General features: G+C 66.1%; 52 protein-coding genes and 1 tRNA gene (1 of these 53 only partly in view). 38 read left to right on the top strand and 15 right to left on the bottom strand.

Annotation, left to right across the window (positions count from 1 at the left end):
• The 5 genes in view from ASD68_RS13390 to ASD68_RS13370 are tightly spaced (at most 49 nt apart) and all read left to right on the top strand, a layout consistent with a single transcriptional unit that may run on beyond the window.
• Positions 1-723, top strand: the 3' portion of a protein-coding gene (locus tag ASD68_RS13390; RefSeq protein WP_056084926.1) for an ABC transporter ATP-binding protein. 114 nt of this gene lie to the left of the window's left edge; the window shows 723 of its 837 coding nt (coding positions 115-837); its start codon lies beyond the left edge, outside the window; it ends in the stop codon at positions 721-723.
• On the top strand, positions 720-1,496 hold the full coding sequence (gene mlaE, locus ASD68_RS13385) for a lipid asymmetry maintenance ABC transporter permease subunit MlaE (RefSeq protein ID WP_056084929.1): 777 nt from the start codon (positions 720-722) through the stop codon (positions 1,494-1,496). Before ASD68_RS13390 ends, mlaE begins: the two co-directional genes overlap by 4 nt.
• 34 nt (positions 1,497-1,530) lie before the next feature.
• On the top strand, positions 1,531-2,373 hold the full coding sequence (mlaD, locus tag ASD68_RS13380; protein WP_056607703.1) for an outer membrane lipid asymmetry maintenance protein MlaD: 843 nt from the start codon (positions 1,531-1,533) through the stop codon (positions 2,371-2,373).
• 49 nt (positions 2,374-2,422) lie between these two features.
• Positions 2,423-3,094, top strand: coding sequence for an ABC transporter substrate-binding protein (locus tag ASD68_RS13375; RefSeq protein WP_056607700.1), 672 nt, complete (start codon positions 2,423-2,425; stop codon positions 3,092-3,094).
• Positions 3,091-3,390 carry an STAS domain-containing protein gene (locus ASD68_RS13370; protein WP_056084938.1) on the top strand — a complete coding sequence of 100 codons (300 nt, stop codon included), beginning with the start codon at positions 3,091-3,093 and terminating at the stop codon, positions 3,388-3,390. Before ASD68_RS13375 ends, ASD68_RS13370 begins: the two co-directional genes overlap by 4 nt.
• Before the next feature lie 70 nt (positions 3,391-3,460).
• Here the strand turns inward: ASD68_RS13370 and ASD68_RS13365 are convergent, their stop codons facing one another.
• Positions 3,461-4,288, bottom strand: a complete 828-nt coding sequence (locus ASD68_RS13365; protein WP_056084940.1) for a VacJ family lipoprotein — start codon at positions 4,286-4,288, stop codon at positions 3,461-3,463.
• A 205-nt stretch (positions 4,289-4,493) separates the two neighbouring features.
• On the opposite strand from ASD68_RS13365, the gene rpoZ reads away from it, so the two are divergent.
• The 7 genes from rpoZ to ASD68_RS13330 all read left to right on the top strand — a co-directional run bounded on the left by rpoZ (position 4,494) and on the right by ASD68_RS13330 (position 13,011).
• Positions 4,494-4,784 (top strand): DNA-directed RNA polymerase subunit omega, encoded by a 291-nt coding sequence (rpoZ, locus tag ASD68_RS13360; RefSeq protein WP_007081172.1) that lies wholly within the window; start codon positions 4,494-4,496, stop codon positions 4,782-4,784.
• A gap of 135 nt (positions 4,785-4,919) precedes the next feature.
• Entirely contained in the window at positions 4,920-7,088 is a 2,169-nt protein-coding gene (locus tag ASD68_RS13355; RefSeq protein ID WP_056084943.1) for a bifunctional (p)ppGpp synthetase/guanosine-3',5'-bis(diphosphate) 3'-pyrophosphohydrolase, read from the top strand.
• A gap of 196 nt (positions 7,089-7,284) precedes the next feature.
• Positions 7,285-7,668: a RidA family protein gene (locus ASD68_RS13350; protein ID WP_056607699.1), complete on the top strand. Its 384-nt coding sequence runs from the start codon at positions 7,285-7,287 to the stop codon at positions 7,666-7,668.
• 80 nt (positions 7,669-7,748) lie between these two features.
• Positions 7,749-9,887 carry an ATP-dependent DNA helicase RecG gene (gene recG, locus ASD68_RS13345; RefSeq protein ID WP_056607698.1) on the top strand — a complete coding sequence of 713 codons (2,139 nt, stop codon included), beginning with the start codon at positions 7,749-7,751 and terminating at the stop codon, positions 9,885-9,887.
• 286 nt (positions 9,888-10,173) lie between these two features.
• Entirely contained in the window at positions 10,174-11,112 is a 939-nt protein-coding gene (locus ASD68_RS13340) for a nucleoside hydrolase (protein ID WP_056607696.1), read from the top strand.
• Positions 11,113-11,200: 88 nt separating this feature from the next.
• Positions 11,201-11,455 carry a type B 50S ribosomal protein L31 gene (locus ASD68_RS13335; RefSeq protein ID WP_007081159.1) on the top strand — a complete coding sequence of 85 codons (255 nt, stop codon included), beginning with the start codon at positions 11,201-11,203 and terminating at the stop codon, positions 11,453-11,455.
• Positions 11,456-11,715: 260 nt separating this feature from the next.
• The gene (locus ASD68_RS13330) at positions 11,716-13,011 is read left to right on the top strand and encodes a citrate synthase (RefSeq protein ID WP_056085183.1); all 1,296 of its coding nucleotides are present in this window, start codon (positions 11,716-11,718) and stop codon (positions 13,009-13,011) included.
• Positions 13,012-13,086: 75 nt separating this feature from the next.
• Here ASD68_RS13330 and ASD68_RS13325 read toward each other — a convergent pair whose 3' ends face one another.
• Positions 13,087-13,680 carry a hypothetical protein gene (locus tag ASD68_RS13325; RefSeq protein WP_235578757.1) on the bottom strand — a complete coding sequence of 198 codons (594 nt, stop codon included), beginning with the start codon at positions 13,678-13,680 and terminating at the stop codon, positions 13,087-13,089.
• Between the two features lie 284 nt (positions 13,681-13,964).
• Positions 13,965-16,493, bottom strand: coding sequence for a penicillin-binding protein 1A (locus ASD68_RS13320; RefSeq protein WP_056607692.1), 2,529 nt, complete (start codon positions 16,491-16,493; stop codon positions 13,965-13,967).
• 279 nt (positions 16,494-16,772) lie between these two features.
• Between ASD68_RS13320 and ASD68_RS13315 the strand changes: the two genes are divergently transcribed.
• The 11 genes from ASD68_RS13315 to ASD68_RS13265 all read left to right on the top strand — a co-directional run bounded on the left by ASD68_RS13315 (position 16,773) and on the right by ASD68_RS13265 (position 29,369).
• A complete protein-coding gene (locus ASD68_RS13315) occupies positions 16,773-17,837 on the top strand; it encodes a pilus assembly protein PilM (RefSeq protein ID WP_056084959.1) in 1,065 nt (354 codons plus the stop codon).
• Positions 17,837-18,475 carry a PilN domain-containing protein gene (locus ASD68_RS13310; protein WP_056084964.1) on the top strand — a complete coding sequence of 213 codons (639 nt, stop codon included), beginning with the start codon at positions 17,837-17,839 and terminating at the stop codon, positions 18,473-18,475. The genes ASD68_RS13315 and ASD68_RS13310 overlap by 1 nt, the downstream gene beginning before the upstream one ends.
• Positions 18,475-19,137 carry a type 4a pilus biogenesis protein PilO gene (pilO, locus tag ASD68_RS13305; protein ID WP_056084967.1) on the top strand — a complete coding sequence of 221 codons (663 nt, stop codon included), beginning with the start codon at positions 18,475-18,477 and terminating at the stop codon, positions 19,135-19,137. The genes ASD68_RS13310 and pilO overlap by 1 nt, the downstream gene beginning before the upstream one ends.
• Positions 19,134-19,682, top strand: coding sequence for a pilus assembly protein PilP (locus tag ASD68_RS13300; protein ID WP_007081151.1), 549 nt, complete (start codon positions 19,134-19,136; stop codon positions 19,680-19,682). The genes pilO and ASD68_RS13300 overlap by 4 nt, the downstream gene beginning before the upstream one ends.
• 56 nt (positions 19,683-19,738) lie before the next feature.
• Positions 19,739-21,979, top strand: coding sequence for a type IV pilus secretin PilQ (gene pilQ, locus ASD68_RS13295; RefSeq protein WP_056607690.1), 2,241 nt, complete (start codon positions 19,739-19,741; stop codon positions 21,977-21,979).
• 268 nt (positions 21,980-22,247) lie between these two features.
• Positions 22,248-23,243, top strand: coding sequence for a MoxR family ATPase (locus tag ASD68_RS13290; protein WP_056608067.1), 996 nt, complete (start codon positions 22,248-22,250; stop codon positions 23,241-23,243).
• The gene (locus ASD68_RS13285; RefSeq protein WP_056607689.1) at positions 23,240-24,181 is read left to right on the top strand and encodes a DUF58 domain-containing protein; all 942 of its coding nucleotides are present in this window, start codon (positions 23,240-23,242) and stop codon (positions 24,179-24,181) included. Before ASD68_RS13290 ends, ASD68_RS13285 begins: the two co-directional genes overlap by 4 nt.
• Positions 24,178-24,732: a DUF4381 domain-containing protein gene (locus ASD68_RS13280; RefSeq protein WP_056607688.1), complete on the top strand. Its 555-nt coding sequence runs from the start codon at positions 24,178-24,180 to the stop codon at positions 24,730-24,732. Before ASD68_RS13285 ends, ASD68_RS13280 begins: the two co-directional genes overlap by 4 nt.
• Positions 24,725-25,711 carry a VWA domain-containing protein gene (locus ASD68_RS13275; RefSeq protein WP_056607687.1) on the top strand — a complete coding sequence of 329 codons (987 nt, stop codon included), beginning with the start codon at positions 24,725-24,727 and terminating at the stop codon, positions 25,709-25,711. The genes ASD68_RS13280 and ASD68_RS13275 overlap by 8 nt, the downstream gene beginning before the upstream one ends.
• Positions 25,708-27,681 carry a tetratricopeptide repeat protein gene (locus ASD68_RS13270; RefSeq protein ID WP_056607683.1) on the top strand — a complete coding sequence of 658 codons (1,974 nt, stop codon included), beginning with the start codon at positions 25,708-25,710 and terminating at the stop codon, positions 27,679-27,681. The genes ASD68_RS13275 and ASD68_RS13270 overlap by 4 nt, the downstream gene beginning before the upstream one ends.
• Complete coding sequence (locus tag ASD68_RS13265; RefSeq protein ID WP_056607682.1) at positions 27,678-29,369, top strand: BatD family protein; 1,692 nt, start codon at positions 27,678-27,680, stop codon at positions 29,367-29,369. The genes ASD68_RS13270 and ASD68_RS13265 overlap by 4 nt, the downstream gene beginning before the upstream one ends.
• Here ASD68_RS13265 and ASD68_RS13260 read toward each other — a convergent pair.
• Positions 29,356-29,877 carry an O-acetyl-ADP-ribose deacetylase gene (locus tag ASD68_RS13260; RefSeq protein WP_056084985.1) on the bottom strand — a complete coding sequence of 174 codons (522 nt, stop codon included), beginning with the start codon at positions 29,875-29,877 and terminating at the stop codon, positions 29,356-29,358. The two genes, ASD68_RS13265 and ASD68_RS13260, sit on opposite strands and share 14 nt — an antisense overlap.
• Positions 29,878-29,983: 106 nt before the next feature.
• Between ASD68_RS13260 and ASD68_RS13255 the strand changes: the two genes are divergently transcribed.
• From ASD68_RS13255 to ASD68_RS16935, 4 genes are all read left to right on the top strand, one after another.
• Positions 29,984-30,442 (top strand): MarR family transcriptional regulator, encoded by a 459-nt coding sequence (locus ASD68_RS13255; RefSeq protein WP_056085186.1) that lies wholly within the window; start codon positions 29,984-29,986, stop codon positions 30,440-30,442.
• A 208-nt stretch (positions 30,443-30,650) separates the two neighbouring features.
• Positions 30,651-31,766 (top strand): efflux RND transporter periplasmic adaptor subunit, encoded by a 1,116-nt coding sequence (locus ASD68_RS13250; RefSeq protein ID WP_056608066.1) that lies wholly within the window; start codon positions 30,651-30,653, stop codon positions 31,764-31,766.
• 51 nt (positions 31,767-31,817) lie between these two features.
• Positions 31,818-34,910 carry an efflux RND transporter permease subunit gene (locus tag ASD68_RS13245; RefSeq protein ID WP_056607680.1) on the top strand — a complete coding sequence of 1,031 codons (3,093 nt, stop codon included), beginning with the start codon at positions 31,818-31,820 and terminating at the stop codon, positions 34,908-34,910.
• A gap of 98 nt (positions 34,911-35,008) precedes the next feature.
• On the top strand, positions 35,009-35,794 hold the full coding sequence (locus tag ASD68_RS16935) for a hypothetical protein (RefSeq protein WP_156458420.1): 786 nt from the start codon (positions 35,009-35,011) through the stop codon (positions 35,792-35,794).
• 180 nt (positions 35,795-35,974) lie between these two features.
• On the opposite strand, the gene ASD68_RS13235 is transcribed toward ASD68_RS16935, so the two are convergent.
• The 3 genes from ASD68_RS13235 to ASD68_RS13225 form a co-directional block, all read right to left on the bottom strand.
• Positions 35,975-37,408: a M20/M25/M40 family metallo-hydrolase gene (locus ASD68_RS13235; protein WP_056607679.1), complete on the bottom strand. Its 1,434-nt coding sequence runs from the start codon at positions 37,406-37,408 to the stop codon at positions 35,975-35,977.
• Between the two features lie 174 nt (positions 37,409-37,582).
• Entirely contained in the window at positions 37,583-37,993 is a 411-nt protein-coding gene (mscL, locus tag ASD68_RS13230) for a large-conductance mechanosensitive channel protein MscL (protein ID WP_056607678.1), read from the bottom strand.
• Between the two features lie 98 nt (positions 37,994-38,091).
• Positions 38,092-38,778: a fumarylacetoacetate hydrolase family protein gene (locus ASD68_RS13225; RefSeq protein WP_056607677.1), complete on the bottom strand. Its 687-nt coding sequence runs from the start codon at positions 38,776-38,778 to the stop codon at positions 38,092-38,094.
• 153 nt (positions 38,779-38,931) lie between these two features.
• On the opposite strand from ASD68_RS13225, the gene ASD68_RS13220 reads away from it, so the two are divergent.
• From ASD68_RS13220 to ASD68_RS13205, 4 genes are all read left to right on the top strand, one after another.
• Positions 38,932-40,167, top strand: coding sequence for an efflux RND transporter periplasmic adaptor subunit (locus ASD68_RS13220; protein ID WP_056607675.1), 1,236 nt, complete (start codon positions 38,932-38,934; stop codon positions 40,165-40,167).
• 116 nt (positions 40,168-40,283) lie between these two features.
• Entirely contained in the window at positions 40,284-40,970 is a 687-nt protein-coding gene (locus ASD68_RS13215; RefSeq protein ID WP_056607673.1) for an ABC transporter ATP-binding protein, read from the top strand.
• Between the two features lie 10 nt (positions 40,971-40,980).
• Positions 40,981-42,144 (top strand): FtsX-like permease family protein, encoded by a 1,164-nt coding sequence (locus tag ASD68_RS13210; RefSeq protein WP_056607671.1) that lies wholly within the window; start codon positions 40,981-40,983, stop codon positions 42,142-42,144.
• A gap of 12 nt (positions 42,145-42,156) precedes the next feature.
• Entirely contained in the window at positions 42,157-43,479 is a 1,323-nt protein-coding gene (locus ASD68_RS13205; RefSeq protein ID WP_056607670.1) for an ABC transporter permease, read from the top strand.
• Positions 43,480-43,519: 40 nt separating this feature from the next.
• Here ASD68_RS13205 and ASD68_RS13200 read toward each other — a convergent pair whose 3' ends face one another.
• The 3 genes from ASD68_RS13200 to ASD68_RS13190 form a co-directional block, all read right to left on the bottom strand.
• A complete protein-coding gene (locus ASD68_RS13200) occupies positions 43,520-44,908 on the bottom strand; it encodes a TIGR00366 family protein (protein ID WP_056608063.1) in 1,389 nt (462 codons plus the stop codon).
• Between the two features lie 202 nt (positions 44,909-45,110).
• On the bottom strand, positions 45,111-46,022 hold the full coding sequence (gene yedA, locus ASD68_RS13195) for a drug/metabolite exporter YedA (protein ID WP_056607666.1): 912 nt from the start codon (positions 46,020-46,022) through the stop codon (positions 45,111-45,113).
• A 75-nt stretch (positions 46,023-46,097) separates the two neighbouring features.
• Entirely contained in the window at positions 46,098-46,373 is a 276-nt protein-coding gene (locus ASD68_RS13190) for a hypothetical protein (RefSeq protein ID WP_056085022.1), read from the bottom strand.
• 78 nt (positions 46,374-46,451) lie between these two features.
• On the opposite strand from ASD68_RS13190, the gene ASD68_RS13185 reads away from it, so the two are divergent.
• Complete coding sequence (locus tag ASD68_RS13185; RefSeq protein WP_056607661.1) at positions 46,452-46,793, top strand: Rieske 2Fe-2S domain-containing protein; 342 nt, start codon at positions 46,452-46,454, stop codon at positions 46,791-46,793.
• A 42-nt stretch (positions 46,794-46,835) separates the two neighbouring features.
• Here the strand turns inward: ASD68_RS13185 and ASD68_RS13180 are convergent, their stop codons facing one another.
• The gene (locus ASD68_RS13180) at positions 46,836-48,677 is read right to left on the bottom strand and encodes an SLC13 family permease (RefSeq protein ID WP_200945408.1); all 1,842 of its coding nucleotides are present in this window, start codon (positions 48,675-48,677) and stop codon (positions 46,836-46,838) included.
• A 319-nt stretch (positions 48,678-48,996) separates the two neighbouring features.
• Between ASD68_RS13180 and ASD68_RS13175 the strand changes: the two genes are divergently transcribed.
• Positions 48,997-49,344 carry a DUF559 domain-containing protein gene (locus ASD68_RS13175; protein WP_056607656.1) on the top strand — a complete coding sequence of 116 codons (348 nt, stop codon included), beginning with the start codon at positions 48,997-48,999 and terminating at the stop codon, positions 49,342-49,344.
• Positions 49,345-49,486: 142 nt separating this feature from the next.
• On the opposite strand, the gene trmB is transcribed toward ASD68_RS13175, so the two are convergent.
• On the bottom strand, positions 49,487-50,188 hold the full coding sequence (gene trmB / locus ASD68_RS13170) for a tRNA (guanosine(46)-N7)-methyltransferase TrmB (RefSeq protein WP_056608059.1): 702 nt from the start codon (positions 50,186-50,188) through the stop codon (positions 49,487-49,489).
• A 178-nt stretch (positions 50,189-50,366) separates the two neighbouring features.
• On the opposite strand from trmB, the gene ASD68_RS13165 reads away from it, so the two are divergent.
• The 5 genes from ASD68_RS13165 (at position 50,367) to ASD68_RS13145 (ending at position 54,072) form a co-directional block, all read left to right on the top strand.
• Positions 50,367-50,440, top strand: a tRNA-Gly gene (locus tag ASD68_RS13165).
• 35 nt (positions 50,441-50,475) lie between these two features.
• Positions 50,476-50,934, top strand: coding sequence for a RimK/LysX family protein (locus ASD68_RS13160; protein ID WP_056085033.1), 459 nt, complete (start codon positions 50,476-50,478; stop codon positions 50,932-50,934).
• Between the two features lie 7 nt (positions 50,935-50,941).
• A complete protein-coding gene (rimK, locus tag ASD68_RS13155; RefSeq protein ID WP_056607654.1) occupies positions 50,942-51,820 on the top strand; it encodes a 30S ribosomal protein S6--L-glutamate ligase in 879 nt (292 codons plus the stop codon).
• A 295-nt stretch (positions 51,821-52,115) separates the two neighbouring features.
• On the top strand, positions 52,116-52,802 hold the full coding sequence (locus ASD68_RS13150; protein WP_007081123.1) for a response regulator transcription factor: 687 nt from the start codon (positions 52,116-52,118) through the stop codon (positions 52,800-52,802).
• Complete coding sequence (locus tag ASD68_RS13145; RefSeq protein WP_056607651.1) at positions 52,786-54,072, top strand: HAMP domain-containing sensor histidine kinase; 1,287 nt, start codon at positions 52,786-52,788, stop codon at positions 54,070-54,072. Before ASD68_RS13150 ends, ASD68_RS13145 begins: the two co-directional genes overlap by 17 nt.
• 88 nt (positions 54,073-54,160) lie before the next feature.
• Here the strand turns inward: ASD68_RS13145 and ASD68_RS13140 are convergent, their stop codons facing one another.
• The 3 genes from ASD68_RS13140 to metF form a co-directional block, all read right to left on the bottom strand.
• Entirely contained in the window at positions 54,161-55,081 is a 921-nt protein-coding gene (locus ASD68_RS13140) for a branched-chain amino acid transaminase (RefSeq protein WP_056085043.1), read from the bottom strand.
• A 71-nt stretch (positions 55,082-55,152) separates the two neighbouring features.
• A complete protein-coding gene (locus ASD68_RS13135) occupies positions 55,153-55,707 on the bottom strand; it encodes a DUF4124 domain-containing protein (protein WP_056607650.1) in 555 nt (184 codons plus the stop codon).
• A gap of 21 nt (positions 55,708-55,728) precedes the next feature.
• Positions 55,729-56,553 (bottom strand): methylenetetrahydrofolate reductase [NAD(P)H], encoded by an 825-nt coding sequence (metF, locus tag ASD68_RS13130; RefSeq protein WP_056608057.1) that lies wholly within the window; start codon positions 56,551-56,553, stop codon positions 55,729-55,731.
• Positions 56,554-56,690: the final 137 nt, after the last annotated feature.

Here is a 56,690-nt window from a genome sequence, read left to right as displayed (position 1 = left end):
CGCGGCAAGGTCACCGCGATCATGGGCCCCAGCGGCACCGGCAAGACCACCTTGCTCAAGCACATCACCGGGCAGATGCACGCCGACGCCGGCAGCATCCATGTCGATGGCCGCAACGTGGCCGGCTTGTCGCGCGAAGATCTGTACAAGCTGCGCGAGGGCGTGGGTTACCTGTTCCAGAACTCCGCATTGCTGACCGACTTCGATGTATTCGAGAACGTGGCGTTCCCGCTGCGCCAGCACACGAAATTGCCGGAGGTGCTGATTCGCAATCTGGTGCTGATGAAACTGCAGGCGGTGGGCTTGCGTGGCGCGGCGCGACTGATGCCGAACGAACTTTCCGGCGGCATGGCGCGACGGGTGGCGTTGGCGCGGGCGATCGTGTTCGACCCGCAACTGATCCTGTACGACGAGCCGTTCGTGGGCCTCGATCCGGTGGCGCTGAACCAGGTATTGAAATTGATCCGCACCTTGAACAAGACCCTGGGCATCACCAGCGTGCTGGTGTCACACGAACTGGCCGCGGTGCAGCAGATCGCCGATCACGTGATGCTGCTGTCCAACGGCAAGGTGGTGGCGCAGGGTGACCCGAAGACGATCGCCGACGATGGCTCGCCGTGGACGCGGCAGTTCTTCGGCGGCGAGGCGGACGGGCCGATTCCGTTCCGCTACCCCGCTGGCGACTACGCGACCGAGCTGGGTTTTGCAGGAGCGCCGAAATGAGCGCGCGCGAGCCGGTGCGCAACAACGTGGTGACCCAGTCGCTGGCGCAGATCGGCCTTTGCGGCCTGTTCCTGCTGACCTTGCTGGCGGCGATCCCGCGCAGCTTCCGCTACCTGCGCGAGACCACGCGCCAGCTGTGGTTCGTCGGCGCGATGAGCCTGACCATCATCATGGTCTGTGGCCTGTTCGTGGGCATGGTGTTGATGCTGCAGCTGTACCACGTGCTGTCGATTTTCGGCGGCACTTCGGCCAGCGGCATGGTGGTGGCGCTGTCGGTGTACCGCGAGCTTGGGCCGGTGGTCACCGCGCTGCTGTTCGCCGGCCGCGCCGGTACCGCGATCACCGCCGAGATCGGCCTGATGCGCGCCACCGACCAGATTTCCGCGATGGAGATGATGGCGGTGGACCCGATCGCCTACGTCGCCACGCCGCGCTTCCTGGCCGGGCTGATCGCGATGCCGCTGCTGTGCTGCGTGTTCTGCGCGATGGCGGTGTTCGGCGGCCACCTGGTCGGCGTGACCTGGCTGGGCATCGACAACGGCACGTTCTGGTCGAACATGACCGCGGTGGTCGACGTGCGCACCGACATCGTCAACGGCGTGCTGCTGAAAAGCCTGGCTTTCGGCGCGGTGGTGTCGTTGATCGCGGTGTTCCAGGGCTTCACCACGCCGCCGACCAGCGAGGGCGTGGCGTATGCCACCACGCGCACCGTGGTCGCTTCGTCCATCGCGATCCTGGCGCTGGATTTCGTGCTTACCGCCTTCCTGATGTGACTGCCATGACTTATCGTTTTCCGAGGATTCTGCCGTGAGCCAACCGAGAAGTTCCTATGCCGTGGGCACCGGCCTGTTCATCGTGCTCGGCTTTGCGGCGCTGGCCTACCTGGCCACGCAGACCAGCTCGGTGGCCAACGTCCGCCAGGGCGACAGCTACACGCTGCAGACGCAGTTCACCAACATCGGCCAGCTGAAAGAGCGCGCCCCGGTGAAGATCGCCGGCGTGCGGGTGGGCCAGGTGCAGTCGATCACCCTGAAGCCCGACCACGACGTGGCCGACGTGACGCTTTCGATCGACAAGCACTACGACCACATCCCGCAGGATTCGGTGGCCACCATCTTCACCAGCGGCCTGCTCGGCGACCAGTACGTGGGCATCGAATACGGCAGCGCCAAACAGGTGGTAGCCAACGGCGGCTCGCTGGCACGGACCAAGTCCACCCAGCCGCTGGAGGAGATGCTGGGCAAGTTCTTCGGCGCCGGCGGCGTCGTCGACAACGTGGGCGGCAGCTATACGGTGAAGGCGAACTTCACCAACGTCGGCACGCTGTCCGCCGGTGCGCCGGTGAAGATGGCCGGCGTGGTGATCGGTAGCGTGCAATCGGTGAACGCCGACCCGGTGCAGTTGAACGCCCGCGTGGTGTTGGCGATCGACAAGCGCTACGACGCGATTCCGGACGATTCGGCCGCCGCGGTATTCACCAGCGGTTTGATCGGTACCCAGTATGTTGCGATCCAGCCCGGCGGCTCGCCCGACACGCTCAAGGATGGGGACGAGATGATCCTGACCCAGTCCGCGATGCAACTGGAGGACCTGATCGGGAAGTTCCTGGTGAATGGCTCCAGCGACAAGAAGCCAGCCAGCGAAAAGTGATCCCGTCTCCCCGCCTGCCGATCCGGCCGGCCCCCACCAAGGAAACCCCATGTTGCGCAAACTGGCTCTAGCCACTGCCATCACCTTCGGTGTCGTCGTCACCGCGCCGGCCTTTGCCCAGGACGCCCCGGCGGCGGCCGCTACCCAGCAGACCCCGGTGCAGGTCGTGCAGACGATCGCCGATCAGTTGGCCAGCGCCATCGAAGGCCACCGCGACGAGCTGAAGCAGAACCAGGAAAAACTCATCAGCGTCATCGATGAAGTCTTCCTGCCGCACTTCGACCTGGACTACGCATCGATCCTGGTGCTGGGCCGGCACGCGCGGGAAGCGACGCCGCAGCAGCGCGAGCGCTTCGCCAAGGCGTTCTACAACTCGATCACCCATCGCTACGCCGAAGGCCTGCTGAACTACACCCGCGGCCGGGTCAAGGTGCTGCCGTTCAACGGCTCGCTCAACGACAAGCGCACCGTGGTGCGCACGCAGGTGGTGCTGGATGACGGCAAGCTGGTGTCGATCGACTACGCCTTCCGCAAGGGCCGCAGTGGCGACTGGAAAGCGTATGACGTGATCATCGAAGGCATTTCCTACGTCACCAATTACCGCAACCAGGTCGATGCGGAAATCCGCAAGGTCGGCATCAACCAGTTGATCAGCAACCTGGAAAGCCAGGGCGAGAAGGCGCTGGACACGATGGCCAAGGACAACAAGGACGCCTCGTGACCGAGCCGGCTGCGCCAGCGTTTCGAGTCGCCACGACGGAGCCGGGTACGCTGGGCGTGAGCGGCGTGCTGAGCTTCAGCACCGCCGCGGCGGCGATGCAGGCCATCAGCGCGGCCTTGGCTGCCGGCAGCTTCGACCGGCTCGACCTGGGCGAGGTGCAGCGCAGTGACAGTGCGGGCCTGGCGTGCGTGCTGGCGGTTGCGGCCTTGCCCGGCAAAACGTTGCGCGTCGTGCGCATGCCGCCGGGCATGCAGGCGCTGGCGACGGTATGCGAGGTGGATCGGTTGATCGCCTGATTGGCGATGCGCAGAGACTGAAACGACAAAGGGGCCGCAAGGCCCCTTTGTCGTTTTGCAGTGGCGCCAGCTACTGCTGCGTGGCCTGCTTCGGGTTCGCTTTTTCCCACTGATGCTGCTGGTCGAGCAATTCCTCGGGATCGAAATTGTCGTCGTCCAGGCCCTGCATCTGCTGGATGACCGCAGCGGGCGGGCTGCCGTCGTAGATCCGGTACAGGCGTTGCTGGCGGTAGGCGTCACGCATGAAAACGTAGGGGTCGTAGGCCGACTTCAGGAAATTTTCCGCGTCGATCGCGCGCGAGCGCAGCGTGATCAGGTAGATCGCCTGTGGCAGGTACTGCAGCCCGTTGTAGTGGTGGTTGTCGGCGTACAGGCTCAGCGGATCGAAGAAATAGCTGTCCACCGGCATGCGCCACATGTCACGCACCGTCGACGGCCCCAGCAGCGGCAACACCAGGTAATCGCCATCGGGCAAACCCCAGCGTGCCAGCGTCACGCCAAAATCGTTGTCTTCCAGCGGAATGCCGAACTTGCTGGCCGGGTCCAGGAAACCGCCCATGCCCAGGGTCAGGTTGACCAGGAACCGGCCGGTGCTCTGCAGCGCCTGCTTCGGGCGCGCCTGCAACAAGTCGTTGGCCACCGTGATCGGCATGCGGATATTGGTGAAGAAATCGCTCACCGAGCGGCGCACGGGCGGGTTGGTGATCTTGCGGTAGCCCGCGGCGACCGGACGGATCACGGCCTGGTCCACCGCATCGTTGAACTGGTAGGCCTTGCGGTTGTACTTTTCCAGCGGATCGTCGGTACGTGGCTTGGCAATCGTGCAGCCGGCCAGCAACGCCATGGCAATCAGCGTCGCAAACCAGCGCAATCGAGGGGATTGAAGCAGGGAAGGCATGAGGGAGCCTGGGCTCACGGGGTAAGAGAGCGCATAAGTGTACTGCAGAGTCTTGTATTTTGCTCGGTTTTCCGGACGGCGGTGCGCCGGGTCGCGCGCGGCGACAGCGCCCGACAGGATACATGGTGCGCGCATTGCCAGTCACGCCCGTGCTGCCCTACACTGCCCGGTCAGATAAGTCATTTTTTTCTCTAAGGATTTAGCAATGGCACGCATTACCGTGGAAGACTGCCTTGAGGTAGTCGACAACCGATTCGAGCTGGTGTTGATGGCGACCAAGCGCGCCCGTCAGCTGGAAAAGGGCGCCGAACCGGCGGTCAACCCCGGTCACGACAAGCCGACCGTGCTGGCGCTGCGCGAGATCGCCGACCGCCGCATCGACCAGGCCACGATCGACGAAATCGACAAGAGCGAGCGCGAGCGCGCCGAGCGCGAAGCGCTGGAGTGGGCCGCGGCCGAGGTGGACGACGACCTTTCCAAGGGCGGGGAAGACTGATGATCCTCGGTGGCCATCACGCGAACGCAACCTGCCGGACCAGCATCGCTGGTTCGTTGAAGGCTGCGCGCCGCATGGCCACCGACATGGCCTCGCGCCCGTGCGAGGCTGGCGCCTGATCCGGCGCCACAGGCAATGACCGCGCTGGGCGATCGCGACAATGTGGATGTGTCCACGTTGCCGCCTTACGTACTGGCGCTGAAGGAGCGCATTGCCTATCTGCCCGAGGCGCAGGTCGAGCGTGTGCTGCAGGCGTTCCGCATCGGCGCCAAGGCGCACGAGGGCCAATCGCGCAAGAGCGGTGAACCCTACATCACCCATCCGGTGGCCGTAGCCGGCATCCTGGCCGAGCTGGGGCTGGACACCGAAACCATCATCGCGGCGATCCTGCACGACACGCTGGAAGACACCGAGCTAAGCCGCGAGGCGCTGGCCGGCGAATTCGGCGAGGAAGTGGCCGAGCTGGTCGACGGCGTCACCAAGCTCGACAAGATGCGTTTTGGCAGCCGCCAGGAAGCCGATGCGGAAAGCTTCCGCAAAATGCTGCTGGCGATGGCGCGCGACCTGCGCGTGATCCTGATCAAGCTGGCCGACCGCCTGCACAACATGCGCACGCTGGGTGCCAAGGATGCCGCGTCGCGCCGCCGCATCGCCCGCGAAACGCTGGAGATCTATGCCCCGATCGCGCAGCGCCTGGGCATGAACAAGTTCAAGGCCGAACTGCAGGACCTGGGTTTCCGCACGCTCTATCCTGACCGCTACCGGGTGATCCGCGAGCGCATCCGCGCCGCGCTGGGCAACCGCCGCGAAGCGATGGGCAAGATCGAGTCGGCGCTGGCCGCGCGGTTGGCTTCCGATCACCTCACCGTGCGCGTGGTGGGGCGGATCAAGTCGCCGTGGAGCATCTATTCCAAGATGCGCAACGAGCACAAGAGCTTCGCGCAGTTGATGGACGTGTACGGCTTCCGCGTCATCACCGACAGCGTGATGAGCTGCTACATGGCGCTGGGCGTGGTGCACGCGCTGTACAAGCCGGTCGACCGGCGCTTCAAGGATTTCATCGCGATCCCCAAGGCCAACGGCTACCAGTCGCTGCACACCGTGCTGCTGGGGCCGTTCGGCGCGCCGATCGAAGTGCAGTTGCGCACCGCCGAGATGGACTCGTTCGCTGAAAGCGGCGTGGCCGCGCACTGGGCCTACAAGACCGAAAGCAGCCCCGCCAACAGCGCGCAGGCGCGGGCGCGCGAGTGGCTTTCGTCGCTGGCCGACAGCCAGATGAACACCACCTCGTCGTCGGAGTTCATCGAGAACGTCAAGATCGACCTGTTCCCCGACGAGGTCTACCTGTTCACGCCGCGCGGCGACATCCTGTCGCTGCCGCGCAACGCCACCGCGCTGGATTTCGCCTACGCCGTGCACACCGACGTGGGCGACCACGCCGTGGCCGCGCGCGTGGACAAGAAACTGCTGCCGCTGCGCGCGCGGCTGGAATCCGGCCAGCTGGTGGAGATCATCACCGCGCCATCGGCCTTGCCCAACCCGGCCTGGCTGGAGTCGGTGGTCACCGGCAAGGCGCGCACCGCGATCCGCCAGTACCTGAAACACCTGCAGCACGAGGACGCGGTGGATTTCGGCCACCGCATGCTCGACCGCGCACTCGATGCGCGCGGCAGCAGCCTGGACGACATCACCGCCACCGTGCTCGACCGTTTCCTGGAAACGTCCAAGCTGAAGCGGCTGGAGGAGCTGCTGTCGGATATCGCACTGGGCAACCGCATGCCCGACGTGGTGGCCGGCCAGCTGCTGAAGTTGCGCGGCAAGCGCAAGGGCGAGGCACTGCCGACGGTGCTGCACGCGCACGAGAACATCCGCATCACCGGTGCCGAGCGTGGCGTGCTGAGCTTCGCCAATTGCTGCCACCCGCTGCCTGGCGACGACATCATCGGTTACCTCTCTTCGGGCAAGGGCATCGTGGTGCATCGCGAGGAATGCCCGAACGTGGTCGAGTTGCGCAAGTCGCCCGAGCGTTGCGTGGCGATTGAATGGGACCGCGACGTGCAGGGCGATTACCGCGCCGAACTGCGCATTGAGGTGATCAACCGCACCGGCGTGCTGGCCACCATCGCGGCGGCCATCGCGGCAGCCGATTCCAATATCGAGAACGTGGAATACGTCGAGCGCGACGCCGCGGCCGCCACCCTGGTGTTCGCGATCGAGGTGAGGAGCCGCAAGCATCTGGCCGACGTGATCCGTCGCGTGCGCCGCACCGGCGTCGTCAGCGGGGCGTACCGCTACCCGCTGTAGGGGCCGGGATTGGGGATTGGGGATTCGCAACAGCAATTGCCCGCCCGCTGCCGATGTGTGTGGGAGCGACTTCAGTCGCGATGCTTTTGCGCCGGGACTCGAGATTGGGAACGGCGGATTCGCAAAAGCCTCAGCCGCGCCTTTTCGCGCACAGGGTGCGCTCCTACAATGGCCGTTTCCCAATCCGAGGCCGCCCATGTCCAGTTCCGTCATCGCCACCACCGAGGCGCCCGCCGCCATCGGCCCGTATTCGCAGGCCGTGCGTGCCGGCAACACCGTGTATTTTTCCGGCCAGATTCCGCTTGATCCGGCCACCGGCGCGCTGGTCGAAGGCGACATCACCGTGCAGACGCGACGCGTGTTCGACAACCTGGTTGCGGTGGCGCAGGCCGCCGGCGGTTCCCTGTCGCAGATCGTGCGGGTGGGCATCTACGTCACCGACCTGGCGAATTTCGCTGCCGTCAACGCGGTGATGGCCGAGTATTTCCAGCAGCCGTATCCGGCGCGTTCCACCATCGAGGTTTCGGCGTTGCCCAAGGCCGCGCAGGTGGAAGTCGACGCGGTGATGGTGCTGGGCTGATCGCCAGCCAGGGCCTGCGCTGACGCGTGGCACCGGCAGGGCGCCCACGCGCGGCGTGCCGCCTCGGCTAGGCTTGCCAGATGGCTCCCCGTCAACGTCCCGCCCCCGCCGAGCCCGGCCTCGCGCCGGTGTCGACCGTGCCCGGTGTCGGCCCCGCGCTGGTGAAGGTGCTGGCGCGGCTGGGGCTGGAGCGGGTGCAGGATCTCTGGTTCCACCTGCCGCTGCGCTATGAAGACAAGACCCGCGTCACCGCGATGGCCGACCTGCGCGCCGGCGAGCGGGCGCAGGTCGAAGGAGTGGTGGAGGCGGTCGAGCGCGGCTTCCGCTATCGACCGCAATTGAAGGTGGCGATCGGCGACGACAACGGGCACACCCTGTTGCTGCGGTTTTTCCATTTCAATCGCGCCCAGGCCGAGCAAATGGTGCCGGGCACACGCCTGCTTTGCTATGGCGAGATACGCCACGGCGCCCATGCGCTGGAAATGGTGCATCCGCAATATCGCCGGCTGGACGGCAACGACGCGGTGGCCGTCGACGACGTGCTCAGCCCGATCTATCCCACCACCGAAGGGCTGGGCCAGAAGCGCCTGGCCGGCGTGATCGGCAAGGCGCTGGCGCTGCTGCCGCCGGCATCGCAACTGGAACTGATCCCGCCCGCGTTGTGCGCCGAACATGGCCTCACTTCGTTGCGCGAAGCGCTGCTCTACGTGCATCGACCGCCGCCGGATGCGCCGCTGGCGCAACTCATGCTGGGCAGGCACCCGGCCCAGCAGCGGCTGGCGTTCGAGGAATTGCTGACCCAGCACCTGAGCCTGCGCCGCATGCGCGAGGCAGTGCGCATGCGCCATGCGCCGGCGCTGGTCGTGGACCGCGCGTTGCAACGTCGTTTTCTGGCCACGCTGGCGTTCAAGCTGACGTCGGCACAGCAACGTGTCAGTGCCGAGGTGGCGCAGGACCTGGCGCAGACCAAGCCCATGCTGCGACTGGTGCAGGGTGACGTCGGCAGCGGCAAGACGGTGGTGGCCGCGCTGGCGGCGCTGGCTGCAGTGGCGTCGGGTCATCAGGTGGCCTTGATGGCACCGACCGAATTGCTGGCCGAACAGCATCTGCACAATTTCCGGCAGTGGTTGCAACCGCTGGGCATCGAGGTGGAATGGCTGGCCGGCAAGGTCACCGGCAAGACGCGGCGGCAGGTGCTGGAGCGCGTGGCGCAGGGCGCCCCGGTGCTGGTCGGCACGCACGCGCTGATGCAGGAGGGCGTGAATTTTTCCCGGCTGGGTCTGGTCATCGTGGATGAGCAGCACCGCTTCGGCGTGCAGCAACGGCTGGCATTGCGCGACAAGGGCATGACCGATACGAACCGTCCCGAGGCTGCGGTGACCGACGGCGCCGAGCAGGTGCCGCACCAGCTCGTGCTCACCGCCACGCCGATACCGCGCACGCTGGCGATGAGCGCCTACGCCGACCTCGACGTTTCATCGATCGACGAACTGCCGCCCGGACGCACGCCGGTACAGACCATCGCGATCTCCAACGCGCGGCGTTTCGACGTGATCGAGCGGGTCCAGGCCGCCTGCGCCGAAGGTCGGCAGGTGTACTGGGTGTGCACCCTGATCGAGGAGTCCGAACAACTGCGCGCGCAGGCGGCGGAAGTGGCGCACGCGGAGCTTTCCGCGGCTATCGGTGAAACCCGCGTCGGGCTGATCCACGGCCGCATGAAGCCGGCGGAAAAACAGCGGGTGATGGATGCGTTCAAGGCCGGCCAGCTCGCCGTGCTGGTCGCCACCACCGTGATCGAAGTGGGCGTGGACGTACCCAACGCCAGCGTCATGGTGATCGAAAACAGCGAGCGCCTGGGCCTGGCGCAGCTGCACCAGTTGCGCGGACGCGTGGGCCGTGGCGCCGTCGCCTCCAACTGCGTGTTGCTTTACCAACCGCCGCTGGGGCAGCTGGCGCGCGAGCGCCTGCAGGTGATGCGCGACAGCAACGACGGCTTCCGCATCGCCGAGAAGGATCTGGAATTGCGCGGCCCCGGCGAAGTGCTGGGCACCCGCCAGACCGGTCAGCTGAGCTTCCGCATCGCCGACCTGGCCCGCGATGCCCACCTGTTGCCCGCCGTCCAGCAAGTGGGTCAGAACATGCTGGCCGATCATCCGCAGCAGGCCAGCCAACTCATCGAACGATGGATCGGCGGTGCGGCGCGTTATGCGCATGCGTGATGGGTAGGGAATGGGGCGGGAAATGGGGAGTTGAGAATGGGAAATTGGAAAGGCGTCGTACCCCATCACCGATCACCCTGAGCGTAGCTGCGCAGCAGCGGAGTCGAAGGGCGACCTGCAGCAAGGCTTCGACTTCGCCGCTTCGCGGCTACGCTCAGCCTGAACGAACCGAGGACGGGCGCTGGTTGGCAAATGCAGAGCATCCAGACGACCGTGATGTATCGGAGTCCGCTGCCGCCACCCAACATGCACCCACTACACTGCACCTCATTACTGCGAGATCCTGATGTCCCGACCGCAATTGCTGATCGATACCGACCCTGGCGTAGACGATGCGCTGGCGATCCTGATGGCGCATGCCGATGCCGATATTGCCGCGCTCAGCATCGCCGCCGGCAATGTCGGCCTGGCGCATACCGTGCGCAATGCGTGCACGCTGGTCGATCTGCTGGGCAGCGCCACGCCGGTGTTTGCCGGTTGCGCCACGCCACTGGTGCGCGCGCCGGCGGAGGATGCCGCATTCGTGCACGGCGCGGATGGTTTCGGCGACATCGGTTTTCCCGTAGCGAAGGCCGTCGCGGCCGATGAGTCCGCCGCACAGGCCCTGCTTCGGCTTACCCGCGAGCGTCCCGGCGAGCTGACCCTGGTGGCGCTGGCGCCGCTGACCAACCTGGCGCTGGCGCTGCGGCTCGACCCCGCGCTGCCGCAGCGCGTGGCGCGGCTGGTTGTGATGGGCGGCGCGGTCACCGGGCACGGCAATACCGGCATGATCCCGGCCGAGTTCAATGTCGGTTTCGATCCGGAAGCGGCACACGTCGTGTTCGAGGCGTTTCCGTCGTTCGACCTGATCGACTGGGAGGCGACCTTGCGACATGCCTTTGATGAAGAGACATTCGACGCATGGCTGCAGGCCGGCGATCACCGCGCCGATTTTTACGGCCGTATCGCGGGTACCGCACGGGCGTTCAATCGCAAGCACGATCGACGCGGCATCATCGCCGCCGATGCACTGGCGATGGCGGTGGCGATCGATCCCACGATCATCACCCGCAGCGAGAAGCGCGCCGTCGCGGTGGAACTCGATGGCCGGCTCACCCGCGGCGCCACCGTAGTGGACTGGGCGCGCCGGCTCGGCGCGCCGGCCAACGCGAACATCGTGCTGGAGGTCGATCAGGCGCGTTTTGGTGCCATGGTGCGGCGAGCCCTGGGGGCCCCGGAGCGGTAGCGTGTGCGCCGCAACCGGCCTCGGCTTGCGGTGATTGCCATCAGGCGGCTACAATGCCGCTCTTTTCTTCCGCCGCTTTGAGCACGCCATGAAGCCCGATATCCATCCGAACTACACCCCGGTGGTGTTCCAGGATCTGTCGTCCGACTTTGCCTTCCTGACCAAGTCGACCATTTCCAGCAAGGAAACCATCAAGTGGGAGGACGGCAACGAGTATCCGCTCGTCAAAGTGGATATCTCCAGCCACTCGCACCCGTTCTACACCGGCAAGCAGAAGTCGCTGGACGTTGGCGGCCGCGTCGACAAGTTCCGTCGCCGCTACGCGGGCACCGTCAAAGAGTAATGCCGCCGGGGTTGCCGACATGGGCAACTCGTCAGGCCGGGCACGGGGCGAGCATCGACTCGCCCCGTGTTTTTTTGTGCGCGTCGTTCCCCCGTTCGCCTGCGGATGCGCGTGGATCGTTGTGCGATAATGGCGCTTTTCCTGACGCCCCCGCGTCTGCCGCATCGCATGCGTAACCCAGGCGATGCCCACCATTCCCCCGCTGAAAGGCGTCGCTTTGCGGCTCGCCCTCGCGATGAACTTTTGTGAAGGAGGTTTCCGTGTCCACTCCCAAGATCGTCAAACTGCTGGATGAATCGAATCAGCGCAGCAGCGAGCTGCCGCTGATCAGCGGCACCCTGGGGCCGGCTTGCATCGACATCGGCACGCTGTACAAGGACACCGGCCACTTCACCTTCGACCCGGGTTTCGCCAGCACCGCCAGCACCAAGAGCGCGATCACCTATATCGACGGCGACAAGGGCGTGCTGCTGTATCGCGGCTACCCGATCGAACAGTTGGCGGCGAACTCCAGCTTCCTCGAAGTGGCTTACCTGCTGCTCAATGGCGAACTGCCCAACGCGGCCGATTTCGACAAGTTCGAGCACGACGTCTCGCATCACACGATGATGCACGAGTCGCTGAAGAACTTTTTCCAGGGCTTCCACCACGACGCCCATCCGATGGCGATGCTGGCCGCGTCGATAGCGTCGCTGTCGGCGTTCTATCACGACGACCTGAATGTCGATGACCCGGTCGACCGCAAGATGGCGGCGATCCGCCTGATCGCGAAAATGCCCACGATTGCGGCCGCCTGTTACCGCTATTCGATCGGCTGGCCGTTGCGCTATCCGCGCAACAACCTGGAGTACGTCGACCGCTTCCTGCACATGATGTTCGAGGTGCCCAGCGAGCCGTTGCAGATGAGCCCGGTCGCGGCCAAGGCGCTGGACCTGCTGTTCATCCTGCATGCCGACCACGAGCAGAACGCGTCCACCTCGACCGTGCGCCTGGTCGGTTCAACCGGAGCCAACCCGTACGCGTCGATCGCCGCCGGCATCACCGCGTTGTGGGGGCCGGCGCATGGCGGCGCGAACGAGGCGGTGCTCAAGCAGTTGGAGGAGATCGGTACGCCGGACAACGTCGAGTCGGCGATCCTGCGCGCCAAGGACAAGAACGACAGCTTCCGCCTGATGGGCTTCGGCCACCGCGTCTACAAGAACTTCGACCCGCGCGCCAAGATCATTCGCGAGATGTGCCACAAGGTGCTGGCCGAGCTGGGCGTCAAGGACCCGCTGCTGGACGTGGCGCTGAAGCTGGAAGAGGCCGCGCTGAAGGACGATTACTTCGTGGAGCGCAAGCTCTACCCGAACGTGGATTTCTACTCCGGGCTGATCTACAAGGCGCTGGGCATCCCCACCGAGATGTTCACCGTGATGTTCGCCATCGCGCGCACCGCCGGCTGGATCGCCCACTGGATCGAACAGCACGAAACCCCGGGGTCGCGTATCGGTCGTCCGCGCCAGATCTATACCGGCGCCGACGTGCGCGATTACGTGAGCGTCGACAAGCGCTGAGCAACCGCGCCATCGCATGAGCAAACGCCCCGGCTAGCCGGGGCGTTTGCGTTTGGGGGTGAGAAAGCGTGCGCTTTACCGGCGCTGGCTGGCGTTGGCCAGCATGCGTTCCAGTTGGTCGCTGTCGTCGTCCCCGGACAGCAAGGCTTCCACCGCCGCCAGCGAGGCGCGGCGCATTGGCTTCTCGTCGATGCGGTCCAGCGGCGCCTGGCGCAGCGCGTTGCGCGGCAGTACGGTGATATCGAACGGCAAGCCGTCGGCGGCGAACAGCAACACCGGGTATTCGGCCTGGTCGGCTCGGGTCACGCGCAACCGCCGGGTCTGGCTTTCGGCGGGGACGCCGTGGTCGTGCAGGAACAGGGTCACCGCGTCGGGATCGTCGCTGAACACGTGCAGGCAAACCGCCGAGTGCTCGTCGGCGGTGCCTTCCAGCACGGCGCCCACCAACCGCGGTTCGAAAACCGCCAGGAACCGCATCGCCTCGACCGCCGCCTCGCGCCGCTGTTGCAAGGATTGCGGCTGGCTGTCCGCGAGAAACAGCCGCTGGCGTTCGCGCAGCGCCTCTTCGATTTCCTGGTTGCGCGGCAGCGCCTGGGTTTCCAGGATGCCCAGTCTTTCGGCCGCCTTGGTCTTGGCGCGGTGGAAATCCCGGATGCCGTGCTCGCTCATCAGCCGCGCTGCTTCCTGGGCGACCAGCAGGCGGCTGCGCTGCAGGCGGTCATGCGCATGAATGCGGTGATGCTCGCCTCGGGTCATGCTCAATCTCCGTTGCGTGGTGGACGGCTCCATCCGCTCGTTCGTGCCGTTCGTTCGCGCCCGCGTGCGCCGGTGGTGTGCCGTCGCGTTCGCTGGCGAAACCACCCTACCACCGCCGCGCGTCGCGTTGAATCGTCGGCGAAGGTGTGCGCCGGGATACATGACCCGGCGCGGCATCGGCTTCGCCCACGGCGCCGTCAGAAGATGTCGTAGGCGCGCTGCTGTTCCTGCTCCTTCTGCTGTTGCGCCTGCGCGCGCAGGCGATCGACATCCTCCACCTTGAAGATTTCGCTGATGCCGTTGGGGTCGTCGGACGCGGTGGGCAGCCCGTTGTCGCGGTTGATCGTGATCGTCGTGATGCCCGGCGGCATCGGCAGCGCGTTCGATGGCAGGTCCTTGAGCACGCTGCCCATGTAATCCATCCAGATGGGCAGCGCAGCCTTGGCCCCGAACTCGCCCCGGCCCAGCGAATCGTAGTTGTCGAAACCCACCCACACGGCGGTGGAAACGTCGCCGTTGAAGCCCACGAACCAGGCGTCATGATGATCGTTGGTGGAGCCGGTCTTGCCGGCCAGGTCGTCGCGCTCGAGTGCGCGCGCGGCGGAGCCGGTGCCGCGCAGGATGACGTCCTTCATCAACGAGGTGATCAGGAAATCGTTGCGCGGGTCCAGCACGCGCGGGGCCAGGATCGGCGGGTGGTTGCTGTCGCCGTGCGCATCCGGCGGCAGGATGGCGTCACCTACCGCATCGATGCCGTCCTCGCCGGCGGCGGATGCCGATGCGGCGTGGGCCACATCGTTGGCCGGGGTCGCGGTCATGTTGGCCGGCGGCGGTCCGGCGACGCTGGTATCCAGCAGGCGCTCCTGGCAATCGCGGCACGCGCGCGCCGGGTTGGCCACGTAGATGGCCGTGCCGCTGCGGTCATCGATCTCGCTGATGAAGTACGGCGTCACCAGGTAGCCGCCGTTGGCGAATACCGCGTAGCCGCGCGCCATGCCCATCGGCGATACCGACGCGGTGCCCAGCGCCATCGACAGGTTGGCGGGGATGGCGTCGAGCGCGAAGCCGAAGCGGGTCAGGTATTCGCGCGTGTAGCGCACGCCGATGGCCGCCAGCAGCCGGATCGAGACCAGGTTCTTCGACTGCACCAGTGCCTCGCGCAAGCGCATCGGGCCGGCGAACTTGCCGTCGTCGTTGTTGGGCGTCCACAGGCCGCCGGGACGGGACGGATCGGGCAGGGCCAGCGGGGCGTCGTTGATGATCGACGCCGGCGTGAAGCCATGGTCGAGCGCCGCCGAGTAGAGATACGGCTTGAAGCTTGAGCCTGGCTGGCGTGCGGCCATCACCGCGCGGTTGAACTTGCTGCGCATGAAATTGAAGCCGCCGACCAGCGCCTGGATCGAGCCGTCCTCGGGGCTCACCGACGCTAGTGCGCCTTGCACCGATGGAATCTGCGCCAGTTGCCACGCGCCCTTGTCATCATGTGACAGCCGCACGATGTCGCCGCGCTTGATGACGCTGTCCACCGATGTCGGCGTGGCACCGACCCGGCTGTCGCTCAGATGGGGCCTGGCCCAGCTGACGGCGTCCAGTGACAACTCGACATGTTCGCCGTTGCGCAGGTAAACCGTGGCGCCATGGGCGCCGCTGGCGGTCACCAGGCCCGGTTCCAGGGTGGAGATATCGGTGTAGCCCGCCAATGCCTGCTTGTAATCGGAGGGGCCTGCGTTGGCGGGCAGGTCCTGATGGGCCTCCGCACCACGCCAGCCGTGGCGATGGTCGTACGCCACCAGGCCACGGCGCAGCGCATCCACCGCCGCTTGCTGGCGATCGCTGCGCAGGGTGGTCTTGACCACGTAGCCTTCGGTCAGCGCGTCATTGCCCAGGCGGTCCAGCACCTGGCGCCGGACCATTTCGGCGAGGTACGGCGCATCCAGTTCGATCGGCTGCTCGTGCGGCGCGCCGTGGTTCGGCTCGGCCCGCGCCTGCTCGTATTGCTCCTCGGTGATGTAGCCGTGGCGGCGCATTTCGCTCAGTACCCAGTTGCGTCGCGCCAGCAGGCGCTTGGGGCTGTTGATCGGGTTGACCGCCGACGGCAACTGGAAACTCGACGCAATCGCGGCGCATTCGGCCACCGTCAGCTGATCCAGGGTCTTGCCGTAATAGTACGAAGCGGCCGCGGCCACGCCATACGAGCGGTGGCCGAGAAACATCTTGTTGAGGTACAGGTCGAGGATCTGGTCCTTGCTTAGCTCCTGCTCCATGCGAAGCGCGATGAAGATCTCGGTGATCTTGCGCGAATACAGCTTCTCGGGGCTGAGGAAGAAGTTGCGGGCGACCTGTTGGGTGATGGTCGACCCGCCCGAGCCCTTGTCGCCGCCCGTCTCGATCACGTGCCAGGCGGCGCGCACGATGCCGTGCCAGTCCACGCCGGGGTGATGGTAGAAATCGGCATCCTCGGCCGACAGTACGGCGTGCTTCAGCCGGTCCGGCACGTTGCCGATATCCACCGGTATGCGTCGCGTTTCACCGAAGCTGGCAATCAGTTTGCCATCGGCGCTGAGCACGCGCAGCGGCACCTGCATGTGATAGTCCTTGAGCACCTCGACGGAGGGCAACCGCGGCGCGATCAACCAGTACGTCACGCCAACGGCAAGGATGGCCAGCAGAAAACCGGAGAAAGCCAGGACCAGTGCCCAGCGCAACAGACGCTTCAAAATATGCATGGATGCGGTTAGCGAGACTTGAGTCAAAACATGCCAGAGTATAGATGTTGCAGTATTGAAGGCGTTCCGGCGCCGAGCAGGCCGGGGGATACGCAGGATGGCACGGGGGCGCAAAGCTGGAGCCGGGTTGCCGGGGGATCGCTCAACTGTGGCGCCTATCACGAGAATTGCTTGAGAAAGTTCGCGTAGGCCGTTGCCATTACGTAAATTTTTCGATTTAATGCCTTGGCGTACCGACCGGGATTCCGGTCCGGGCGTCAGGGGCAGGGGGGAAACACCGTGGGTCTCTTTACACCCAAGAAGCCGGCATTGATTGGTGTCGACATCAGCTCGACGGCCGTCAAGCTGCTGCAGCTCAGTCAGGCGGGCGGGCGTTTCCGCGTGGAGCATTACGCGGTCGAGCCGTTGCCACCCAATGCGGTGGTCGAGAAGAACATCGTCGAGGTCGAGGCGGTCGGCGACGCCATCCGCCGCGCCATGGCGCGCTCGGGCAGCAAGGTGAAGCACGCGGCAGCGGCGGTAGCGGGGTCGGCGGTCATCACCCGCATCATCCCGATGGCGGCCGAATTGTCCGATGACGACCTGGAAGGGCAGATACAGGTCGAGGCCAACCAGTACATCCCCTACCCGATCGAGGAAGTCAGCCTCGACTTCGAAGTCATCGGTCCGGTTCGCGACAACGCCGACATGAACAACATCCTGCTGGCCGCCTCGCGCACCGAGAACGTCGACATGCGGGTGGCGGCGCTGGATCTGGGCGGGCTTACCGCCAACGTGATCGACGTCGAGGCGTTCGCGATGGAAAACGCGTTCGCCATGGTCGCCGACCAGATGAACGTGGCGCGCGATGCGCTGGTGGCAGTGGTCGATATCGGCGCCACCATGACCACGCTGTCGGTGCTGCGCAACCAGCGCACCATCTATTCGCGCGAGCAGGTCTTCGGCGGCAAGCAGTTGACCGACGAAATCATGCGCCGCTACGGCCTCTCCTACGAAGAGGCCGGCCGCGCCAAGCGCAAGGGCGGCCTGCCCGAGTCGTACGCCAGCGAAGCGCTGGACCCGTTCAAGGAATCGCTGGTGCAGCAGGTTAGCCGGCTCATGCAGTTCTTCTTTGCCGGCAGCGAGTACAGCAAGGTCGACCAGGTGATGCTGGCTGGCGGTTGCGCTTCCATCGAGGGGCTGGCGCCGATGCTGCAGGAGCAGTTGGGCGTGCCGTGCGTGGTCGCCAATCCGCTGGCCCGCATGTCGCTGGCGCCGCGGGTGCAATCGCAATCGCAATCGCTGGCCCAGGACGCGCCATCGCTGATGATCGCGGTCGGCCTCGCGCTGAGGAGCTTCGACTGATGGCACACGTCAACCTACTTCCCTGGCGCGTCGAACGTCGCAAGCAGCGCGAGCGCGAGTTCTACATGCAGCTGGGCGCCGCCGCCGTGGCCGCCGTGCTGGTGGTGCTGTTGTGGATGTTCTGGATGGGCCAGCGCATCGACAACCAGAACGAGCGCAACGGCTATCTGCAGACCGAGATCAAGCAGCTGGATGTACGAATCGCCAAGATCAAGGATCTGGAAAAAGTGCGCCAGCGCCTGCTGGCCCGCAAGGAAATCATCGAGCAGCTTCAGGCCGATCGCTCGCAGATGGTGCACCTGTTCGACGAACTGGTGAAAACCATCCCCGCCAGCGTGCGCCTGACCAGCCTCAAACAGGGCGGCCAGTCGATGACGCTCAATGGCGCGGCCCAATCCAATGCCAGCGTCGCCGAGTACATGCGCAACATCGAAGCATCCCCCTGGATGGGGCATGCCGACCTCAGCAAGACCGAAAACAGCCACAACGCCACGCGCATGCCCTACAACTTCGGCCTGACCGTGGCCTTGAACAGGCCAAAGACCGACGAGGTTGTGGCCGGTGACAATGCGCCGGCCGACGCCGCCAGCGCCCCCGCGCCAGCCGACAAGAAAGCGGCGACCGGAGGAACTCACTGATGAAGTTCTTCGACGACATCCGCAATCTCGACCGCAACAATGTTGGCGGCTGGCCATCCTCGGTAAAGATTTTCTTCACCGGCTTGCTGTTCGTGGCCATCGTGTTCATCGGCTGGTACGTATCCGTCAGCAACCAGCAGGACGAACTGGCCACGCTGGCCACCAAGGAAGTCCAGCTCAAGAAGGACTTCGCTTCCAAGCAGGCCAAGGCGGTCAATCTCGAAGCGTTGCAGACGCAGCTCGACGAGATGCAGGACATGCTGCGGCAGCTGCTGCGCCAGTTGCCCAGCAAGACCGAGATGCCCGAGCTGCTGGTCGACATTTCGCAAACCGCGCTGTCGACCGGCCTGCAGACCGAGTTGTTCCAGCCGGGCAATGAAACCAAGAAGGACTTCTACGCCGAGAAGCCCATCACCTTGCGCATGAGTGGTACCTACCACCAGTTCGGCGCCTTCATCAGCGGTGTGGCTTCGCTGCCGCGGGTGGTCATCCTCACCCTGCACGATGTGTCGCTTACGCCCAAGAGCCCGTCCAAGGCCGGCGGTGCCTCCGATGGCCAGTTGGTGTTGCAGGGGACGGTAAAGACCTATCGTTATCTTGACGATGACGAAAGCGCCGAGGCCAAGTCGACGCACAAGAAGAAGGCCGGGGGGCGGAAATGACCAAGTTTGCTGCCATCAAGCCGGGCCGGGCCGCAGGGGTGTTGCTGATGCTGGCCGCTGCGCTGGTGCTGAGCGGATGCACCCGCGGCATGTCCGACCTGCGCGACTGGGTCGCCCAGGAAAAGGCGCGCAAGGGTCAGCCGATCCAGCCGTTGCCGGTGATCAAGACGTTCGAGACGTTCAAGTACAACGACCAGGATCGGCGCGACCCGTTCAGTCCCAGCGCCACCGAAATGGAAAGCAACGGTGCCACCGCCAGCAGTGGTCCGCGGCCGGATGCCGACCGTGCGAAGGAGCCTCTGGAAGCGTTCGCTCTGGATAGCCTGAAGATGGTCGGCACGATCGGTACCGGGCCGGGCGCCATCGCACTGGTGAAGGACCCGAGCCGGGTGATCCATCAGGTGCACCGCAACGAGTACATGGGCCAGAACTACGGACGCGTGACCGCCATCAGCGAGGACCACATCGAGCTGGTCGAGCTGATTTCGAATGGCAATGGTGGCTGGATGGAACGTCCTGCCAGCATCGCGCTCGGCGAGCAATAGGAATACAGGGGCTGATGCCAATGACCAACGAAATCCAATCCGTCCGGGGCCGTGTAATGCGCCATGCCACTCGCTACCTGCTGACCGGCCTACTGCTAGCCGGCACGACCTGGGCCAGCACGGCCATGGCGGCCAGCAACACGTTGAAAGACATCAGCTACGACACCTTGCCGGGCGGTGCGGTTGAGCTTCACCTCAACTTTGCCAATGGCGCCGTGCCGCAGCCGAAGTTCTTCACCACCGATACGCCACCGCGCATCGCCGTGGATTTTGCCGATACCGACAACGCGGCGCAGCGGCATCTCGCCATCGGCAAGGGCTCCACCTCGGGCGTCACCGCCGTGTCGGCCGGTGGCCGCACGCGGGTGGTGGTCGAGTTGATGCAGGCATCCACCTATCGGTCAAGCGTCAAGGGCAACAGCCTGCTGTTGACGATCAACAACGGTACCGCCGACCAGTCCATCACCACCGCAGCCACCATCGACCCGTCGAAGGCGTTGCCATCGTCGATGAACGGTCCGGCCATCAGCAACATCGATTTCCGCCGCGGCCCTGACGGTGAGGGCAAGGTGCTGATCACCTTCAGCGGCAGCGGCGCCAATGCCGAAATGGTGCACAAGGGCGACAAGGTGCTGGTCGACATCGACCACGCCACCTTGCCCCCCAACCTGGCCCAGCGGCTGGATACGCTGGACTTCGCCACGCCGGTGCAGTCCATCGTCACCCGCGGCGGCAAGGTGGGCGGCGTCCATATGGAGATCTCGGTCAAGGGTGAAGTGGAGACGTCGTCCTACCAGAGCGGCAACCAGTTCGTCGTCCAGGTCGCTCCGCACCGCGCCGAAACCAAGCCCGATGCCTTGACCAAGGCCGGTGCGCCGCCGGTGTACAACGGCAAGCGCGTGACCTTCAATTTCCAGGACATCCCGGTGCGTTCGGCGCTGCAGTTGATCGCCGATATCTCGGGCCTCAACCTGGTCGCGTCCGACAGCGTGGGCGGCAGCGTCACGCTGCGGCTGGTCAACGTTCCCTGGGATCAGGCGCTGGACGTGATCCTGCGGGCCAAGAGCCTGGACAAGCGCCGTGACGGCAACGTGGTGTGGATCGCCCCGCAGCAGGAGCTGGCCAAGTACGAGGACGACGTTGCCCAGGCGCGCCTGAAGGCGCAGGACAACGCCGAACTGATCACCACCTACATCCCGATCAGCTATGGCAAGGCGGCCGATATCGCCAAGTTGCTGACCACCGGCAGCATGCAGGGCGGCGGTGGCTCCAGTACCGGTGCAAGCGCTTCCCGCGGTTTTCTGTCACGCCGCGGCAGCGTGTCGTACGACGAACGCACCAACACCTTGCTGCTCAATGACACCCCCGAAAAGATCGAGCAGTTGCACCTGCTGATCGCGAAACTGGATCGTCCGGTGCAGCAGGTGCTGATCGAGTCCCGCATCGTGGTGGCCAACGACGACTTCACCCGCGAACTGGGTGCCAAGTGGGGCGTGTCCGGTGTGCAGTCCAACAAAAACAACCTGATCACCTTGGGCGGTAGCGGCTCCGAGGCGCAGCGGTACGGCACCGAGATCAATAATCGAAACATCAACTACAACAACGCCGTCAATGATTGGCTGGCCAACGGTGGTACCGGGGCAGTCCCACATCCTGGTACCGTCAAGTTGCCGGCCGGTGGCATGAACGTCAACCTGCCAGCCGGTGGTGCCACCAGCGGCTTCGGTCTGGCCATCCTGGGCGCCAACTACGCCCTCGACCTCGAGCTGTCGGCGGCACAGACGGAAGGCCGCAGCGAAGTCATCTCCAGCCCGCGCGTGATCACCGCCAACCAGCAGGAAGCCGTGATCCGCCAGGGTCAGGAAGTGGGCTACGTGACCTTCCAGAACAGCGGCGGCGCCGGGGCCGGCTCGGGTAGCGGCACCGCCACGGTGCAGTTCAAGGATGCGGTGCTGGAGTTGAAGGTGACGCCGACGATCACCGCCGACAATCGCGTCTACCTGATGATCAACGTGAAGAAGGACGCCATCGCCGGTTACGTGCCGGTGCCGGGCGGCGGCCAGATCCCGACCATCGACACCCGCGAGATCAACACCTCGGTGCTGGTGGACAACGGGCAGACCGTGGTGCTCGGTGGCATCTACGAGATCAACAAGGCCAACTCCACGTCCAAGGTGCCGGGCCTGGGTGATATTCCGGGTCTGGGTGTGCTGTTCCGCAAGACCTCGCGCAACGAGAGCAAGGCCGAGTTGCTGATCTTCGTGACACCGCGCATTCTCAGCGAGACCTTGCAGTAAAGCGGGCTTGTCCACGCAAGAAAATGGCGGCTTCGGCCGCCTTTTTCTTGCCGGTTGTCCGTGTCGATTAAACTTCCGGCCATCATCGTGGTCAGTTGCACGCCTGCGCCTGCCGGCGTTGCATTCCCGCCGCGAACCGAACCCATCGGCAAAGGCAGCGCCGTTCGCGTCTCTTGAACGGCAACGCGGTTCAATCGTGCAGGTGCGAGGCCATCGGCCCTGCTCCCGCCTGCCGCAGGCATCCAAGCCAGCAAAAACGGAATCGATGATGGATATGCCCGAAACGCCCGCACTGAACCCCTTGCAGCAATCCTTTGCGCAACTGCGCGACGACCTGCAGCGCTGCATCATCGGTCAGCCGCATCTGATCGACTGCCTGCTGGTCACCTTGCTGGCGGACGGACACCTGCTGGTGGAGGGCGCACCGGGCCTGGCCAAGACCACCGCGGTGAAGGCGCTGGCGGCGCGGATCGAGGCGGACTTTCACCGGGTGCAATTCACGCCCGACCTGCTGCCGGCCGACCTCACCGGCACCGACGTTTTCCGACCGCAGACGGGCAGCTTCGAGTTCGAACGTGGGCCGCTGTTCCACAACATCGTGCTGGCCGACGAGATCAACCGCGCGCCGGCCAAGGTGCAGTCGGCGCTGCTCGAAGCGATGGCCGAACAGCAGATCACGGTGGGCCGCGCCACCTGGCATCTGCCGGACTTGTTCATGGTGATGGCCACGCAGAATCCGATCGAGCAGGAAGGCACGTTCGCGTTGCCGGAGGCGCAGCTCGATCGCTTCCTGATGCACGTCACCATCGGCTATCCGGATGCCGCCGCCGAGCTTGCCATCCTCAAGCTGGCACGCGAACAGGCCAGCCGCCACGCGCATCCCGTCGCCACCACGCCCGCGCTGCTGAGCCAGGCCGACGTGTTTGCCGCGCGCGACGCAGCCATGGCCGTGCACATGAGCCCGGCGCTGGAGGAATACCTCACCCAGCTGGTGCTGGCCACGCGCGATGCCGGCCGTTATGGCGCCGAGTTGAAGCGCTGGATCGCGTGGGGCGCCAGCCCGCGCGCCACCATCGCGCTGGATCGCTGCGCCCGCGCCCGCGCCTGGCTGGCCGGGCGCGACTACGTGTTGCCAGACGATGTGCACGGCATCGCACACGAAGTACTGCGCCACCGGGTGCTGCTGAGCTACGAGGCCGAAGCCGAGGGCATCCGGCCCGACCAGGTGATCGCCCGCCTGCTGGATCTCGTGCCGCTGCCGTGAACGCCGTCGCAGCACCACGCCCCGATGGCGACGGCCGCAGCAGCGTGTCGCTGGCCGAGTTGATCGCGCTGCGGGCGCGAGTCGGGCGTGCGCGCATGGCGCCCATGTCCAGCCATGCCGCGCGCAGCGGACAGCAGTCCAGCCGTCTATACGGCCGTGGCATGGATTACGCCGAGTCGCGCGTCTACCAGGCCGGCGACGATGTGCGCCGGCTGGACTGGCGGCTGACCGCGCGCAGCGGAAAGCTGCATACCAAACTGTTCCAGGAGGATCGCGAGGGCTGTCTGATGATCCTGCTGGATACCCATGCCAGCATGCGTTTCGGTACTCGCCGGCGGTTCAAATCGGTGCAGGCGGCGCGGCTTGCGGCATGTGCCGCGTGGTATGCGGCACGTGCGGGCGAGCGGGTCGGGATCATGGCGTTCGGCCAGGTCGATGCACTGCTGCGGCCGCGATCCGGTGCGCGCGGCGCGCTGGCAGTCTGCGGCGCGCTGGCCGAATGGGATCTTCAAGGCGAACAGCAGCCAGAGCGCGCCGAGCCACTCTCCGATGCGTTGTTGCGCACCAGTCGGTTGTTGCATGGCGCGAACCGCGTGTTGCTGATCAGCGACGGCTTCAGTTGCGATGCGGACGCACGCCAGCGATGGCTGGCCTTGCGCCAGCACGTCGGCGCCAGCGTACTGGTCGTGGCCGACGCCCTGGAGCAATCGCTGCCACCGTCGGGCCGTTATCCCCTCGAGCATGCGGGCGAACGTTACGACGTGGTATTGCATGGCGAACGCCAGCGCCGCGCCTTCCAGCAGACGCTGGGTGCCGGTAGCGCGCGGCTCGGGCAACTGGTCCAGTCAACCAATACACGCTGGCAAAACGTGGACACGCAGACAGATCCGCTGACGGCCGTGTCCGCCGTGCTGGGTTCGGCAAAGGGGGCGAGATGATGGCCTCGATCGCCACGCCCGCATCCGCCGCCTCAACGCAAGGCCCCGCGCTGCGCGATATCCATCTGCCGCCCGAACCTTCCTGGTGGCCGCCCGCACCGGGATGGTGGGTGCTTGCCGTGTTGGTTCTCGTGAGTATTTCACTGGTGGTGTGGGGCTGGCGCAGGCATCGGCGAACGGTGCGTCGGCGTCAACACATCCTGGGCGAACTGGAGCTGGTGGCGACACAGTACGGGAAGGATGGCAACGCCGCCGCGCTGGCCGGCGGCATCCAGCAATTGTTGCGGCGGGTAGCGCGTCTACACGTACCGGCGGCCGCACAACAACGCGGTGAGGCATGGCGCCAGACGCTGGCGCGGATGCCGCTGGATGCCGGTGCGATGGACACTCTGGTGACGCTGGATCGGCACATCTATCAACCGGGCCCGTTCGATCACACGGCAGCGCTGCATGCTGCGCGGGAATGGTTGCGGCTGGCGTTGTGCGACAAATATTGGAAGCGCCGCAATCGCGCGGTGGCCGATCCGGTGCCGGAGTCGAGCCATGTTTGAGTTCGCCTGGCCGTGGATCGCCGTGCTGCTGCCGTTGCCGTGGCTGCTGCGTCGTTTTGTGCGCGCGGCGGCGCCAGTGCAGGCGCTGCATCTGCCGCAGCCGGGCGTGCAACTGTCGCGTACCGCCGGGCAGGCGACACGCGGGATGATGCCGTGGCTGCTGGCGCTGGCATGGTTGTGCCTGCTGGCGGCGGCGGCTCGGCCGCAGTGGATCGGCCCGCCGCAGGCGCAGCAGCGCAGCGGGCGGGCACTGATGATGGCGGTGGATCTGTCCGGCAGCATGCAGACCGATGACATGGAACTGGCCGGCCACCGGGTCAGCCGCTTCGGCGCGGTCGAGGCGATCGCGGGTGATTTCATCAGCCGCCGCAGTGGTGACGAACTGGGCTTGATCCTGTTCGGCAGCCAGGCGTTCCTGGTGACGCCGCTGACCTACGATCTCGGCGCCGTGCGCGCGCAGTTGCAGGGTGCCGCGGTCGGCCTGGCCGGCACCGAGACGGCGATCGGCGACGCCATCGCGGTGGCAGTGAAACGCCTCGCCGCACTGCCCGAACCGGCACGCGTGCTGGTACTGCTCACCGACGGCGTCAACAATGCCGGCAGCATCGAGCCGCGCGATGCGGCGCGCGCCGCCAAGGCCGCCGGCGTGCGCATCTACACCATCGGCATCGGCGCCACGCGGATGCGTGTGCCCGGTTTCTTCGGCAGCCAGTTGGTGAATCCGTCGGCCGACCTGGACGCCGACATGCTCACCGCGATTGCGAAGCAGACCGGCGGTCGCTTCTTCCGCGCCACCGACAGCGATGAATTGGCCGACGCGTACCGGGCGATCGATGCGCTGGAACCGATGCCTCAGCACGGCCCCGCACTGCGGCCCCGCCACGAATGGTTCCGCTGGCCGTTGGGCGCGGCGGTGATCCTGCTGTTGCTGGCGATGGCGTCACGGCGAGATGCGCGACCGCTGGAGTCGGCCGCATGAACCAGGTCGTGCAGAATTTTCATTTCCTGCAGCCGTGGTGGCTGGCCGCGTTGCTGTTGCTGCCGTTGTGCTGGTGGCTGGGCGCGCGCCGCGGTTCGGCGCAGCGCGAACTGTCACGGCTGGTCGATGCGGAGTTGTTGCCGCATCTGCTGCAGGGGCGCGCCGGTTCATCGCGCTTGCCGCTATGGCTGTTTGCCGCGGGCTGGACACTGGCGGCGCTGGCCATGGCCGGCCCGACCTGGAGCCAGGTGGAGCAACCGCTGTACGCCAAGCGCGCGGCGCAGGTGGTGGCGATCTCGCTGTCCCAGCGCATGCTGGCGCAAGACGTTGCCCCCAGCCGCATCGCGCGGGCGCGTTTCAAGGTGCACGACCTGCTGGCCAGTAACCGCGACGGGCTGAACGCGCTGATCGGCTACGCCGGCGAGGCCTTCGTGGTGGCGCCGCTGACCACCGACGTCCACAGCCTGGACGACCTGCTGGATGCGATGGCGCCCGACACCATGCCGGTCGACGGCAATGATGCGGCGCGCGCCATCGAACGCGGCATGGCCCTGATCAAGGGCGCCAAGGTGGCGAACGCCTCGCTGGTGCTCGTCACCGACCAGGCCGATGACGCCGCGCAAACCGCAGCACGCGCCGCGCGCGCGGCCGGCGTGCGCGTGTCGGTGCTGGGCGTGGGCACCGCGCAGGGTGGTCCGGTGCCGCTGGCCGATGGTTTCCTGCACGACGCCCAGGGTCATCTGCTGCTGGCCAAACGCGACGACGCCGCGCTGGCTGCGCTGGCCGCCGCCGGCGGTGGCAACTACGTGCCGATGAGCGCCGACGGTACCGATGTGCAGGCCTTGCATGGCTTGTTGCGTACCGCGTCCGGCACCGTGCCGACGACCCAGAAGGGCGATCAGTGGCAGGATCAGGGCGCGTGGCTGTTGTTGCCGTTGCTGTTGATTGCGGCGCTGGCGTTCCGTCGTGGCTGGTTGTTGCTGCTGCCGTTGATCCTGCTGCCCTGCCTGCCCACCACGGCGCAAGCCGGCACCTGGCAGGACTGGTGGCAGCGGCCGGACCAGCAGGCGGCGCAGGCGCTGCAGCAAGGCAAGCCGAAACAGGCGCAGCAACTGGCCCGCGATCCGCAGTGGCGCGGTGCCGCCGCCTACCGCGCAGGCGATTACGCCGCGGCGACCAAAGCGCTGGAAAAGGCACCGGGTAGCGACGCTGCCTACAACCTCGGCAACGCGCTGGCGCGTCAGGGTCAGTACCCGCAGGCCATCGAGGCGTACGACCGCGCATTGAAAATCGATCCGGCCAACGCCGACGCCGAGGCCAACCGCAAGGCGGTGGAAGACTGGCTGCGCCAGCAGCAGAAGAAACCGCCGTCGGACAAATCACAGCCCCAGGCTGGCAAGCAGGGTGACAAGAGCTCGCCCTCCCAGAACCAGAACGGACAGGGTCAGAACGGGCAGGACAAGAACAAGCAGGAGAACCCGGACTCCTCACAAGGTTCGGATGGAAATCCGCCGCCGAAATCGTCGGAAAAGAGTCAGGAAGACCAGGACAAGTCGAAGCCGGAAGCCGCCAAGCCAGCCGAAAAAGACGGCCAAAACGCTGATTCGGATGCGGGCAAGTCGGACCAGCAGGACAAGGCGCAGGATGCAGGCAAGGACGCCGACAACAACTCGCCCGACAAGCCCGCATCGCCGCCATCGGCTGAGCAAAAGGCGCGTGCGGAACAGGCGCAGCAGGCGCTGAAACAGCAGATGGACGACGCGCTGGCCGGGTCGAAGAAAGGCGATTCGCCGCCCACGCATCAGCTGGGCGCGGTCGGCGACGAGGATGCCAGTTCGAAGTTGCCGGCCGATCTGCGCCAGGCGCTGCAACGGGTGCCGGATGATCCGGGCGCCTTGCTGCGGCGGAAATTCGAACTGGAATATCAGCAGCGCCATGGCGGCGCATCGAACGAGGATGCCCAACCGTGAAATTCCGTCACCTGCTGGCCTTGCTGCCGTGGTTGCTGATGCCCGCGTTGAGCCACGCCGCCAGCGTGCAGGCCACGCTCAACCGCAGCACCGTGCAATTGGGCGAAACCGTCACCCTCAACCTGCGCATCAACGATTACAACGGCAACCTGCCCACACCGGATCTCAGCGCGCTGAACCGGGATTTCAGCATCCTGGGCACGTCACAGAATCGCAGCCTCAGCATCATCAATGGCAGCCGCACATCCGAGCTGACCTTGGGCGTGGCGCTGCGGCCACGGCATACCGGCACCCTGCAGATTCCCGCCCTGACACTGGCCGGCATGCAAACTGCGCCACTGCAATTGCAGGTGGACCCCGCTGATCCGAACGCGGCCAGCACCGCGCAGGGCGACGTGTTCATGGAGGCGCAGGTCGAGCCGAACCATGCCTATGTGGGGCAGCAGCTGAGCTACGTGGTGCGGCTGTATTACGCGGTCGACCTCAGTGGCGGTTCGCTCGACACGCCGCAGATCGACGGTGTGCAGGTCAGCCGCATTGGCGATGATCTCAAGTACAGCACCCAGCGTGGTGGCCGCTCCTACAGCGTGCTGGAACGTCGTTTTGCGTTGACACCGCAGCGGGCCGGCCACATCGAGATTCTGCCGCTGGAGTTCCAGGGCGAGATGGTCGACCCACGCGACCCGAACAGCTTTTTCGGGGCCAGCACGCCGGTGAGTGCGAGTGCGCCGGCCGCGTCGGTCGAGGTCAAGGCCGCGCCGGCGGACTGGGGCAAGAGTGCATGGCTGCCGGCGCGCGAGCTGACCTTGACGCTGAGCGGATGGCCCGACAGCAGCGATCAGGTGCGGGTGGGGCAACCGATCAACCTGCGCATGAAGCTGCAGGCCACCGGCATTCCCTTCGAAGCCTTGCCCGCGCTCAGCTTGCCCCAGATCGACGGCGCCACGGTGTACCCGGACAAGCCGGTGACCGGCACCGACAACGACGGGCGCTGGCTGAAAGGGCATCGCGAGCAGGCGTTCGCCGTGGTGCCCACCCGTGCCGGCACGCTGACCTTGCCCGCCACCACGCTGAAGTGGTGGAACGTGCAGACCAACTCGGAGGCGGTGGCGCGCATCCCCGCGCGCAGCGTGGCCGTGCTGCCGGCCGCTGGCGCGGCAAGCGCGGCTGCGGTGCCGCCCTCGGCAACCACGGCAGATGGCGCAACGGCATCACCATCGGTACCCGCGGCCGCCGCCGGTGCCGCGCCGTGGTGGCGTTGGCTGGCGCTGGCCAGCATTGGCCTGTGGCTGCTGAGTGTGCTGGGCTGGCTGCTGTGGCGCTGGCGCCGGCGCGGTACACCGACAGCTTCGACGACCGCCGCTGCCCCGGATACGACGCGGCAGTTGCGGCTGGCGTTTCTCGCGGCGGCTCGTGGCAGCGACACGGCGGCGCAGGTGCGCAGCCTGCTGGCGTGGGCGCGTGCCGAACGGCCTTTGTTGCGGAATCTGGGCGACCTTTCCGCCGCGCTGGCCGACGAAGCGCAGCGCCGCGCGATCGATCGTCTGCAGCAACGCCACTATGCCGGCGCGGCGTCGGGCGAAGATGATCTGGCGGCCGTGTTCAAACGCGGCTTCGTCTGGCGCGCGTCAGGCCCGGCGTCCACCGATCAGGATCTGCCGCCGCTGTATCCGTTCAATCTTCACTGAGCGCCCGGTGCAGGATGGCGGCCATCGCCTCGCTGAAGGCACATAGCTGCACTTCGATGGCCGGAGCATCGGCCAGTTCCGCGCGCACGCTGGCCACGGCAATGCGGGCGGCGGCCTCGGCGGGGTAGCCGTACACGCCGCAGCTGATCGCCGGAAACGCGATCGTGCGCAATCGATGGCCGCGCAGCAATTGCAGCGTGTGGCGATAGCAGTTCGCGAGCAACGCCGGCTCGCCGTGTTGGCCGCCATGCCATATCGGCCCCACGGTATGGATCACATGACTGGCCGGCAGGTCGAAACCCGGGGTGATGCGCGCCTCGCCAGTGGGGCAGCGGACGCCGGGCGCCTGTTCCGGCAGCGCACGGCAGGCGGCCAGCAACTGCGGCCCGGCAGCACGATGGATGGCGCCGTCCACGCCGCCGCCGCCGAGCAGATCGGGGTTGGCCGCGTTGACGATGGCGTCGACGCTCAGGCGGGTGATGTCGGCGGTGATGACGTGGATGGGCATAAGGCAACGCTGATCAAGTATCGCCGCCTTAAGGCTTGGTTTGGCGGATGGCCCCGACGTATGCTGCAAACGAAGTACGTGTCGGGTGAAGAAGGGTCAGCAAATCATGGCAAAAACAGAAGACGTTTCCTTCGGCTATCTGCTCAGCGATGTGACCTTGCTGTTCCGCAAGCATTTCGACCGGCGCGCGGTGGCGTTCGGGCTGACCCGGGCGCAGTGGCGTGCCACCAAGGTGTTGTACCACCGCGAGGGTTTGCGGCAGACCGAGTTGGCTGAGTTCCTGGAGATGGAGCCGATCGCCGTGGGCCGCGTGATTGACCGCCTGCAGGCCGCCGGTTTCGTCGAACGCCGCCCCGATCCGAAGGATCGCCGCGCCTGGCGGCTGTACGTCACCGAGCAGTCGCGCGAGGTCATTGGCGGCATGGAGCTGATCGCCCGCGGCCTGCGCAAGGATGCCACCCAGGGCATCGCACACAGCGAGCTGGAGCAGGCGCTGGCGGTGATCGGCCGCATCAAGGACAACCTGCTGGCGCTGGAACAGGCTGACGACAGCACCACCAGCTGAGGCCGGTCGCGCAGCGACCAGTGCCAACCGTCGTGGCCCGGCAGCGGCGGATCGGCGACATAATGGGGATTCGTGCGAATACCCGGTCAACCGTTGCACGGGGGGCGCGTTGTAGTGCTGTTGTTCGCTTTCCCCGCTGTGGCGACTGCTGTCGTCGTGCCATTCCCCCGCCGCTCCCCGCGGTGTGCCGATCGAGAATCCGCCGCACATGTCCTGGAAAAAAGTCGCCCTCATTGCCGCTGTCTTGCTGGTGATCGCGTTGGCGCTGCATTTCGGGAAATCGGTCGACAGCGCCGGAAAGACGGCAGAGCATGCCGCCGCCTCGGTACCGGTGGAAGTGGCCAGCGCGCGGCGCGGCGATATCGAGCTTTCGTTGCAACTGGTGGGTCGGGTGGAAGCATGGTCCACGGTGACCGTGCGGGCGCGGGTGTCGGGCCAGCTGGAGTCGCTGTCGTTCACGCCGGGCACGCACGTGCGCAAGGGCAGCGTGCTGGCGCAGATCGATCCACGCTTGCTGCGGGCACAGCTGGACCAGGCGCGCGGCAACGTGGCGCGCGACCGCGCGCAACTGCAGAAGGCGCAGGCCGACCAGAAGCGTTATGCCGACATGCTGGGCAAGGGTTTTGTCTCCCGCGCCGATTACGACCTGTACCAGGCCAACCTGGCCGTAGCCAAGGCCGCGTTGCAGAGCGACCTGGCCGCGCAGGAGCTGGCCCAGACGCAACTTGACTATGCCCGCATCGTGGCCCCGTTCGACGGCGTCACCGGCGCGCCGCTGGTGTATCCGGGCGCGCAGATCAGCGCCGACAGCACCGACATCGTGGTGCTCAACCAGGTCGAGCCGGTGCGCGTGGCGTTCAATATCCCCGAGGACACGCTGAGCGCCGTGCGCGATGCGCTGGCGCGCGGCGACGTGCCGGTGCAGGTGACGGTTTCCGGCGACCATGGCGCGCCGCTGGCCGGCACGCTGCAGTTCGTCGACAACGCGGTGGACGCCAGCACCGGCACCATCGTGCTGAAGGCGCGTTTCGACAACGTCAACTATCGCCTCACTCCCGGCCAGTTCGTGCAGGTGAGCTTGCCCACCACGCGGCTGACCAACGTGGTCAGCGTGCCGGTGCACGCGTTGCAGAGTTCAACCAGCGGCAGCTTCGTGTTCGTGCTGGGCGCCGATGGAAAAGTGCAGCAGCGTCCGGTCACCGCCGGCCCCACCAGCGCGGGGCGCACCGTGATCGACAAGGGTCTGCAAGGCGGCGAAAACGTGGTGACCGAGGGGCAGATGCTGCTGGTTGACGGGGCGAGCGCGCATGTCGCCGCGCGCTGAGGTCGGTATGGCCGTCCATACGGCTGGCGCTGGATTGCCCTGGGCCGCACGATGAACATTCCCCAGCTCTGCATTCGCCGCCCGGTGATGACCACGCTGCTGATGACGGCGCTGCTGGTGTTCGGTCTCGTGGCCTACCCGCAATTGCCGGTGAACGAGCTGCCGAACGTGGATTTTCCCACCATCAGCATCAGTGCCAAGCTGCCCGGCGCATCACCGGAGACGATGGCGTCGGCGGTGGCCACGCCGCTGGAAGGCAAGCTCTCCACCATCGCCGGCATCAGCTCGATGAGCTCCACCAGCGCGTTGGGTTCCACCTCGATCACGCTGACCTTCGAACTGGACCGCAATATCGACGCGGCCGCGCAGGACGTGCAGTCGGCGATCTCGTCGGCCCTGCGCCAGTTGCCGAAAGAGATGACCACGCCGCCCACATTCCGCAAGGTCAACCCGGCCGACGCGGCGATCCTGTACCTGGCGATGAGCTCCTCGACGATGCCGTTGACCCAGGTCGACGAATACGCCGAGACCGAACTGGCGCAACAGCTGTCGATGATCGACGGCGTGGCGCAGGTGAACGTGTACGGCTCGCAGAAATATGCCGTGCGCATCAGCGTGAATCCCGATCGCCTGGCGGCCGCCGGCATCGGCATCGACCAGGTGCAGAACGCGATTGCCGACGCCAACGTCAACCAGTCCACCGGTTCGCTGTACGGCTCGCGCCAGCAGTTGCCGATCCGCAGCGATGGCCAGCTGCAGCGCGCGGCGGCGTACAACGACGTGGTGGTGGCGTACCGCAACGGCGCGCCGGTGCATGTGCGCGATATCGGCGTGGCGCGCGACAGCGTGCAGGATGACCAGAAGGCCAGTTCGTACAACGGCACCCGCGCGATCGTGCTGGCGATCCAGCGCCAGCCCGGCGCCAACACCGTGGCCACGGTGGATCGCATAAAAGAGGTGCTGCCCAGCTTCCGCGCGGGCCTGCCGCCGTCGGTGAAACTGGCCACCCTGTACGACCGCTCGCAGTCGATCCGCGCCTCGGTGGACGACGTGCAGTTCACCCTGCTGCTGGCCGGCGTGCTGGTGGTGTTCGTGATCTACCTGTTCCTGGGCAGCCTGTCGGCCACGCTGATTCCCGCGGTGGCACTGCCGATCTCGGTGCTGGGCACGTTCGGCGTGATGTACGCGCTGGGCTACAGCCTCGACAACCTCTCGCTGCTGGCGCTGACCCTGGCGGTGGGGTTCGTGGTGGATGACGCGATCGTGATGCTGGAAAACATCGTGCGCCACATGGAAGCGGGCGTGCCGCCGTACGAGGCGGCGCTGCAGGGTGCGCAGGAGATCGGCTTCACCATTTTCTCGATGACGCTGTCGCTGATCGCCGTGTTCATCCCGGTGATGTTCATGGGCGGCATCGTGGGGCGGCTGTTCCATGAGTTCGCGGTGGTGATCAGCGTGGCGATCCTGATCTCCGGCATCGTGGCGATCACGCTGACGCCAATGCTGTGCAGCCGCTTCGTCAAAGGCCACGACCACACGCGGAAAAACTGGCTGGTGGGTGGTTTTGACCGTGGTTTCAACGCCGTGCAGCAGGGGTATTCGGACAGCCTGCGCTGGTGCATGGATCGTCCGCGCATCGTGCTGGCCACGTTCGGGCTGAGCCTGCTGGCCACCGCGTTGCTGTTCTACGTGACACCGAAGGATTTCATCCCCGCCGGCGACAACGGCCAGTTGCGCGTCAACACCGAGGGCCCGGAGGATATTTCCTTCGAGGGCATGGGCGCGCGCCAGCAGCAACTGGTCGACATCGTGGCGAAGGACCCGAACATCGCCGGCTACATGTCCAGCATCGGCGCCGGCGGCTCGCGCAGCACGGTCAACAACGGCTCGATTCTGCTGATGCTGAAACCGGCCAGTGAACGCAAGCTCGATCCGGAGCAGATCATCCAGGAGCTGCGGCCGAAGCTGGCCGAGGTTCCCGGTATCCGCGCGTACATCCAGAACACGCCGGCGATCCGCATCGGCGGCCGCCAGTCCAAGTCGCAGTACCAGTACACGTTGCAGTCGATCGACATGCCGGCGTTGTACGACTGGAGCGGCAAGGTCACGCGCGCGTTCGCGGCGTTGCCGGGGTTCGAGGACGTCACCAACGACCTCGATCTCAACAGCCCCTCGATCGTGGTGAACGTGGACCGCAGCAAGCTGGCGCCGCTGGGGCTCACCATGGCGCAGGTGCAGACCGCGCTGGGCATCGGCTTTGGCGAGAACCAGATCTCCACCATCTACGGTTCTGCCACGCAGTACTGGGTGATCCTGCAGGTGGACCGCAAGCTGCAGGACGATCCGGCCGTGCTGTCGCGGCTTTACGTCACCTCCCGCAGCGGCGCCCTGGTGCCGCTGAACGCGGTGGCCAGTTTCAAGCGCGAGCCGCAGGCGCTCACCGTGAACCACCAGGGCCAGCTGCCCGCGGTGACGGTGTCGTTCAACCTGGCGCCGGGTTACAGCCTCGGCGATGCGGTGGCCAGCATCGATGGCGCGATGCAGAAGATGGGCCTGCCGGCCACCATCAGCGGCAGCGTGCAGGGCACGGCGCAGGCATTCCAGCAATCCATGCAGGGCATGGGCATGTTGCTGCTGCTGGCGGTGTTCGTGATCTATCTGGTGCTGGGCATCCTGTACGAAAGCTTCATCCACCCGCTGACCATCCTGTCCGGCCTGCCCGCCGCGGCGGTCGGCGCGCTGCTGACCCTGGTGATCTTCCAGGCCTCGCTGGATCTGTTCGCCTTCGTCGGCATCGTGATGTTGATCGGCATCGTCAAGAAGAACGCGATCATGCTGATCGACTTCGCGCTGGAGCGTCAGCGCGAGGAAGGCATGCCACCGGCACAGGCCATCTTCGAAGCCTGCCGCGTGCGTTTCCGCCCGATCATGATGACCAGCATGGCCGCGATGGCCGGCACCTTGCCGATCGCCTTGAGCATCGGCGCCGGCGCCGAAGTACGCCGCTCGCTGGGCCTGGCGGTGGTCGGTGGGCTGATCTTCTCGCAGGTGCTGACGCTGTACCTGACGCCGGTGATCTACCTCTACATGGATCGGCTGCAACGGCGCTTCGCGACGCCGACAACCAGCGTGCCTGCACAGTAAGGCGTGAAATCCCGCCGCGCTCGGCGCGCAATGGGACGGTGCGTGGTCTTGAGATTATGTAGGCACCTTGCCGATGCCGGCAGGGCCCGATCACGTGGGTGACCGATGACGATGGAGGCGGTCCCGTCCCAATCCCGCGACGACTTGTCAATGGCGTTCGCCTGCGCTCAGCCCTGCAGCTGGTGGTAGGTCCTCACCTGGATTTTCCCGCTTCGGCCCGCAAGCTTCGCCGGGTTCTTTCCCGGGGTTATAGTGCGCAAGGGGACAATCTCTTCGGTTTGCAGCCGCGCCACGACACCATCAGGTGCATCGAGGCCGGGGAGTGGGCGGCCTCAAGTCAACCATCCAAGGCGGATGCTCTCGCGGTGTCACCTGGCTCTCCGTATCGACCTTTTCCATTTCTGCAGCGAGTCTTTCCGAACATGATGAAACGACGTGCCATCACCTTCTCCGCACTGTTCACCCTGCTTGCCGTTGCCTCACTGCCGGCGACTGCTGGCGTGTATACGGATGATTTGTCGAAGTGCCTCGTTTCCAAGACGACGTCGGACCAGAAAGGGGTTCTGGTCAACTGGATGTTTTCGGCGATGTCGCTGAATCCATCCGTGGCCAAATTCGTCACTCTTCCGGATGCGCAGCGCAAGGCGTTCAACGTCGACATGGCCAAATTGTTCGAGTCGCTGGTGACGGTCACCTGCAAGTCGGAGATGCAACTGGCCGTGCGATATGAGGGCAATACCGCCATCGGCGCGGCCTTCACCGTACTTGGGCAGGTGGCTGGCAGGGAGCTCTTTTCCAACCCGGAAGTGGCGAAGGGCATGTCCGACCTGGAGAGGTACCTGGACAACGACAAGATCAAGGCGGCGTTGAACCCCGCGAAGTAGGGCGCCAAGCCCGGCAGGAACCCTGCTGCAGGATCTGCAACATCGGCAGGTGAGGGTGCCCCGGGGGGAGGCCGCACCAGATCCATTCATGCTCGCGCGGCAGTACCTTCAGGGCTTCCCGTTTGCCGACGGTGAGGCACGTCGCCTTGTCCCCAGTTGTCGTGTTGCTGGTACGCGGAGCTATTCGTTGGTGCCGTCTTTGGCGAAGGCGCCAGGCGCCGAGCCGAAATCGCCATCCGCCTGCGCGGCCATGTAAGAGAACGCGGCGTACACGGCCACGTTCTGCGCCAGTTCCTGCGGGTCGACCTTGTCCAGTGTGTCGTTGGCGGTGTGGTGCCAGTCGAAGTACTTCGTGCCGTCCTGGGTCAGCGACAGTGCGGCCATGCCCTTGGCGTGCATCTGCGACAGATCCGATCCACCACCGCCGGGACGCTTGGCGTCGTAGGCCACGCCGAGCGGTGCCAGCACGTTGGCGATCTGCGCGACGGCAGCGCGCGCGTCGGGCTTCACGCTGGCGCTCATGCGCCAGACCGGGCCGGCGCCGAAATCCGAATCCGTGCCCAGCTGGAATTGGCTGACCTCGCCGGCATGTTTTTCGGCGTAGGCGCGGCTGCCCCACAGGCCCATTTCCTCGTTGGCGAATGCGATGACGCGGATGGTGCGGTCGGGGCGTTGCGGCAGGTCGCCGATCAGTTTGCCGGCCGCCATCGCGATGGCCACGCCGGCGCCGTCGTCGATCGCGCCGGTGCCCAGGTCCCACGAATCCAGATGGCCACCGATGGCGACCACCTGCTCGGGATGCTTGCGGCCGGTGATTTCGCCGATCACGTTGGCGCCGGTGTATTCGCCGTCGAGGCCGCAGTCCAGAGCCAGCTTCACCGTCACCGGCTTGCCGTAGGCCAGCGCGCGCTCCAACTGGTCGGCGTCGGGGTTGGAAAGGGCGGCGGCGGGAATCGCCTTGGACGGGTCGCGGAAGCCGGTGACGCCGGTGTGGGCGATGCGTTCGTGCGCATCGGTACCCGCCGAGCGCAGCAGATAGCCAGCCGCGCCCTTGGCGGCGGCGATCACCGGGCCGGCGGTACGCACGGCCGACCCCATGCCGTAGCCGTGGCCATCCTTGGCGCGCTGCATGCGATAGCCGACGTAGACGATGCGGCCTTTCACGCTGGCCGGGTCGGCCGCCTTCAAGGCGTCCAGGCTGTCGAACTTCACCACTTGCGCGCTGAGACCGCCCGCGGGCGTGCCCGGCGAATAGCCCAGCGCCGTCACCACCAATGGCTGCGGAAACGGCGCCAAGATCGCGGCGTGTTCGCTGCGGCGTACCCACTTCGGATACGTGACCGCTTCGGTATAGACCTTGTCGTAGCCGAGCGCCCTGAATTTGGCCACGGCCCAGTCGCGGGCGCGCTGGTCGGCTTCGCTGCCGGCCAGGCGCGCACCAACCTCGGTGGTCAGCGAGGCGACGATGCGGTAGCCGGTGTCGTCGTGCAGGGCGCGGTCGCGCAACTGTTCGGCCGTCTTTACGGCTGTTGCGGGAATGGCGGTGGCGGCGCTGACGATGCCGCTGGCCAACAGCAGGCTGGCGGCGAGCAAGGTGAAGGGAAGACGACGCATCGGGGAACTCCGCGGATCAAACCCCGATTATGGCGTGGTGAGCTGGCCACGCTTGGGCCAAAAGTCATTGTAGGGGCGGCTTCAGCCGTGATGCTTTTGCTCCGGGGCTCCAAGGCAAAAGCATCGCGACTGAAGTCGCTCCCACAAGAAGCTGCTCCCACGGGGATGGCTACCTTACTGGCGGTTCTTCAGCAGGTCGCGGATTTCGGTCAGCAAGGCCACGTCGGCCGGCGGTGCAGAGGGGGCTTCTTCCTGCTTGCGGTTGAGCTTGTTGATGCCCTTGATCACCAGGAAGATCGCGAACGCGATGATCAGGAACTGGATCAGCGTATTGATGAACGCGCCGTACTGGATGGCCACCTCCGCCACCTTGTGCGCGGGGTCGGTGGCATCGGCCGGTCGCAGCACCCATTTCAGGTTGCTGAAATCGACGCCGCCGGTCAGCCAGCCAATCGGCGGCATGATGATCTGATCCACCAGCGAGGTGACGATCTTGCCGAATGCCCCGCCGATCACCACACCGACCGCCAGGTCGATGACGTTGCCACGCATGGCGAACGCCTTGAACTCACTAAGCATGCTCATGCCGCAGATACTCCCTTGTCGAGCCGAATGGCATGGCGACTGTAACCCCTCGTCGCGTGTACGGACAGGGAAAACCCCACGGCCTTGGCCCGGTGGGATCAGACGATCCGGCCGTCCAGTTCGGCCACGCCGGCCAGCTCGGCGTGAAAGCGGTCGCCGCGTTGCAACGCGGCCACGCCGGCCGGCGTGCCGGTGAAGATCAGGTCGCCGGCCTTCAGCTCGAACAGCCGGGACAGCGCGGCGATGATCTGCGGTACGCCGTGCAGCATGTGTTCCAGCGTGGTCTGCTGGCGCTGCTCGCCGTTGACTTCCAGTCGCAGCACGGTGTTCGTGTTCGGGCTGGCTTCCGCGGCACGACGCAAGGCGGACACGGGTGCGGAATGGTCGAACCCCTTGGCCACGTCCCACGGGTGGCCCTTTTTCTTGGCCTGCGCCTGCAGGTCGCGGCGGGTCAGATCCAGCCCGACGCCATAGCCGAAGATCAGCGCCGTCGCTTTGCCGGCCTCGATGTCGGTACCGCCGGCAGCCAGTGCCACCACCATCTCGACTTCGTGGTGCAATGATGCCGTGGCCGACGGATACGGCACGTCGGCGCCATCACTGACCACGGCGTCGGCCGGCTTGCAGAAAAACATCGGCTGTTCCAGATCCACCGTACTGCCCATTTCGGCAGCATGATCGGCATAATTGCGGCCGATGCAGAATACGCGGCGTACGGCAAAACGCTGGTCGCTGCCGATGACGGGCAGGCTGGGAATGGCGGGTGGATCGATGATGTAGGTCATCCGCCAAGCGTAGCAAACCGAAGTGCAATGCGACGTTCGGAACCGGGTGACAGCTGTCATCGACGATGGCTGATGCCGCACCCTGACCACGCCGCGGTCGATCGATCAATCTTGCATGCATCGCACACCGGGCAAACCGGTCGGGGAGTAAGGGTGGACAACGCCGAGCTGTTGAAGGAACTGCGCATCGATCGCAACCAGCGCGAGGCGCACGACAGCGGCCCCGGCCGCTGGCCGTGGATCGCCGCCGGCGTGCTGGTGCTGCTCGCCTTGCTTGGCGGCGGCGCCTGGCTTTGGCTGGGCCAGCGGCCGCTGCCGGTGAAAACCGCCACCGCCGTGGCGCCCACCGCCGCGGGTGAGTCCGGCGCGGTGCTGCAGGCCACCGGCTACGTCACCGCGCGGCGCCAGGCCACCGTGTCGGCGCAGATCACCGGCACGCTCACCGCCGTGCTGATCGAAGAGGGCGACCGCGTCACCAAGGGCCAGGTGCTGGCGCGGCTGGACGACAGCGGCTACAAGGCCACGCTCGCCGCGGTGAAGGCGCAGGCCGATGCGGCGCATGCGCTGGTGACGCAGTACCAGTCGCAATTGAAGCAGTCCGAACACGACGCCAGGCGCCAGCAGCAACTGGTCGAGCGTGGGCTGGTGTCGCGGCAAAGTGCCGAGCAGGCGCAAACCCAGGTCGAGAGCCTGCGCGCCCAGCTCGCCGCGCAGCGCCAGCAGGCGCATGCCGCCGATGCCCAGGCAGCAGTGGCCAAGGTGAATTTCGACTACACCGTGGTGCGCGCGCCGTTCAGCGGCGTGGTCACCACCAAGGACGCGCAGGTCGGCGAGATCATCTCGCCGCTGTCCGCCGGCGGCGGCTTCACCCGCACCGGCGTGGGCACCATCGTGGACATGGATTCGCTGGAAATCGACGTCGACGTCAACGAGGCCTACATCGGTCGGGTCAAGCCGGGCATGCCGGCCGAAGCGGTGCTGGACGCGTACCCGGACTGGAAAATCCCCGCCCACGTGGTCGCCATCGTGCCCACCGCCGACCGCGGCAAGGCCACCATCAAGGTGCGTGTGGCGCTGGAGCAGAAGGACGCGCGGGTGGTGCCGGACATGGGCGCGCGGGTGTCGTTCCTGGAAGAAAAGGCGAAGGCGGGCGCCGCCGCGCCGCAAGGCGTGCTGGTGCCGGCCACGGCGATCGTGCAGCGCGACGGCCACAGCGTGGTGTTCGTGCTCGACGGCGAGCAGGTGCATCAGCGCACGGTGACGCCGGCCGCTCAGACCTACGGCGACCTGCGCCTGTTGCCTACCGCGGTGAGCGCGGGCGAAAGCGTGGTGGTGTCGCCGCCGCCTGAATTGAAAGATGGTTCGGACGTCCAGATAGCGAAACCGTAAATTTCCAGATCCCTGTGGGAGCGGCTTCAGCCGCGATGCTTTCCCGGGGATTCAAGAAGCAGAGCATCGCGACTGAAGTCGCTCCCACAAAAGACCGCACATCGTCGGAGAACGCCATGGCCACGCTGATCGAGATCCAGAACCTCGCCAAGAGCTACACCCGCGGCAAGCAGAAAGTCGAAGTGCTGCATCACGTCAACCTGGACATCGCCGAAGGAGATTTCCTGGCGCTGATGGGCCCGTCCGGCTCGGGCAAGACCACCTTGCTCAACCTGATCGGCGGCCTGGACACGCCCAGCGCCGGCAGCATCAGCGTGGGTGGCCAGCGCATCGACCAGCTCGGCGGCGGCGCGCTGGCGAAATGGCGTGCGTCGAATGTCGGTTTCATCTTCCAGTTCTACAACCTGATGCCGATGCTGTCGGCGCAGCGCAATGTGGAGTTGCCGCTGCTGCTGACCAAGCTGTCGGCGGCGCAGCGCAAGAAGAACGCATCCATCGCGCTGCAACTGGTGGGCCTGGCCGATCGCGCCAGCCACAAGCCCAGCGAACTGTCGGGCGGCCAGCAGCAACGTGTGGCGATCGCCCGCGCGATCGTCTCCGACCCCGCGCTGCTGGTCTGCGACGAGCCTACCGGCGACCTGGATCGCCAATCCGCCGAGGATGTGCTGGGCCTGCTGCAGCAGCTCAATCGCGATCACGGCAAGACCATCGTGATGGTTACCCACGATCCCAAGGCGGCGGAATACGCCAGCCATACGCTGCATTTGGACAAGGGCACGCTCGTCGAATCGGCCACGGCGTGAGGAGGCGGTCATGAAATACCTGCACCTGATCTGGGCGGCGCTGTTCCGGCGCAAGACCCGCACCGTGCTGACCCTGGTGTCGATCGTCGCCGCGTTCCTGCTGTTCGGCATGCTCGACGCGGTACGCACCGCGTTCGACTCCGGCAGCCAGGGCATCGTCGGCGTGGATCGGCTGGTCACCTCGTCGCGCTACTCGATCATCCAGCCCCTGCCCGAATCGCTGGGCACGCGCATCGCCGCGATTCCGGGCGTGCGCGACGTGGGCCACGCGAACTGGTTCGGCGGCATCTACCAGGATCCGAAGAACTTCGTTTTCAGCTATGCGGTGAGCCCGAATTACCTCGACCTGTATCCGGAGATCCACCTGTCGGCCGAGCAGCGCAAAGCCTTCGACGACAACCGCACCGGTGCGGTGATCGGCGACAAGCTGGCGCAGAAGTACGGCTGGAAGGTAGGCGACAAGATCCCGCTGCAGTCGACCATCTTCCCGCTGAAAAACGGCTCGAAGACCTGGACCTTCGACATCGAGGGCATCTACACGGTGGACAAGGACGCGGCCAACGGACTCGATCAATTGTTCATGCTGCACTGGAAATATTTCGACGAGGCCAATGCGTTCGGCAACGGCACGGTCGGCTGGTACGTCGACCGGCTCACCGACCCGGCGCTGGGCGACCGGGTGGCGCATGCGATCGACGCGCTATCGGCCAACTCCGACCATGAAACCAAGACCCAGACCGAGCAGGCCTTCAGTGCCTCGTTCGCCAAGCAGCTGGGCGACATCGGCCTGATCGTGGGCTCGATCATGGGCGCGGTGTTCTTCACCCTGATCCTGTTGACCGCCAACACCATGGCGCAGGCGGTGCGCGAGCGCACGTCGGAGCTGGCGGTGCTGAAGACGATCGGCTTCTCCAGCCGCAGCGTGCTGGCGCTGGTGCTGGCCGAATCGGTGCTGCTGTTGCTGATCGGCGGCGTGATCGGGCTGGGCCTGGCCGCGGTGCTGGCGCCGGCCATCGGCAAGGGCAGCGGCGGCATGATCAACCTGCCGCCGGTGGGTGCCGGCAGCTGGGCGATGGGCGTGGGCCTGATGGTGCTGATCGGGCTGGTGGTGGGCGCGTTGCCGGCGTGGCGGGCGATGCGGTTGAACATCGTCGATGCACTGGCCGGCCGCTGAGGAGAATCGGATATGCGCACATTCAAGTCTTTCCTGCGCGGCCTCGGCCTGGTCGCCATCGTGATTGCGGGCCTGCTGATCTGGTCGCGCCTGCCGTGGACCGCCGTGCTGGCGCTGGTGGCGGTGCTGGCGTTGTGGCTGGTGCTGACCCGGCGCGGTCGACAAACCCTTTCGATCACCAGCGTGGGCATCAGCACCTTGCGCCAGCGCATCGGCGCCTCGCTGGTGGTGGTGGTCGGTATCGCCGGCGTGGTCGGTGTGCTGGTGGCGATGCTGGCGATGGGCGAGGGTTTCCAGAGCACCTTGCAGCAGACCGGCTCGGACGACACCGCGATCGTGCTGCGCGGCGGCTCCAATGCCGAGCTGAACTCGGTGCTCGACCGCGACAGCGTCAACGTCATCATCCAGGCGCCGGGCGTGGCGCGCAGCGCCGACGGCAAGCCGGTGGCGTCGGCGGAACAGTCGGTGGTCGCCAATCTGCCCAAGCGCAACGATGCCAGCATCGAGGCGAACGTGCCGATCCGCGGCGTGGGCGACGAGGCGTGGATCCTGCGGCCGAACGTGAAGATCGTGCAGGGCCGCCGCTTCAAGCCCGGCCTGCGCGAGCTGGTGGTGGGCCAGGGCGCGATGCGCCAGTTCGCCGGGTTGGACGTGGGCAGTCGGCTGCGCCTGGCCGGGCAGGAATGGTCCATCGTGGGCGAGTTCGCGTCGGGCGATTCGCACGACTCGGAGCTGTGGGGCGATGCGCAGACGGTGGCCTCGGCCTACCGCCGCGGCAGCAGTGCGCAGTCGGTGACCGTGCGGCTGACCTCGCCGCAGGCGTTCGACACGTTCAAGGCCGCGCTGTCCAGCGACCCGCGCCTGAAGGTCGACGTCAGCACCACCCGCGAGTACTTCAGCAAGCAGTCCGAGAGCCTCACCAAGGTGATCCGCATCGTCGGCATCACGGTGGGCGTGATCATGGCTATCGGCGCGATCTTCGGCGCACTCAACACCATGTTCGCGGCGATCGCCTCACGTGCCCGCGAGATCGCCACGCTGCGCGCGATCGGTTTCCGCGGCCTGCCGGTGGTGGTCTCGGTGCTGATGGAAACCATGCTGCTGGCGCTGCTCGGCGGCGTGCTGGGCGGGCTGATCAGTTGGCTGATCTTCAACGGCTATACCGCCTCCACGCTGGGTGCGAACTTCAGCCAGGTGGTGTTCCAGTTCAAGGTGTCGCCGGAGCTGCTGTGGCTGGGCATCAAGTGGGCGATGGCCATCGGTTTCGTCGGCGGGCTGTTCCCTGCCGTGCGCGCCGCCAGGCTGCCGGTGACCACGGCGCTGCGCGAGCTGTAAGCGATCCACGGGAACGCACCCTGTGCGTTCCCGTGCGTGTTCAGGGCATCACCGGCGGCGCGTAATCCAGCGTCAGGCCCAACAGCCACAGCATGCCCAGCACCAGCGGCACGTGCACCACCAGTTGCACGAAGGTGTAGCCGACCACGTCGCGCGCCTTCAGCCCCAGCACGCCCAGCAGCGGCAGCATCCAGAACGGATTGATCAGGTTGGGCAGCGCCTCGGCCGCGTTGTACACCTGCACTGCCCAGCCCAGATGCACGTGCAGGTCGCTCGCAGCCTGCATCACGTACGGCGCCTCGACCAGCCACTTGCCGCCGCCGGAAGGCACGAAGAAACCCAGGATCGCCGAATACGCGCCCATCACCGCGGGGAAGCTTTCCTGGCCGGCGATGTGCACGAACAGGTTCGACAACCGGTGCGCCAGCGTCGCGCCGTCGGCGCCCGGTACATGGGTGAGCAACGCGGCGATGCCGCCGTACAGCGGAAACTGGATCAGTACGCCGGCGGTGCTCGGCACGGCGCGATGCACCGCGTCGAGGAAGCTGCGCGGGCGCCAGTGCAGCAGGATGCCCAGGGTGAGGAACAGGAAGTTGTAGGTGTTGAGGTTGGCGATCGCGGTGACCGCCGGCTTGCTGGCGAATTCGTGGCCCAGCCAGCCCAGCCCCAGCAGGCCGATCGCCAGCGACAGCAGCGGGCTGTATTCCAGCCATTCGCCGGGACGCGTGCGCGGCGGCAGCGCGGGCGTGGAGCTTTCGCCGATGTCGAAATCCTTCGAGGTGCGCGCGTTCGTATCCGATGGCGCGGTGAACCAGCACACCAGCAGCGACACCACGATCAGCACCGCCGTCAGCACGATCGACTGCCACAGGAAAATCGTCTGGCTGAAAGGCAGCACGCCGGTGATCGCCAGCAGCCCCGGCGGCATGCTGGCCGGGTTCGCCTGCAACTGCGCCGCCGATGACGAAAGCCCCATCGCCCAGATCGCGCCCAGGCCCAAGTACGCCGCCGCGCCGGCGGCGCGGTAATCCATGTGCAGGTCCGTGCGCCGTGCCAGCGCACGCACCAGCAGGCCGCCGAACACCAGCGAAAAGCCCCAGCTCAGCAGCGACGCCAGCATGCTCACCAGCGCGATGTAGACGATCGCGCCGCGTCCGCTGCGCGGCGCCCGCGCCAGCACGTCGATGAAACGCGCCACCACCGGCGCGGTGGCCAGCACGTAGCCGCCGATCACCACGAACGCCATCTGCATGGTGAACGGGATCAGGCTCCAGAAACCGCTGCCGAACGCGTTGACGGTGGCCGTCGGCGTGGCGCCGAAGGCAAACGCGGCCAGCGCCACCACGACCACGCCCAATGCGGCAAACACCCACGCATCGGGAAACCAGCGTTCCGCCCATGCGGCGCTGCGCAGGGCCGCGCGCGCCATCCAGCCGTCTTGCGATGCGTTCATGCTGCTCTCCCCGCTCCAATGAAATCAGTGCCAACGTCGCCAAAGGCGGCGTTTCGTTTGCCCCTTCCCCTGCAAAGCAGGGGGAGGTTGGGAGGGGGTAGCTTTTGACCTTGGCGGAGATCAAGAGCGACCCCTCCCCGACCCTCCCCTGCGAGCAGGGGAGGGAGCAAAAGCGAGGCTAACGCTTCTGCTTGGCCAGCGTTATCGCCACCACGCCGACCAGGATGATCGCCATGCCGGCCAGGTCATATGGTCCCACGTGTTCGCCGGCCAGCAGCACGCCAAACAGCACCGCCACCGGCGGGTTCACGTAGGCGTAGCTGGTGGCCAGGGCAGGGCGCGCGTGCTTCAGCACGTACAAGTAAGCGCTGAACGCGATGATCGAACCGAACACCGCCAGATACGCCAGTGCCAATGTTGCGTGCAGGGTGGGATGCGCGGGCAGGTGTTCGCCACTGGCATAGCCGACCAGCAGCAGCGCGACGCTGGCGCAGAGCATCTGCGCGGCGGTGTTCATCGGGCCCGGCGGCATGTCGCGACCACGGCTCCAGACCGAACCGAAGGCCCAGCACGCGGCCGCCACCAGCAACGCCACCGCGCCCACCGGCGAGCCCGACAGGCTGCTGCCCAGGTTGAGCACGATCACACCCGCGAAGCCGATTGCCAGGCCGATGGTTTCGCGCCGGTTGGGCCACTGCCCGTACATGCCGGAAAACAGCGCCGCGAACAACGGCATGCTGGCCACCGAAACGGCCGCGATGCCCGAGCTCACCCGCTCTTCGGCAAAGCAAACCAACCCGTTGCCCATCCCCAGCAACAACAAGCCGGTAAACGCCGCGTTGCGCCATTGCGGCAATGTCGGCGCGGCCATGCCGCGCAGCCGCAGGAAACCGTACATGACCACGCCTGCGCACAGGAAACGCACGCCGGCCAGCAGAAACGGCGGGTAGCTTTCCAGCGCGAAGTGGATGCCCAGATAGGTCGACCCCCAGATCACGAACAGCGCGAACAGCGCCAGCGGGATCAGAACGCGGGGATCGGCCAGGGAGCGCGGCGATTCAGCCGCGGCGCAGGTCGAAAGATCGGACATGGTGGGGTGGGATTATCCGGAGACGGCGCTGGATTATCCGCTTCTCGCCACCGTTTTGCGCGCTTGCGGGCGGGCTCAGTGAGTCACCGGCCGGCGGTGGTGCAGCACCACGAATTCACCTTCCAGCACTTCCGGTTGGCGCGCGCGCGTCGCTGCCCCGGGCGGCGTCAGCTTGCGGCCGTTGGTCCAGTAACGCCACGCCAGCAACACCACACCACCCACCATCAGCACCCCTGCCACCACCAGCCCGAACACCAGCAGCAAGCCGACCAGCGCCATACCCAACAGCAGCGACAGGGCACGGGCCAGCGGGTGGCGGGAGCGACGCATGGAGGGGAGTGAGAAGTGCATGTGTTAAAAATCCGTGTGGTAAAATCAATGACTTGCGGGCGTAACCATGGGGCCAACCGGCCTCCGAGGCAAGTGCCGATGGACACAATCACCACCGTTCTGCCGCTGTGCCGGTTGACGGATATTCCCGACGGCGGGGCGACGGCGGTCGACGTCTTGCTGGCCGGTGGCGAGCAGAGCCTGATCCTGTTGCGCGATGGCGGGCAGGTGCGCGGCTATCGCAATGTTTGCCCCCATGCCGGCCGTCGCCTCGACTACGCGCCGGGCAAATTCCTGTTCAAGGATGACACCCTGATCTGCGCCGTGCATGGCGCCAGCTTTCAACGGCAGGCCGGCGTGTGCGTGGCCGGCCCCTGCCGCGGCGACAGCCTGCGCGCGGTGGCGTTGCGGATCGAGGGCGACGAGGTGTGGTTGGCCTGAGACGTTCAGGCTGGGCGGGGGCGTTGAAACAATCCCAAGCTCTCAGCGGAAGACCAGGTTGATCGCCACGATGGTCACCGTCAGCACCAGCGCCGTCAACGGCAGGCCCACGCGCAGGAAGTCCTTGCTGCGGTAGCCGCCCGGGCCGGTCACCATCATCAGCGCCGGGTGGCCCGAGCTCAGCAGGAAGGTGTTGGACGAGGACACCGCCACGATCAACGCATATGCCGACGGGTTGCCGCCGGTGGCCACCGCCACGCTGATGGCGATCGGCACCATCATCACGGTGGCGCCCACGTTCGACATCACCTGCGAAAACAGCAGCGTCAACACGCCCAGCACGATCTGCAGGACGTACGGCGAGGCGCCGCCCAGGTAGTGCAGCACCTGCTGCGCCAGCCACGCGGCGGTGCCGGTGGAATCCATCGACCAGCCCAGCGGGATCAGGCAGGCGGTGACGAAGATCGTCTTCCAGTTGATCGCCTTGTACGCCTCGTCCATGTTCAGCACGCCCGACAACAGCATCGCGATGGCGCCGGTCATCATCGCCACGGAGAGGTCGAGGTTGGTGAACAGGGCCAGGCACTTGGCCATCACGAAAAAGCCGACCGCCTGCCAGATCTTGCCGGGCCGCTGCTCATCCTTGGGGATGTCGGTGACCACGACCAGGTCCTTGTCCTCGGCCGCCAGCGACAGGTCGCGCCAGTTGCTGTGCAGCACCACGGTGTCGCCCGCGCGCAGGGTGACCGCGCGCACGTCGTCGCGAAACACCTGGTCGCCGCGGTTCACCGCCAGCACCGAAATACCGAAGCGCTTGCGCAAGCGCAGGTCGCCGATGGTCTGCTTGATGAAGCGCGACACCGGCGGGATCACCACCTCGGAAATACCCGCACGGGTCGGGTTGAACAACTCACCCAACTGGCGCATGCGCGGCGACAGCCGGCACAACTGGTTGTTGGCGAACTGGCTGAGCTGCTCGCGCGGGCCCAGCACGCCCAGCACCGAGCCCACCCAGATCACGTGATCGGCCGGCGGCGCCATGCGCGCCTCGTTGCCGCTCTTGATCGCCAGGATCAGCGGCGCCTCGTGCAGTTGCTCCGCCTCGCCGATGCTCATGCCCACCAGCGGGCTTTCCGCGGTGACAGTGAGCTCGGCCGTCTCGCCGCCGATGCCGTAGGTCTCGGCAAAATAGCTTTCGGTGCGGCCGGGCGTCACCTTGAGCCGCTCGTCCTCGTGCCCGGGCAGCAACTTGCGGCCGAAGAAATAGAAGTAGCCCACGCCCAGGAACGCCAGCGCCAGGCCGATCGGGGTCACGCTGAACAGGCCGAATTTCGGGATCGTGTGCGCGCCCGGTGGCAGGTTGGCGTTGGCGCTGGCGATCAGGTCGTTCAGCACGATCAGCGGTGAGTTCGCGATCAGCGTGGTGTTGGTGGCGGTGAGGATGCAGAACGCCATCGGCAGCAACAGACGCGACAACGGCACGCCGGTGCGCGCCGACAACCGGCTGCTGACCGGGATCATGATCGCCGCCAGCGCCTGGCTGGGGATCACCGCGCTGAACAGGCTGGCCACCAGGTTGATCACCACGCCCAGGCGCGACTCCGCCCCGCGCGCCATGCGCATCACGAAATTCGCAGTGAGGTTGAGCACGCCGGCGCGGTCCAGCCCCTCGCCCATGATCATGATCGCGATGATCGCGATCACCGCGTTGCCGGCAAAGCCGTTGAACACGCGGTCGGCGGGAATCAGCCCGGTCAGCCCGATCACCACCACCACCAGCAGCGCCACCATGTCGGCGCGGATCCACTCCAGCACCAGCATGATCATGGTGAAGCCCACCAGACCCAGCACCAGGATCATGTCGGGGGTGAGCGACAGACCCATCAGCGTGCGTCCCGCGTTGGCGTTGCGCGCAAGTGGCTAGGCGATGGCAGTGGAAGCTTCACGCTGCGACGATTCGTCCCTGGTGGATCGCTTGAGTATAAGCGGCGCGGGATGATTGCTGGTGAATCAAGAGCCAAGAGCGACCCCTCCCCAGCCCTTTCTGCGACCGAAGGAAGTCCCTTTAGGGGCAAGCAGGGGAGGGAGCACACCGCGCAGTTGGAGGTGCGGGGGAGTACACGGCTTTGCTCCTCCCCCTGCTTGCAGGGGGAGGTTGGGAGGGGGTTACGCTTTTCCGGCCAGCTCCACGAACGGACTCGCCATGCAGCGCCAATGGACCCGCGCCCGCCAACTCCGCAACAACAGCACCGACGCTGAGCGCCGGCTGTGGTATTTCCTGCGTCGCCAGCAACTGGCCAGCCACAAATTCCGCCGGCAATACCCGATGGCAGGCTATATCGTCGACTTCGTTTGCGTGCCGGCACGGCTCGTGATTGAACTGGATGGCGGGCAGCACCTCGACGCGTTGGCATACGATGAGCGCCGTACCGCGAGGCTCGAATGCAAGGGCTACCGCGTGTTGCGCTTCTGGAACGACGACGTGCTTTTGCGCACGGACGATGTGGTGGCGGAGATTTTTCGCGCGCTGGGAGAAAAGCCAAAAGCTTGACCCCCTCCCGGCCTCCCCCTGCGCGCAGGGGGAGGAGCCGAAGCCCGAACTCCATGCGCTACGCTTTGCTTCCTCCACTGCTCGTCCCTAAAGGGACTTCCTTCGGTCGCAGGGAGGGTTGGAGAGGGTTAAAGCTCTTGCTCTAAACCCGCCGATACAACAAATCCCACACCCCGTGCCCCAGCTTCAACCCGCGCCGCTCGAAGTGCGTCTCGATGCGCCAGGCGGGCTTTTCGGCAAACTGGCCAGGGCCAATGTCGTTGCGCCAGTCCGGCGCCGACTCCATCACCGCCAGCATGTGCTCGGCATAGGCCTGCCAATCGGTGGCCAGGTGCAGCAGGCCGCCCGGTGCCATGCGCGACGCCAGCAGGGCGACGAACTCGGGCTGGATCAGCCGCCGCTTGTTGTGTCGTGCCTTGTGCCACGGGTCGGGAAACCAGATGCGCACCTCGGCCAGCGTGTCGAGGGCGATCTCGTGTTCCAGCACCTCCACCGCGTCGTGTTTGTACAGGCGCACGTTGGTGGCGTCGCGCTGGGCCAGTGCGTTCATCAGCCGGCCCACGCCGGGGCCGTGCACTTCCACGCCGATGAAATCGCGCGTGGCGTCATGCTCGCTGGCCCACGCCAGCGCCTCGCCGTTGCCGAAGCCGATCTCCATCACCAGCGGCGCCACGCGCCCGAAGCTGGCCGAAAAATCATGCGGCGCACCGCGATAGTCGACGCCAAAGCGCGACCACAGCGTGTCGAACGCGCGCTGTTGCGCTGGCGTCATGCGTCCCTCGCGCAGCACGAAGCTGCGGATGCGGCGCATGTAATGGGCGTTGTCGTGAGGCGTGTCGGTCATGCGGGTCGTCGGGTGCGGCGTGGAGAGGGTTTCAGCCAATGGCGCGACGTGGCGCGCCATCGCGTCGGAAACCCCGGATGAGGGCCGGCCATTGTAGCGACTGCCGCCGTTTGCCGAGCCGGCGACACTGCGGGCAGTTCCAACCGCGCGAATCCCGGGTTACCATCGCTCGACCAACGCGGGTGTAGCTCAATGGTAGAGCTGTAGCTTCCCAAGCTACTGACGAGGGTTCGATTCCCTTCACCCGCTCCATCCCCGTGGTCCTTCGTCGACGTCTTCGAACCTGCATGATCACCGCGGATCTCTTGGTGCTGGGGTGGCGCGAGCGGGTTTGCCTGCCGCAGCTGGGCATCGGCCTGCTCAAGGCCAAGCTCGATACCGGCGCGCGCAGCAGCGCGTTGCACGTGGATACGCTGGAAACCTTCGATCGCGACGGCACGACGTGGCTGCGTTTCGGCATGCATGTGGGGCGCCGGCAACCGCACGAAGTCCTTTGCGAGGCACCGGCGCTGGACCGGCGCGTGGTGACCGATACCGGCGGGCGGCGCACTGAGCGCTGGTTCATCCGCAGCGCAGTACAACTGGCCGGCCAGCAATTCAGTATCGACATCAACCTCGTGGATCGCCGCCACATGCTGTTTCCCATGCTGCTCGGCCGCAGCGCCCTGGTGGGGCGTTTTGTGGTCGATCCGGCCCGTTCCTATACCCAGCCGCGGCCGGTGGCGGCCGCGGACTTTCCGCGATGAGCCCCTAATGAAGATTGCGATCCTGTCGCGCAATACCCGTCTGTATTCCACCAAGCGGCTGGTGGAGGCGGCGCGCGAGCGCGGTCACGTCGTCCGCGTGCTCGACCCGTTGCGCTGCTACGTGCGCATCGCGCCGGGGGCGGTGGCGATCCGCTACCAGGGCAAGCCGGTACGGGATATCGATTGCGTGATCCCGCGCATCGGTACCTCCAGCACGTTCTACGGCACCGCGGTGCTGCGCCAGTTGGAGATGATGGGCGTGTATACGCCCAATCCGTCCGACGCGGTGTTGCGCGCGCGCGACAAGCTGCGTTGCCTGCAGATGCTGGCGGCGCAGGGCATCGACATGCCGGTGACGGTGTTCGGCGACAACCCCGACGACACCGCCGACGTGCTGGCGATGCTGGGCGAGCCGCCGCACGTGATCAAGCTCAACGAGGGCAGCCAGGGCACCGGCGTGGTGCTGGCGGAAAAGCGCAGCGCCTCGCAAAGCGTGATCGAGGCCTTCCGCGGCCTGTACGCCAACTTCCTGGTGCAGGAGTTCGTGGCCGAGGCGAACGGCAGCGACCTGCGCTGTTTCGTGGTGGGCAAGAAGGTGGTGGCGGCGATGCAGCGCATGGCCAGCCCCGGCGAGTTCCGCGCCAACCTGCACCGCGGTGGCAGTGCGGTGGCGGCCACGCTCAGTGCCGACGAGAAGCGCATCGCGGTGCGTGCCGCCTGCACGCTGGGGCTGGGCATCGCGGGGGTCGACCTGCTGCGCTCCAATCGCGGCCCGCTGCTGCTGGAGGTCAACGCCTCGCCGGGGCTGGAGGGCATCGAAGCGGCCACCGGCGTGAATGTTTCCGGCCACATCATCCAGCACCTGGAGCAGCACGCGGGCAAGTGATTTCCCGCGCGGTGACGCGAAAACACGCCGGATTAACCGGGTTGTAACTTTCGAACCTCTATAACGATCCCACTGTTTTTGTCTGGCACCTCAACCGCGAGGCGGTGGCGACAGACGACGGTATCGGGGCAGTAGCTTGGGCCCAGGTGCGGCGACGGCGAGTCGTTTCACTTGGGCCTTTTTCTTGCCTGGAGCCTTGACTTCAGCCGGGAGTGCAAGCGCCCTTCATCCAAGCTTTGTTAAGCTTGCAACCCTCAGTCCGGCCCCTGTCGCCGGCTGCGTAGCGGAGTGACGCATGCGCGTTCTGGTGATTGAAGACAACACGGATATCGCCACCAATATCGGCGATTACCTGGAAGACCGCGGCCACGTGGTGGATTTCGCCGGCGACGGCGTCACCGGGCTGCATCTGGCGGTGGTGCACGACTTCGACGTGATCGTGCTGGACCTCACCCTGCCCGGCATGGACGGGCTGGACGTGGCGCGCAAGCTGCGCCATGAGGCGCACAAGCAGACGCCGATCCTCATGCTCACCGCGCGCGATGCGCTGGAGCAGAAGCTGACCGGTTTCGAATCCGGCGCCGATGACTACATGACCAAGCCGTTCGCGCTGCAGGAACTGTCGGCGCGGCTGGAAGTGCTGGCCCGCCGCGGCAAGGGTCCGCAAAGCCGCGTGCTGAAAGTGGCCGACCTCACCTTCAACCTCGACACGCTGACGGTGAACCGCGAGGGCAAGTCGATCCAGCTGAACCCGATCGGCCTGAAGCTTTTGCAGGCGCTGATGGAGGCCAGCCCCTCGGTGGTCACGCGGCAGGATCTGGAGCAGAAAGTGTGGGGCGAGGAGTTGCCGGACAGCGACAGCCTGCGCGTGCATATCCACGGCCTGCGCGCGGCGATCGACAAGCCGTTCGAGAAGCCGCTGATCCACACCCGTCACGGCATTGGCTATCGCATGGTCGAGCCGGATGCGATCCAGGCGTAAGCTTCGCTTTCGATTGATCGTCTCCTTCGCGCTGTTCGGCTTCGGCCTCAGCGTGCTGTTCGCCGTGGCTGCGCTGAACATCCGCGTCAAGGTGGAAGACCAGTTGGTCACCGCCTCGCTGCAGCAGGACGTGGACCAGGCGGTGGAGCAGGTTCACAAGGATCCCAGCAAGCCAGCCGGCTCTGAGTTGATCGAGGCGTGGATGCGCAGCGAGCGCACGCTCTACAACATGCCGCTGGCGTGGCAGGCGCTGGACAGCGGCGTCCACGACATCTATGAAACAGCCGAGGACGGCACCACCCATCACTACAAGCTGGCGGTGCGCCGTAAATATGGCCTGATCGGATTCATCCGCTACGACGTCAGTCGCGACGACCTGGGCAAGCAGCAACTGCTGATCAGCGTGATCGGCGCGGTGTTCCTGTTTGGGCTGCTGTCGCTGGTGCTGGGGCTCTGGCTTTCGCGCAAGGTGCTCAAGCCGGTGACCGAGCTGGCCAATCGTTTGCGCGACTTCCGCAAGGTGGGCAAGGCCGAGCCGCTGGCGCCGTATTTTGCCGACGACGAGGTGGGTGAGCTGGCGCATGCGCTGGATGAATATTCGGCGCGGCTCACCGCGATGGTGGAGCGCGACCGCGAGTTCAACTCCGACGTCAGCCACGAGTTGCGCACGCCGCTGGCGGTGATCGCCAGCACCACTGAATTGCTACAGGGTTCGCCCGACCTCACCGAAAAGCTCAGCGAGCGGTTGAAGCGGATCGAGCGCGCCTCGCGCCAGGCTACCGAGCTGATCGAGGCGCTGCTGCTGCTGTCACGTGCCGAGCGGCGCGGCCCCACCCGCGGTGAAACCACCGAGGTGGGCAAGGTGGCGGCCGATGTCATCGAAAGCCAGCGCCCGCAGGTGCGCGGCAAACCGCTGATGATCGAGCTGGTGGTGCAGGACGAGGCAGTCAGCGTCAACGCGCCAGCGTCCGTGCTGTCGGTGGCGCTGACCAACCTGATCGGCAACGCCATCAAGTACACCCTGGAAGGCACCGTGCGGGTCGAAGTGGGTGATGGCCGCATCGAGGTGATCGACACCGGCCCTGGCATCAAGCCCGAAGACGCCGAGCGCCTGTTCCAGCGCGGCGTGCGCGGGGAAGGTGCCGGCGGCAGCGGCGCCGGCCTGGGCCTGGCAATCGTGCGCCGGCTGTGCGAACTCTACGGCTGGGATGTTTCGATGCGCCCGCGCGACGACGGCAACGGCGCGGTGGCCTGCATCAAGTTCAGCTGATGGTGGATCTGTAGGAGCGCACCCTGTGCGCGATGCTTTTGCCTCAGGCAAGAGCCATCGCGCACAGGGTGCGCTCCTACAGGCTGGTTCACACCTGCTCCAGCCAGCCCCACTTGTCGTGGGTGCGGCCGTCGAACAGGCCGAAGAACAATTCCTGCAGCCGCAGGGTGATGCGGCCAGCCTTGCCGGCACCGATCTGTTTGCCGTCGACGGAGCGGATCGGGGTGATCTCGGCGGCGGTGCCGCACATCAGGATCTCGTCGGCGAGATAGAGGTATTCGCGCGGCAGGTCGCGTTCGATCACTTCGATGCCGTCCTCGCGGGCCAGCGTCACCAGCGTGTGGCGGGTGATGCCGGCCAGCAGCGAGGCGCTGGCCGGCGGCGTGTGCAGCACGCCGTCGAACACCAGGAACAGGTTCTCGCCCGCGCCTTCGCTGAGCAAACCGGTGGACGCCAGCGCGATGCCTTCGCCGAAACCGAGCCGGCGCGCCTCGCGCGCGATCAACTGCCCGGAAAGATAATTGCCGCCGGCCTTGGCGCCGGCCGGGATGGTGTTGGGCGCGAAGCGCTGCCAACTGGACACGCAGGCGTCGATGCCGTTCTCGAGAGCTTCGGCGCCCAGGTATGGGCCCATCGGCCAGGCGGCCACGGCCACGTCGATCGGTGTTTCGGCGGACAGGCCGAAACCACCCAGCCCGCGGTAGGCCACGGGGCGCAGGTAGGCGGCGTCGAGGCCGTTCTTGCTGATGACATCGCGGCAGGCCGCCGCCAGTTCGTCGGCGCTGTACGGGATCGTCATGTCATAGACGCGGGCCGACTGGTACAGCCGGTTCAGATGGTCGGTGAGCCGGAAGATCGCCGCGCCGTCGGGCGTCGCGTAACTGCGGATGCCCTCGAAAACCGAGGAGCCGTAATGCAGCGCGTGCGACATCACGTGGGCGGTTGCGTCCTGCCAGCGCTTGATGCTGCCGTTCTGCCAGATCCAGTCGGGGTATTGCTGCTGCGCCATGGTCGTTTCTCCGTGGGGAACAACCATCATAACGCCGCCTGCTCAAGGCCGGCGTAATGGCCCGGCCGGCATCAATCCGCGTTGCGCAGCCACAGGCAGCCGGCGCGATGCACCAGGTCGAAATGCCATTGGCGCGCGCCGGTACCCGTGCGGTCGGCGACGTCCAGCACCAGCATCGGCGTGGAAGGCGTGGTCGATACCGCGGTGGGGTAGGGCGTCGCTGCACTGCGCGCCGGCGTCGGGGCACCGGGGAAATCGATGCCCAGCAGCGGTTGCCGTACCAGGCCGGCCAGCATCTCGATATCGGCAATGGCGGCGCCCTTGCCGTAGCCGTTCCACAGCATCAGCCCGGCCAGCCGGTTGGCGTCCTGTTGCGCGAACGCCTCGATCACGCCCTGGCGCAAGTCGTCGCGGGTGGCGGCGCACAACATCATGGGTGCGGATGACGGTGCGCCTTCCGGGCTGGGTGATGCGCGCACCGGCGAGGCCTGCATGCTGGCGCAGGGCTGGTCGGTGAATACGGGATTTCCGCTGCTGCCGATGCAGTGGTGGATGGCCGTCTGCGCCCCGGCCGGCAGCGCGATCAGGGACAGGGCGAACAACAACAGGCGGCATGGCAAGCGCATGCCGCCAGCATAGCGTTGCGATCACGCCAGTTGCTTCAGCACCGCCTCGGTGGCCTTGGCCCGGTTCAGCGTATAGAAGTGCAACCCCGGCGCACCGCCGTCGAGCAGGCGCCGGCACAGCGTCGTCACCACTTCGGTGCCCAGTTTGCGCACGGCGTCGGCGTCGTCGCCGTGGGCGCGCATGCGCTGGGTGATCCAGCGCGGGATTTCCGCGCCGCACATGTCGGAAAACCGCTGCAGCTGGCTGTAGTTGGTGATCGGCATGATGCCCGGCACGATCGGCACGTTCACGCCCAACCGCTGCACGTCGTCGACGAAACGGAAGTAGGCATCGGCGTTGAAGAAATACTGGGTGATCGCGCCATCGGCGCCGGCATCAACCTTGGCCTTGAAATGCTGCAGGTCGCGCAAAGCGTTGTCGGCCTGCGGGTGGGTTTCCGGATAGGCCGCCACTTCGATATGGAAATGGTCGCCGCTGTGCTCGCGGATGAAACGCACCAGCTCGGCGGCGTAACGGAAGTCGCCCGGCGTGGCCATGCCCGAGGGCAGGTCGCCGCGCAGCGCCACGATGCGGCGATAGCCGGCGGCGCGGTAGTCGTCCAGCAAGGCGGCCAGCTCGGCCCGGTTGCCGCCCACGCACGACAGGTGCGGCGCGGCGGGCAGGCCGTGCTGTTCATGCAGGTGCCGCGCGGTTTCGGCGGTGTAGCTCAGGGTGGAGCCGCCGGCGCCGAAAGTCACCGACACGTAGTCGGGCTGGTACGCCTTCAGCGCCGCGACGGTGCGGTCCAATTGCGCCCGCTGCTCATCGGTCTTGGGCGGAAAAAACTCGAAACTGACGGCCGGCATCATGGGGCTCCCTGTCGTGGTGCGGGCAAGTATATCTTTGTTTCGCGATGAAGCGATGGATGGTGGGGCGGGAATCGGGATTGGGGATTTGGGATTCGTTTGAAGCGAAACGTGCGCTTGGCGGTGCCCTTCGACTT

Origin of the sequence: Rhodanobacter sp. Root627, from assembly GCF_001427835.1 — a bacterium.
In the GTDB taxonomy this organism is placed as follows: domain Bacteria; phylum Pseudomonadota; class Gammaproteobacteria; order Xanthomonadales; family Rhodanobacteraceae; genus Rhodanobacter; species Rhodanobacter ginsenosidimutans.
The sequence above is the reverse complement of the archived record's forward strand: the minus strand, read 5'-3'. Positions and strand labels throughout refer to the sequence as shown.

Coding starts and splice junctions, on each gene's coding strand:
- ASD68_RS13365 (WP_056084940.1), bottom strand. CDS start 4,288: ATGCCTTCCCTGCTTCAATCCCCTCGATTGCGCTGGTTTGCGACGCTG.
- ASD68_RS13215 (WP_056607673.1), top strand. CDS start 40,284: ATGGCCACGCTGATCGAGATCCAGAACCTCGCCAAGAGCTACACCCGC.
- ASD68_RS13180 (WP_200945408.1), bottom strand. CDS start 48,677: ATGGGTCTGTCGCTCACCCCCGACATGATCCTGGTGCTGGGTCTGGTG.
- ASD68_RS13210 (WP_056607671.1), top strand. CDS start 40,981: ATGAAATACCTGCACCTGATCTGGGCGGCGCTGTTCCGGCGCAAGACC.
- ASD68_RS13200 (WP_056608063.1), bottom strand. CDS start 44,908: ATGGCGCGCGCGGCCCTGCGCAGCGCCGCATGGGCGGAACGCTGGTTT.
- ASD68_RS13335 (WP_007081159.1), top strand. CDS start 11,201: ATGAAGCCCGATATCCATCCGAACTACACCCCGGTGGTGTTCCAGGAT.
- ASD68_RS13260 (WP_056084985.1), bottom strand. CDS start 29,877: ATGCCCATCCACGTCATCACCGCCGACATCACCCGCCTGAGCGTCGAC.
- pilO (WP_056084967.1), top strand. CDS start 18,475: ATGAAGTTCTTCGACGACATCCGCAATCTCGACCGCAACAATGTTGGC.
- ASD68_RS13325 (WP_235578757.1), bottom strand. CDS start 13,680: ATGAGCGAGCACGGCATCCGGGATTTCCACCGCGCCAAGACCAAGGCG.
- ASD68_RS13190 (WP_056085022.1), bottom strand. CDS start 46,373: ATGCACTTCTCACTCCCCTCCATGCGTCGCTCCCGCCACCCGCTGGCC.
- ASD68_RS13350 (WP_056607699.1), top strand. CDS start 7,285: ATGTCCAGTTCCGTCATCGCCACCACCGAGGCGCCCGCCGCCATCGGC.
- trmB (WP_056608059.1), bottom strand. CDS start 50,188: ATGACCGACACGCCTCACGACAACGCCCATTACATGCGCCGCATCCGC.
- ASD68_RS13235 (WP_056607679.1), bottom strand. CDS start 37,408: ATGCGTCGTCTTCCCTTCACCTTGCTCGCCGCCAGCCTGCTGTTGGCC.
- ASD68_RS13275 (WP_056607687.1), top strand. CDS start 24,725: ATGTTTGAGTTCGCCTGGCCGTGGATCGCCGTGCTGCTGCCGTTGCCG.
- ASD68_RS13300 (WP_007081151.1), top strand. CDS start 19,134: ATGACCAAGTTTGCTGCCATCAAGCCGGGCCGGGCCGCAGGGGTGTTG.
- mscL (WP_056607678.1), bottom strand. CDS start 37,993: ATGAGCATGCTTAGTGAGTTCAAGGCGTTCGCCATGCGTGGCAACGTC.
- rimK (WP_056607654.1), top strand. CDS start 50,942: ATGAAGATTGCGATCCTGTCGCGCAATACCCGTCTGTATTCCACCAAG.
- ASD68_RS13290 (WP_056608067.1), top strand. CDS start 22,248: ATGGATATGCCCGAAACGCCCGCACTGAACCCCTTGCAGCAATCCTTT.
- ASD68_RS13150 (WP_007081123.1), top strand. CDS start 52,116: ATGCGCGTTCTGGTGATTGAAGACAACACGGATATCGCCACCAATATC.
- pilQ (WP_056607690.1), top strand. CDS start 19,739: ATGCGCCATGCCACTCGCTACCTGCTGACCGGCCTACTGCTAGCCGGC.
- ASD68_RS13175 (WP_056607656.1), top strand. CDS start 48,997: ATGCAGCGCCAATGGACCCGCGCCCGCCAACTCCGCAACAACAGCACC.
- mlaE (WP_056084929.1), top strand. CDS start 720: ATGAGCGCGCGCGAGCCGGTGCGCAACAACGTGGTGACCCAGTCGCTG.
- ASD68_RS13310 (WP_056084964.1), top strand. CDS start 17,837: ATGGCACACGTCAACCTACTTCCCTGGCGCGTCGAACGTCGCAAGCAG.
- ASD68_RS13340 (WP_056607696.1), top strand. CDS start 10,174: ATGTCCCGACCGCAATTGCTGATCGATACCGACCCTGGCGTAGACGAT.
- ASD68_RS13320 (WP_056607692.1), bottom strand. CDS start 16,493: ATGCATATTTTGAAGCGTCTGTTGCGCTGGGCACTGGTCCTGGCTTTC.
- ASD68_RS13160 (WP_056085033.1), top strand. CDS start 50,476: ATGATCACCGCGGATCTCTTGGTGCTGGGGTGGCGCGAGCGGGTTTGC.
- ASD68_RS13205 (WP_056607670.1), top strand. CDS start 42,157: ATGCGCACATTCAAGTCTTTCCTGCGCGGCCTCGGCCTGGTCGCCATC.
- yedA (WP_056607666.1), bottom strand. CDS start 46,022: ATGTCCGATCTTTCGACCTGCGCCGCGGCTGAATCGCCGCGCTCCCTG.
- ASD68_RS13225 (WP_056607677.1), bottom strand. CDS start 38,778: ATGACCTACATCATCGATCCACCCGCCATTCCCAGCCTGCCCGTCATC.
- ASD68_RS13375 (WP_056607700.1), top strand. CDS start 2,423: ATGTTGCGCAAACTGGCTCTAGCCACTGCCATCACCTTCGGTGTCGTC.
- recG (WP_056607698.1), top strand. CDS start 7,749: ATGGCTCCCCGTCAACGTCCCGCCCCCGCCGAGCCCGGCCTCGCGCCG.
- ASD68_RS13270 (WP_056607683.1), top strand. CDS start 25,708: ATGAACCAGGTCGTGCAGAATTTTCATTTCCTGCAGCCGTGGTGGCTG.
- ASD68_RS13145 (WP_056607651.1), top strand. CDS start 52,786: ATGCGATCCAGGCGTAAGCTTCGCTTTCGATTGATCGTCTCCTTCGCG.
- ASD68_RS13140 (WP_056085043.1), bottom strand. CDS start 55,081: ATGGCGCAGCAGCAATACCCCGACTGGATCTGGCAGAACGGCAGCATC.
- ASD68_RS13185 (WP_056607661.1), top strand. CDS start 46,452: ATGGACACAATCACCACCGTTCTGCCGCTGTGCCGGTTGACGGATATT.
- rpoZ (WP_007081172.1), top strand. CDS start 4,494: ATGGCACGCATTACCGTGGAAGACTGCCTTGAGGTAGTCGACAACCGA.
- ASD68_RS13250 (WP_056608066.1), top strand. CDS start 30,651: ATGTCCTGGAAAAAAGTCGCCCTCATTGCCGCTGTCTTGCTGGTGATC.
- metF (WP_056608057.1), bottom strand. CDS start 56,553: ATGCCGGCCGTCAGTTTCGAGTTTTTTCCGCCCAAGACCGATGAGCAG.
- ASD68_RS13280 (WP_056607688.1), top strand. CDS start 24,178: ATGATGGCCTCGATCGCCACGCCCGCATCCGCCGCCTCAACGCAAGGC.
- ASD68_RS13255 (WP_056085186.1), top strand. CDS start 29,984: ATGGCAAAAACAGAAGACGTTTCCTTCGGCTATCTGCTCAGCGATGTG.
- ASD68_RS13135 (WP_056607650.1), bottom strand. CDS start 55,707: ATGCGCTTGCCATGCCGCCTGTTGTTGTTCGCCCTGTCCCTGATCGCG.
- ASD68_RS13245 (WP_056607680.1), top strand. CDS start 31,818: ATGAACATTCCCCAGCTCTGCATTCGCCGCCCGGTGATGACCACGCTG.
- ASD68_RS13355 (WP_056084943.1), top strand. CDS start 4,920: ATGACCGCGCTGGGCGATCGCGACAATGTGGATGTGTCCACGTTGCCG.